Annotated in this window: 54 protein-coding genes, 2 tRNA genes, 1 pseudogene and 1 other annotated feature (1 of these 58 cut by a window edge); of the genes and pseudogenes, 34 read left to right on the top strand and 23 right to left on the bottom strand. The window is 52.3% G+C overall.

All coding sequences use genetic code 11. The features are described from left to right. The 5 genes from mtnP to NZ653_01115 form a co-directional block, all read right to left on the bottom strand. Positions 1–276, bottom strand: the 5' end (the start) of a protein-coding gene (mtnP, locus tag NZ653_01135; protein MCS7285732.1) for an S-methyl-5'-thioadenosine phosphorylase. It extends 591 nt beyond the left edge of the window; only the first 276 of its 867 coding nucleotides appear in the window; the start codon lies at positions 274–276; the stop codon falls past the left edge of the window. Positions 277–598: 322 nt separating this feature from the next. Beyond that, positions 599–1,942 carry an aminomethyl-transferring glycine dehydrogenase subunit GcvPA gene (gcvPA, locus tag NZ653_01130; GenBank protein ID MCS7285731.1) on the bottom strand — a complete coding sequence of 448 codons (1,344 nt, stop codon included), beginning with the start codon at positions 1,940–1,942 and terminating at the stop codon, positions 599–601. Next, positions 1,942–2,343 carry a glycine cleavage system protein GcvH gene (gcvH, locus tag NZ653_01125; protein MCS7285730.1) on the bottom strand — a complete coding sequence of 134 codons (402 nt, stop codon included), beginning with the start codon at positions 2,341–2,343 and terminating at the stop codon, positions 1,942–1,944. The genes gcvPA and gcvH overlap by 1 nt, the downstream gene beginning before the upstream one ends. Before the next feature lie 65 nt (positions 2,344–2,408). Beyond that, positions 2,409–3,371, bottom strand: coding sequence for an adenosine deaminase (gene add / locus NZ653_01120; GenBank protein ID MCS7285729.1), 963 nt, complete (start codon positions 3,369–3,371; stop codon positions 2,409–2,411). Between the two features lie 13 nt (positions 3,372–3,384). Continuing rightward, positions 3,385–6,090 (bottom strand): valine--tRNA ligase, encoded by a 2,706-nt coding sequence (locus NZ653_01115; protein MCS7285728.1) that lies wholly within the window; start codon positions 6,088–6,090, stop codon positions 3,385–3,387. A gap of 42 nt (positions 6,091–6,132) precedes the next feature. After that, positions 6,133–6,362, bottom strand: a binding site (T-box leader). Positions 6,363–6,918: 556 nt separating this feature from the next. Between NZ653_01115 and NZ653_01110 the strand changes: the two genes are divergently transcribed. The 6 genes from NZ653_01110 (at position 6,919) to NZ653_01085 (ending at position 13,166) form a co-directional block, all read left to right on the top strand. Further along, positions 6,919–8,490, top strand: coding sequence for a hypothetical protein (locus tag NZ653_01110; GenBank protein MCS7285727.1), 1,572 nt, complete (start codon positions 6,919–6,921; stop codon positions 8,488–8,490). An 11-nt stretch (positions 8,491–8,501) separates the two neighbouring features. After that, positions 8,502–8,942 (top strand): hypothetical protein, encoded by a 441-nt coding sequence (locus tag NZ653_01105; GenBank protein ID MCS7285726.1) that lies wholly within the window; start codon positions 8,502–8,504, stop codon positions 8,940–8,942. A 131-nt stretch (positions 8,943–9,073) separates the two neighbouring features. Beyond that, positions 9,074–10,648: an FGGY-family carbohydrate kinase gene (locus tag NZ653_01100; GenBank protein ID MCS7285725.1), complete on the top strand. Its 1,575-nt coding sequence runs from the start codon at positions 9,074–9,076 to the stop codon at positions 10,646–10,648. 16 nt (positions 10,649–10,664) lie between these two features. Then, the gene (locus tag NZ653_01095; GenBank protein ID MCS7285724.1) at positions 10,665–12,173 is read left to right on the top strand and encodes an aminotransferase class V-fold PLP-dependent enzyme; all 1,509 of its coding nucleotides are present in this window, start codon (positions 10,665–10,667) and stop codon (positions 12,171–12,173) included. Between the two features lie 318 nt (positions 12,174–12,491). Further along, positions 12,492–12,587, top strand: a tRNA-Sec gene (locus tag NZ653_01090). A gap of 21 nt (positions 12,588–12,608) precedes the next feature. Continuing rightward, positions 12,609–13,166, top strand: a complete 558-nt coding sequence (locus tag NZ653_01085; protein ID MCS7285723.1) for a UbiX family flavin prenyltransferase — start codon at positions 12,609–12,611, stop codon at positions 13,164–13,166. Here NZ653_01085 and NZ653_01080 read toward each other — a convergent pair. Then, positions 13,147–13,497, bottom strand: coding sequence for a hypothetical protein (locus tag NZ653_01080; protein MCS7285722.1), 351 nt, complete (start codon positions 13,495–13,497; stop codon positions 13,147–13,149). The two genes, NZ653_01085 and NZ653_01080, sit on opposite strands and share 20 nt — an antisense overlap. A gap of 138 nt (positions 13,498–13,635) precedes the next feature. On the opposite strand from NZ653_01080, the gene acpP reads away from it, so the two are divergent. The 9 genes from acpP to NZ653_01035 all read left to right on the top strand — a co-directional run bounded on the left by acpP (position 13,636) and on the right by NZ653_01035 (position 21,167). After that, positions 13,636–13,884 (top strand): acyl carrier protein, encoded by a 249-nt coding sequence (gene acpP / locus NZ653_01075; GenBank protein MCS7285721.1) that lies wholly within the window; start codon positions 13,636–13,638, stop codon positions 13,882–13,884. 251 nt (positions 13,885–14,135) lie between these two features. After that, positions 14,136–15,095, top strand: coding sequence for an ABC transporter substrate-binding protein (locus NZ653_01070; GenBank protein ID MCS7285720.1), 960 nt, complete (start codon positions 14,136–14,138; stop codon positions 15,093–15,095). A gap of 1 nt (position 15,096) precedes the next feature. Then, positions 15,097–15,885 carry an ABC transporter permease gene (locus tag NZ653_01065; protein MCS7285719.1) on the top strand — a complete coding sequence of 263 codons (789 nt, stop codon included), beginning with the start codon at positions 15,097–15,099 and terminating at the stop codon, positions 15,883–15,885. Then, the gene (locus NZ653_01060) at positions 15,854–16,618 is read left to right on the top strand and encodes an ABC transporter ATP-binding protein (protein ID MCS7285718.1); all 765 of its coding nucleotides are present in this window, start codon (positions 15,854–15,856) and stop codon (positions 16,616–16,618) included. Before NZ653_01065 ends, NZ653_01060 begins: the two co-directional genes overlap by 32 nt. A 204-nt stretch (positions 16,619–16,822) precedes the next feature. Beyond that, positions 16,823–17,572 (top strand): ABC transporter ATP-binding protein, encoded by a 750-nt coding sequence (locus NZ653_01055; GenBank protein MCS7285717.1) that lies wholly within the window; start codon positions 16,823–16,825, stop codon positions 17,570–17,572. After that, the gene (locus NZ653_01050; protein MCS7285716.1) at positions 17,556–18,515 is read left to right on the top strand and encodes a SufD family Fe-S cluster assembly protein; all 960 of its coding nucleotides are present in this window, start codon (positions 17,556–17,558) and stop codon (positions 18,513–18,515) included. The genes NZ653_01055 and NZ653_01050 overlap by 17 nt, the downstream gene beginning before the upstream one ends. 3 nt (positions 18,516–18,518) lie before the next feature. After that, complete coding sequence (gatC, locus tag NZ653_01045; GenBank protein MCS7285715.1) at positions 18,519–18,806, top strand: Asp-tRNA(Asn)/Glu-tRNA(Gln) amidotransferase subunit GatC; 288 nt, start codon at positions 18,519–18,521, stop codon at positions 18,804–18,806. 11 nt (positions 18,807–18,817) lie between these two features. Further along, positions 18,818–20,284 carry an Asp-tRNA(Asn)/Glu-tRNA(Gln) amidotransferase subunit GatA gene (gene gatA / locus NZ653_01040; protein MCS7285714.1) on the top strand — a complete coding sequence of 489 codons (1,467 nt, stop codon included), beginning with the start codon at positions 18,818–18,820 and terminating at the stop codon, positions 20,282–20,284. Positions 20,285–20,294: 10 nt separating this feature from the next. Continuing rightward, on the top strand, positions 20,295–21,167 hold the full coding sequence (locus NZ653_01035; GenBank protein MCS7285713.1) for an amidohydrolase family protein: 873 nt from the start codon (positions 20,295–20,297) through the stop codon (positions 21,165–21,167). A 51-nt stretch (positions 21,168–21,218) separates the two neighbouring features. On the opposite strand, the gene NZ653_01030 is transcribed toward NZ653_01035, so the two are convergent. After that, on the bottom strand, positions 21,219–21,413 hold the full coding sequence (locus NZ653_01030) for a hypothetical protein (protein ID MCS7285712.1): 195 nt from the start codon (positions 21,411–21,413) through the stop codon (positions 21,219–21,221). Positions 21,414–21,429: 16 nt separating this feature from the next. Between NZ653_01030 and NZ653_01025 the strand changes: the two genes are divergently transcribed. Genes NZ653_01025 through NZ653_00980 form a run of 10 tightly spaced genes read left to right on the top strand, consistent with a single transcriptional unit; the run spans position 21,430 to position 33,247 of the window. After that, entirely contained in the window at positions 21,430–21,858 is a 429-nt protein-coding gene (locus NZ653_01025) for an Hsp20/alpha crystallin family protein (protein MCS7285711.1), read from the top strand. A gap of 12 nt (positions 21,859–21,870) precedes the next feature. Continuing rightward, positions 21,871–24,378 carry an endopeptidase La gene (lon, locus tag NZ653_01020; GenBank protein ID MCS7285710.1) on the top strand — a complete coding sequence of 836 codons (2,508 nt, stop codon included), beginning with the start codon at positions 21,871–21,873 and terminating at the stop codon, positions 24,376–24,378. Next, entirely contained in the window at positions 24,317–25,621 is a 1,305-nt protein-coding gene (locus tag NZ653_01015; GenBank protein ID MCS7285709.1) for a nodulation protein NfeD, read from the top strand. The genes lon and NZ653_01015 overlap by 62 nt, the downstream gene beginning before the upstream one ends. Before the next feature lie 15 nt (positions 25,622–25,636). Next, entirely contained in the window at positions 25,637–28,222 is a 2,586-nt protein-coding gene (locus NZ653_01010; GenBank protein ID MCS7285708.1) for a DEAD/DEAH box helicase, read from the top strand. After that, entirely contained in the window at positions 28,204–29,154 is a 951-nt protein-coding gene (locus NZ653_01005; GenBank protein MCS7285707.1) for a helicase-related protein, read from the top strand. Before NZ653_01010 ends, NZ653_01005 begins: the two co-directional genes overlap by 19 nt. 3 nt (positions 29,155–29,157) lie before the next feature. Next, positions 29,158–30,033, top strand: coding sequence for a phosphate ABC transporter permease subunit PstC (gene pstC / locus NZ653_01000; protein MCS7285706.1), 876 nt, complete (start codon positions 29,158–29,160; stop codon positions 30,031–30,033). Next, entirely contained in the window at positions 30,030–30,893 is an 864-nt protein-coding gene (gene pstA, locus NZ653_00995; GenBank protein MCS7285705.1) for a phosphate ABC transporter permease PstA, read from the top strand. Before pstC ends, pstA begins: the two co-directional genes overlap by 4 nt. Before the next feature lie 11 nt (positions 30,894–30,904). Further along, the gene (gene pstB, locus NZ653_00990; protein MCS7285704.1) at positions 30,905–31,717 is read left to right on the top strand and encodes a phosphate ABC transporter ATP-binding protein PstB; all 813 of its coding nucleotides are present in this window, start codon (positions 30,905–30,907) and stop codon (positions 31,715–31,717) included. A gap of 25 nt (positions 31,718–31,742) precedes the next feature. Then, the gene (gene phoU / locus NZ653_00985; protein MCS7285703.1) at positions 31,743–32,447 is read left to right on the top strand and encodes a phosphate signaling complex protein PhoU; all 705 of its coding nucleotides are present in this window, start codon (positions 31,743–31,745) and stop codon (positions 32,445–32,447) included. Next, positions 32,444–33,247 carry a class I SAM-dependent methyltransferase gene (locus NZ653_00980; protein MCS7285702.1) on the top strand — a complete coding sequence of 268 codons (804 nt, stop codon included), beginning with the start codon at positions 32,444–32,446 and terminating at the stop codon, positions 33,245–33,247. Before phoU ends, NZ653_00980 begins: the two co-directional genes overlap by 4 nt. On the opposite strand, the gene NZ653_00975 is transcribed toward NZ653_00980, so the two are convergent. Continuing rightward, the gene (locus NZ653_00975; GenBank protein ID MCS7285701.1) at positions 33,208–34,443 is read right to left on the bottom strand and encodes a hypothetical protein; all 1,236 of its coding nucleotides are present in this window, start codon (positions 34,441–34,443) and stop codon (positions 33,208–33,210) included. The genes NZ653_00980 and NZ653_00975 overlap by 40 nt on opposite strands. Before the next feature lie 58 nt (positions 34,444–34,501). Here NZ653_00975 and NZ653_00970 point away from each other — a divergent pair, with 58 nt between their 5' ends. After that, entirely contained in the window at positions 34,502–35,014 is a 513-nt protein-coding gene (locus tag NZ653_00970; GenBank protein MCS7285700.1) for an adenine phosphoribosyltransferase, read from the top strand. On the opposite strand, the gene NZ653_00965 is transcribed toward NZ653_00970, so the two are convergent. Next, positions 35,011–36,192: a tRNA pseudouridine(13) synthase TruD gene (locus NZ653_00965; GenBank protein MCS7285699.1), complete on the bottom strand. Its 1,182-nt coding sequence runs from the start codon at positions 36,190–36,192 to the stop codon at positions 35,011–35,013. The two genes, NZ653_00970 and NZ653_00965, sit on opposite strands and share 4 nt — an antisense overlap. Before the next feature lie 2 nt (positions 36,193–36,194). Next, positions 36,195–37,538 (bottom strand): adenylate/guanylate cyclase domain-containing protein, encoded by a 1,344-nt coding sequence (locus tag NZ653_00960; GenBank protein MCS7285698.1) that lies wholly within the window; start codon positions 37,536–37,538, stop codon positions 36,195–36,197. A gap of 318 nt (positions 37,539–37,856) precedes the next feature. Here NZ653_00960 and NZ653_00955 point away from each other — a divergent pair, with 318 nt between their 5' ends. The 4 genes from NZ653_00955 (at position 37,857) to NZ653_00940 (ending at position 40,791) form a co-directional block, all read left to right on the top strand. Next, on the top strand, positions 37,857–38,471 hold the full coding sequence (locus NZ653_00955) for an MBL fold metallo-hydrolase (GenBank protein ID MCS7285697.1): 615 nt from the start codon (positions 37,857–37,859) through the stop codon (positions 38,469–38,471). 31 nt (positions 38,472–38,502) lie between these two features. Next, complete coding sequence (locus NZ653_00950; GenBank protein ID MCS7285696.1) at positions 38,503–38,736, top strand: zinc ribbon domain-containing protein; 234 nt, start codon at positions 38,503–38,505, stop codon at positions 38,734–38,736. A 62-nt stretch (positions 38,737–38,798) separates the two neighbouring features. Then, complete coding sequence (gene tdh, locus NZ653_00945) at positions 38,799–39,848, top strand: L-threonine 3-dehydrogenase (GenBank protein ID MCS7285695.1); 1,050 nt, start codon at positions 38,799–38,801, stop codon at positions 39,846–39,848. A 16-nt stretch (positions 39,849–39,864) separates the two neighbouring features. After that, positions 39,865–40,791 carry a bifunctional enoyl-CoA hydratase/phosphate acetyltransferase gene (locus tag NZ653_00940; GenBank protein MCS7285694.1) on the top strand — a complete coding sequence of 309 codons (927 nt, stop codon included), beginning with the start codon at positions 39,865–39,867 and terminating at the stop codon, positions 40,789–40,791. Here NZ653_00940 and NZ653_00935 read toward each other — a convergent pair. From NZ653_00935 to NZ653_00920, 4 genes are all read right to left on the bottom strand, one after another. Further along, the gene (locus tag NZ653_00935) at positions 40,755–41,078 is read right to left on the bottom strand and encodes a divalent-cation tolerance protein CutA (protein ID MCS7285693.1); all 324 of its coding nucleotides are present in this window, start codon (positions 41,076–41,078) and stop codon (positions 40,755–40,757) included. The two genes, NZ653_00940 and NZ653_00935, sit on opposite strands and share 37 nt — an antisense overlap. 5 nt (positions 41,079–41,083) lie before the next feature. Then, on the bottom strand, positions 41,084–42,013 hold the full coding sequence (locus NZ653_00930; protein ID MCS7285692.1) for a ribonuclease Z: 930 nt from the start codon (positions 42,011–42,013) through the stop codon (positions 41,084–41,086). Positions 42,014–42,017: 4 nt separating this feature from the next. Then, entirely contained in the window at positions 42,018–43,295 is a 1,278-nt protein-coding gene (locus tag NZ653_00925) for a LuxR C-terminal-related transcriptional regulator (protein MCS7285691.1), read from the bottom strand. 61 nt (positions 43,296–43,356) lie between these two features. Next, a tRNA-Gln gene (locus NZ653_00920) sits at positions 43,357–43,428 on the bottom strand. A 27-nt stretch (positions 43,429–43,455) separates the two neighbouring features. Here NZ653_00920 and NZ653_00915 point away from each other — a divergent pair. From NZ653_00915 to NZ653_00905, 3 genes are all read left to right on the top strand, one after another. Continuing rightward, on the top strand, positions 43,456–43,686 hold the full coding sequence (locus tag NZ653_00915) for a hypothetical protein (protein ID MCS7285690.1): 231 nt from the start codon (positions 43,456–43,458) through the stop codon (positions 43,684–43,686). Between the two features lie 66 nt (positions 43,687–43,752). After that, positions 43,753–44,202, top strand: coding sequence for a GNAT family N-acetyltransferase (locus NZ653_00910; GenBank protein MCS7285689.1), 450 nt, complete (start codon positions 43,753–43,755; stop codon positions 44,200–44,202). After that, a complete protein-coding gene (locus NZ653_00905; GenBank protein ID MCS7285688.1) occupies positions 44,199–47,300 on the top strand; it encodes an ATP-binding protein in 3,102 nt (1,033 codons plus the stop codon). The genes NZ653_00910 and NZ653_00905 overlap by 4 nt, the downstream gene beginning before the upstream one ends. An 18-nt stretch (positions 47,301–47,318) precedes the next feature. On the opposite strand, the gene pyrB is transcribed toward NZ653_00905, so the two are convergent. The 8 genes and pseudogenes from pyrB to NZ653_00865 all read right to left on the bottom strand — a co-directional run bounded on the left by pyrB (position 47,319) and on the right by NZ653_00865 (position 55,711). Further along, positions 47,319–48,275, bottom strand: coding sequence for an aspartate carbamoyltransferase (gene pyrB, locus NZ653_00900; protein ID MCS7285687.1), 957 nt, complete (start codon positions 48,273–48,275; stop codon positions 47,319–47,321). A gap of 26 nt (positions 48,276–48,301) precedes the next feature. Beyond that, positions 48,302–49,345, bottom strand: a complete 1,044-nt coding sequence (locus NZ653_00895; GenBank protein ID MCS7285686.1) for an amidohydrolase family protein — start codon at positions 49,343–49,345, stop codon at positions 48,302–48,304. A gap of 190 nt (positions 49,346–49,535) precedes the next feature. Then, positions 49,536–50,921, bottom strand: a complete 1,386-nt coding sequence (locus tag NZ653_00890) for an MFS transporter (GenBank protein ID MCS7285685.1) — start codon at positions 50,919–50,921, stop codon at positions 49,536–49,538. Beyond that, on the bottom strand, positions 50,918–51,814 hold the full coding sequence (locus NZ653_00885; protein ID MCS7285684.1) for a phosphatase PAP2 family protein: 897 nt from the start codon (positions 51,812–51,814) through the stop codon (positions 50,918–50,920). The genes NZ653_00890 and NZ653_00885 overlap by 4 nt, the downstream gene beginning before the upstream one ends. A 90-nt stretch (positions 51,815–51,904) precedes the next feature. After that, complete coding sequence (locus tag NZ653_00880) at positions 51,905–53,140, bottom strand: acyl-CoA dehydrogenase family protein (protein MCS7285683.1); 1,236 nt, start codon at positions 53,138–53,140, stop codon at positions 51,905–51,907. A 60-nt stretch (positions 53,141–53,200) separates the two neighbouring features. Further along, positions 53,201–54,685, bottom strand: coding sequence for a hypothetical protein (locus NZ653_00875; GenBank protein ID MCS7285682.1), 1,485 nt, complete (start codon positions 54,683–54,685; stop codon positions 53,201–53,203). A gap of 492 nt (positions 54,686–55,177) precedes the next feature. Further along, on the bottom strand, positions 55,178–55,507 hold the full coding sequence (locus NZ653_00870) for a hypothetical protein (GenBank protein ID MCS7285681.1): 330 nt from the start codon (positions 55,505–55,507) through the stop codon (positions 55,178–55,180). A gap of 33 nt (positions 55,508–55,540) precedes the next feature. Beyond that, positions 55,541–55,711, bottom strand: a pseudogene (locus tag NZ653_00865) (cyclophilin-like fold protein). A gap of 294 nt (positions 55,712–56,005) precedes the next feature. On the opposite strand from NZ653_00865, the gene NZ653_00860 reads away from it, so the two are divergent. Then, positions 56,006–56,134, top strand: coding sequence for a hypothetical protein (locus NZ653_00860; protein MCS7285680.1), 129 nt, complete (start codon positions 56,006–56,008; stop codon positions 56,132–56,134). Positions 56,135–56,376: 242 nt separating this feature from the next. On the opposite strand, the gene NZ653_00855 is transcribed toward NZ653_00860, so the two are convergent. Continuing rightward, positions 56,377–57,022, bottom strand: a 646-nt coding sequence (locus NZ653_00855; protein ID MCS7285679.1) for a hypothetical protein, incomplete at its 5' end; no start/stop codon positions are given.

Raw genomic sequence — 57,022 nt, 5'->3', positions numbered from 1 at the left:
CATGGAGCCACAAGCGCTTACGGCTATTATCCTTTCGACGCCGAGGGATTTAAGAGCCCAGATGTTGGCCCGGTAATTAATTTCGCTGGGCATTATGCGATGGCCACGGCCGTGCCTTGGGAGGAAAGCGACCCTTTTTCCCTCCAGAGTCCCTATTACTATGGCGTCGGATGGGTCACCGAAGGGGGTCGAAACTTTCACCTCTTCTACGTCAGTAAAACCTTCCATTTTGTAAAGGCCGCTTCCTCCAATAATGCCTATTTTGACGTGTTCCATAGGCCACCTCCGATTATTAGGTTAACAACAGCTTGCCTGTGCTTTAAATCCTGCTATCAAGATATTGCTTCGCTTTGCCCGCGAAGAGCGAAGCAAATATATCTCTCAGCCCCAGGAACAAAGGGTTTTCGCTCCTTTCAACCCCCGATTATTTCCCACCATTGTAGGTCTGAGATTCGCTACGGTTAAAAGTCCCACTTGGGGGCAAGCTGGCTGATCGTTTCCTGATTTTAAGGCTCCTATAGAGCACCATCAAACTCCTCTGACACTTTCTCGCCCTTGATTATCTGCCCACAGGAGATTGTCTCGCTCACAGTTGAGTTTAAGCCATTGCTTTAAGCAGATCCACCAATCGGTCAATTTCCTCCCTGGTGTTCATTTCGGTCACGCACAGGAGCATGCAATTTTTAAGATGTGGATAGTCGCGGCCTAAATCATACCCGCCAATGATTTTGTGCTGAAGGAGCTGACGGTTTATCTCTTCAGGAGGGATAGGACAGCGCACCACGAACTCTTTGAAGAAGGGTTTTTTGTTGATCACTTGGTAGCCAGGGATCTCTCCGATACGCCTGGCGGCATAGTGGGCTTTATGGTAGCAGAGTTCGGCCACTTTCCTCAGCCCCTCTTTGCCCATGGTAGCCAGGTAAACACCAGCGGCTAAAGCACAGAGGGCTTGATTGGTACAGATGTTGGAGGTAGCCTTCTCGCGCCGTATGTGTTGCTCCCTGGCGGAAAGGGTCAGCACGAAGCCTCGCTTACCCTCGACATCCACTGTCTCTCCCACAAGGCGCCCCGGCATCCTGTGGACGTATTCCATTTTGGTGGCAAATATCCCCAGATATGGCCCACCAAAGGCCACAGGATTCCCCAGGGGCTGCCCCTCTCCTACAACTATGTCGGCTCCATACTGGCCAGGGGGCTTGAAAAGCCCGAGGGATATTGGGTCAACCACCACCACAAAGATGGCGCCAACCTCATGGATTCTCTCCGCCAGGCCTTCCACCGGTTCCAGTTCGCCGAAAAAGTTGGGGTTCTGGATGATGAAACAGATGGTATCCTGATCCAAAAATTTCAAAAGGTCATGGATGTCAGCTTCCAGATCTTCATCTCCTATTACGTCCATATCCATGCCCCGGATATAGGCGCGCAGAACCTGACGGTATTCGGGGTGGACGGCTGGGGAAACGATGATTTTGCGGCGCTTGCGGCGGTGTATGTTGTAGGCCATAAGGGCTGCTTCGGCCATAGAAGTTGCACCATCGTAGTGGGAGGCGTTGGCCACTTCCATGCCTGTAAGCTGGCAAATCATGGTCTGATACTCAAATATGCTCTGAAGGGTGCCCTGGCTTATTTCCGGTTGGTAGGGGGTATAAGCGGTGTAGAATTCACCCCTGCTCAGGATATGCTTGACAACGCTGGGTATAAAGTGGTTGTAAGCTCCAGCCCCCAAAAAGCAGGTGTAATGATCCAGGTCAGCATTCATTTCGGCCATCTGACGGATTTCCCGCAGGATTTCAACCTCGGAAAGCGGTTCAGGAAGGTTGAATTTCACGTATCGGACCTGAGGGGGGATGTCGGAGAAGAGTTCTTCAATGTTTTCCACGCCTATAGCCCGGAGCATTTCTTCCCGATCTTTATCGGTAGAAGGGATATAAGGGTTATTCATCAGCGACCTCCCTTGGCTTCTTCTTCAGCTACAAATTTCTCGTATTCCTCAGGGCTCATGAGGGCATCCCACTCGGAAGGCTTGGTGGGGCGGAAACGGATGAGCCAGCCTTCGCCGTAGGGGTCTTTGTTGACAAGCTCAGGGGCAGTGGAGAGAGCTTCGTTTACAGCGGTAATCTGTCCGCTCATGGGCATATAACAATCGGCGGCAGCTTTTACAGATTCGATAACCCCAAAGGCATCGCCCTGGGAGAAGACATCTCCTACGTCTGGGAGCTCCACATAGACTACATCGGAAAGCTGGGTTTGAGCGTAATCGGTTATCCCGCAGGTGGCTTCAGGGCCATCCAATCTGACCCATTCATGGGTTTTGGTATAGCGGGCTCTGGGATCAAGCTTCATCGCTTACCTCCCGAGAAGGGTTTAACTTCACATCAATTTTACCATTTAAGGGCTTCTCCGCCAAATTAGCGGGGTTTAAAGGCCACCTTCCAGGCGTTTTCCTTTAGCTTTCTGATTTGCTCTTCGCTCAGGCCTATCTCTTCTCTTGCTACCTTGTATTCATGTTCCAAGGTGATGTTGCTTATTCCTGGGTCATCGGTGTTGAGGGTAGCTAAGAGGCCTCGTTCCAGGAATACGGGTAATGGGTGTTCACGGTAGGATTTCACCACACCTGTTTGGAGGTTGCTGGTGGGGCATACCTCAATGCCTATGCCTTTTTCTGCCAGCAGGTCCATAACGGATGGGTCTTTTACGGCGGAGGTGGCGTGTCCAATCCTTTCGGCTCCCAGTTCCAGAACTGCCTGACGGATGCTTTCAGGGCCTGTGACTTCTCCAGCGTGAATGGTAATGTGAAGGCCAGCTTCTCGCACTTTTCGGAAGTGCTCTACGAAAAGGCTACCCGGGAAGTGGATTTCATCTCCCGCAAGGTCCACCCCTATGAGTTTTTCATCGCGGCCTTTGAGGATAGCTTCAAGTTCTTTCCAGCAAAGTTCGGGCCCATAAGTTCTGGATAGAATTCCTATGAGCCGCACCTCAATCGGGAAATCCCTCATACCCTGGTCAACTCCTTCGCACACAGCCCTTACCACGCCCACGGGGTCCAGATGGTGTTCTTCGGCCATAAAAAGAGGGGAGAAACGCAGTTCAATGTATTTGATCCCTTCCCTGAAGGCATCTTCCACGTTTTCATAAGCCACACGGCGACAGGCATCGTAGTCCACCAGCACCTTTTTCATCCACTCAAACTTGGTGAAAAAAGCTAAGAGACCGGGCTGAGGCGTTGAGACCTGAACGTAAGGACGAAGCCCTTCTACGTCCCACGCTGGAAGAGGGAGACGATGTTTACGGCCCAGGTCCAGTATTGTCTCCAGACGTATGTTTCCATCCAGATGGCGGTGTAGTTCAGCCAGAGGGTATTCTTCGTTCATGGCTCCTCTCCTTTTACTGTTGTGGGGTTATAGCTTCCAGGAGCTTTGCGATTTTTTCGGCCCTGGCTTTTGCCTCCTCTAACCTTATTCTGTGTTTTTCCACAACTTCCTGGGGGGCTTTTTCCAGAAATTCTCTGTTGGCTAAGAGTGCTTCGGCCCGGGCAACTTCCTCTTCTGCCTCAGACTTTTCCCTGAGAAGCCGCTTCCTTTCCGCTTCCAGATCTATAATCTCAGCCAGGGGAAGGTAAATTTCAATGGTTCCGGCTGTGAGGGCAACTGCGCCGGGTGGCCTGGAGTGAACTTCCTCTTCTATGGTGAGTTTTTCCTCATCCAAGTGCGCCAGGAAGGCAAGCTCTTTTCTGAGGGAATTAAAAATTGAGGTTTTTTCCCCTGCCGCAATTATGGCGTGGATGCGCTTGCCAGGCTCAACTCGATATTCAGTCCGGGCATTTCGTATGGTTCGCACTGTTTCTATGAACAGTTCCAGGTCCTTCTCTGCTCCTTCATCCAGAAAGTTTGGATTGAATTCAGGCCAGGGGGCAACTATGAGAGGAGTATGGGTATTGGGAAGGTAGCTCCATAGCTCTTCGGTAATGAAAGGCATGTAGGGATGGAGAAGGCGCAACACTCTATCCAGGACGTGAACCGCTACTTCCCTTACCAGATCCGTGGCCTGGGGGTCGAGCCCATAGAGCCTGGGCTTTATCAATTCCAGGTACCAGTCGCAGTATTCACCCCATATGAACTCGTAGAGTCTGCGGCCCCCTTCCCCGAACTGGAAAGCTTCCATAAGGTCAGTGACTTCTTTTATAAGGTTCTGAAGCCTTGAAAGGATCCAGCGTTCGGGCAGGGGGAGCTTTTCTCTTTCCGGGATCCCCTGAGGTCTCCAGCTTTTGGGGAGGTTAGAGAGGACGAGGCGGGCTGCATTCCACAGTTTATTGGCAAAATTGCGGCTTCCTTCAACTTTCTGAAGGGAAAGCTTCATGTCACTCCCGGGAGAGGAGCCAGTGAGTAAGGTGAAGCGAAGGGCATCGGTCCCGTAACGGTCCATGATATCCACGGGGTCTATGACGTTCCCGAGGGATTTGCTCATCTTACGGCCCTTCTCATCCCGCACAAGGCCGTGGAGGTAAACGATACTGAAGGGGATTTTGCCCGTGCATTCCAGGCCCATCATGATCATCCTGGCGACCCAGAAGAAGAGGATGTCGTAGCCTGTTTCCATTACAGTGGTGGGGTAGAAATAACGCATGTCTTCGGTGTCATCGGGCCAGCCCAGGGTGGAAAAAGGCCACAGGGCTGAGCTGAACCAGGTATCGAGGACATCCTCATCCTGACGTATTTTAGTGCTTCCGCATCTGGGACAATTCTGAGGATCCTCCCGGAGGGCCATTTCTGCTCCACAATCATCGCAGTACCAGACGGGGATGCGGTGTCCCCACCAGAGCTGTCGGCTTATGCACCAGTCTTTGATGTTTTCCATCCAGTCGAAGTAAACTTTCTCAAACCTTTCAGGGATGATGCGGATCTGGCCTTCTTTGACTACGGCTATAGCTTTTTCGGCGAGGGGTTTGGAGCGAACAAACCACTGGATTGATATCCGGGGTTCTATGAGGGTCTGGCAACGGTAACATCTGCCTGGAGCGTGGAGGTGCGGTTCTGTTTTGGAGATGAGGCCTTCTTTTTCCAGATCCTGAAGTATACGACGGCGACACTCGAAACGGTCCAGCCCCTGGTAAGGGCCTGCTTCCTGGTTCATAGTGGCATCTGCGTTCATGACGTTTACAGCAGGCAACCCCCGGCGGCGACCTATTTCGTAATCGGTGGGGTCGTGGGCAGGGGTAACTTTGACTGCTCCGGTACCAAAATCTCTATCTACAGCTTCATCGGCTATTATGGGTATCGGACGTCCGAGGGCCGGCAGGATGGCGGTGCGCCCTACCAGGTGTTTATAGCGTTCATCATCAGGGTGAACGGCTACAGCTGTATCGCCCAGGATGGTTTCGGGCCTGGTGGTAGCCACAATGATGAATTCAGTGGCACCCTTGCTCCAGTTCCCAGTCCCCCATTCTCCCTGAGGGCCTTTCCATTGCTCGTTTACAAGGGGGTATTTGACATACCAGAGGGTCCCCTCTTCTTCCTCGTGGTCCACCTCCAGATCGGCCAGGGTTGTGGCGCAGCGGGGGCACCAGTTTATTATATACTCCCCCCGGTAAATAAGTCCTTTTTCATAAAGCCTGACAAAAGCTTCTCTTACAGCTCGGTTCAGTCCTTCGTCCAGAGTGAAGCGTTCCCTGGTCCAATCGCAGGAGGCTCCCAGGCGTCGGTGCTGGTTGGCGATTATGGAGCGATATTTCCGGACCCACTCCCAGACCCTTTCCTCAAATTTCTCTCTTCCGAGGTCGTGGCGGGTTAGGCCCTCTTTGGCTAATTCCCTTTCTACCACATTCTGAGTAGCTATTCCTGCATGATCCTCTCCCGGAACCCACAGGGTGGGGTCGCCTTTCATCCGGTGGTATCGGATCATGAGGTCTTCAATGGAGGCGGTTATAGCGTGGCCCAGGTGAAGTTCCCCAGTCACGTTAGGAGGTGGCATAGAAATAACGAAGGGCTTTTTGGCGGGGTCAATTTTGGGGGTGAAGAATCCACCTTCCTCCCACATTTTGTATATTCGTTCTTCCACCTTTTTGTGGTCATAGGTTTTAGGCAATCTATGCATCTTTCACCCTCCTTGAGCCGATTATTAAAAAACCCCTTCCGCCGCAAGGACGGAAGGGGCATGAGCCTTCCGCGGTACCACCTTGCTTCCACCCTCAGGTGAGGTGGCACTTCTGGGCTGTAACGGGCCCTTCCCCGTGAAGGACTACTTACCTTTCATCCCCCCAGCTCCCGGGCGACCTTCGGCGGGCTTTGAGCGAGGAGGGTTTACAGCCGCCGACCCTCCCTCTCTGGCGCCTCCCCCCGCCTACTCCTCCCGTTCGTCGCTTTTATTATATTATACCATTTTCATACAAGGGAGCAAACCAGAAAAATTGAAATGCAATGGAACCCCCTCATAGATACAATTCAGGCGTCCAGGCGTTCGCATCCCAACAGGTTGCACGCAAGCCACCCATGGTGGAGAGAATCAGGTGGGCGTCGGAAAAGGCAAAGCCATTGTCCGGGTAGCGAAACATCGGCATGTCTCGCCGCCAGAGGTTAACATATCTGGAAGAGCGGGGAAGAGGAATTATCTGGGCTAACTCTTCGCTGGACCAGGGTGACCTGCCATCCGCAGAGCCTGAGCGACTGTGGCGACAATGACTCGGTTGTCAGGGCCCCAGGCAGGGCCACGCCGCGTTTACGGGCTGCACCCCCGACAGTTGGCCTTGTGGTCTCGTTTTTCATCCAGCGCAGGTATTGATAATCTTCCACGTCCATCCTGCCCTTAGGTAAAGTGCGGTAACGTTTTGCGTGATGGACCACGGGAAGTTGCCTTAAGGCTGGAAAATTAGTATAATTAAGCGGTTTCTGTCGGAAAAAAGGCGGAAAGGCTGTGGAGGGCTTAATGTTGCTGGAGCAATCCGGATGGGAAGATTTTGAGCTAAAGCACGAAGATATTGAGCTATTATACGAGCTTATCCTGGAAAAAGGCAAACCCTTACCCTTAGAAGAGCTTGTTCTGGCTTTGGTTGAAAGAGCAAGGGAAAAGCAGAAAGAGAAGCTGGCGAAGCTGGAGGAAGAGGGTTTAATTTACAGACCGAGCAATTCCTATAAGACAGGGCAAGAAATTTTCTTCCCCTCCTTCGGTTTCGCCAGGGCTACTGTTTTGGGGGTAAGGCCTGGCTATAATCCCGATTACGGAGAATTTGAAGTTATAAAGGTCAAATTTTCCGATGGTGGTGAGGTCAAAGAATTCGCCTCCTCTCTAAAAAAGCCCCACAAGCTTGACCAGGAAACCCTGGAGGATTGGCTTGCTCGCTATGGGATTGATATTAATGCCTTTGTTGAACGCTATGGCCACGTCATAGGTTCTGCCATCACCAGGAAGCTTTCTTCGGAAGAAGAATTCGTATCCTTTGGCAATTTGTGGTTCCTGAGAGCTCTTATGCCTGAAATCCATGAAGGCCACCTCAACATAGCCGAAGCGGCTATAGAAGTAGCTCAGCGGCCTCTGAGCCCCACAGAGATCCTCAAGCACCTGGAACTTCCCAGCTCATACCCCACAAACCTCCAGATTTTCTCTCTCAATATAGCCATGGCTCAAGATAAGCGCTTTTCTCAGGTAGGGCCTAAAGGCCAGCCCATGTGGTTCCTGCGGCGTTTTGAGCCCCCCGAAGTGGCCCAGGAATCCGAAAGACTCGTTTATTTGCCTCTGCCCTATAAAAAAGAAGCTCTTGCCCGTGAACTGGTGGAAATTATCCTGAAAATAGAGGATGAAGCTACCGAATGGGACTCTTTCCTGCCGTCCGTAAAAACGGGAGATAATGTCACCATAGCCTTGCCCTATCACCATTTAAGGGCAGGCACTCTGCCCATAACCCCCAGGACAGCCCCCTTCTTCCCCGAAGGCGAATCCGACGTAACCCTTATAAACTTTATAGATGGGGTAAAAGGGGAGAAGTTCTACGGCTGGGCCCTGCATGCCCGGAAATACGTGGCAGGATTGAAGGATTGGTACGAAAAGATAGGAGCTATGGCTGGAACTTACATAACCCTCACTAAAGGCAGGGGGCCTACAGAGGTAATCGTGAGATATACCCCACGACGTATTAAAAAGGACTGGGTAAAAGTGGCGCGGGTGCAGAATGAACGCCTCACCTTTGAAATCCAGCTCAGACAGCTTACCTGCGATTTTGATGAGCTCATGATGATCGTGGATGGGGACAGGGAGAAAATAGACGCTATTAAGCGGAAATTGGATGCAAGCGCCAGAAGTCTCTACGAAGTCCTGGTGCAAATATTCCCCGAACTTTTGAAACTCAGCCCCCAGGGCACGGTCCACTTCCTAACTCTCTACACGGCGGTTAACTTCATAAAGCGGTGTCCACCTGCTCCCCTCCTGGCTGAGCTGAACACCCATCCGTGCTTTATATACAAAGGCAGCGGCTATTGGTCCTTCGACGAAAGCAAAATTTAGAGGTTGGGAAAATGAAAGGGTTGGTGAGCGTTGACACTAAGCTTCATATAGACCTGGACTGGTGGGAAAAAGAAGGCAAAGATTTCAACTACTTCCTTTACGAGGAGTTGTGTCCGGAATGCAAGGAACGTTTTAGGGATTTTGACAAAGTCGTCTTTATTGATTGGATAGATCCTGAGACAGCGGAAGTAAGGCAATTGAACGGCCTCTGGGAAACCCTTGTAGCGTGCTGTAGCCAGAAACCTGATTATATAAGCCCTGAATTACCCATCACTACAGCTGTTTTCCGGATATTTTTAACCAACCGCAACGAACCCCTTTCAGCAGCGGAGTTGGCTGAAAAATACGGGGACAAAATAGGGACCAGAGACCCTTACCGTATTCTCCGCATCCTAACCGCAGGGAAAGTCTACAACGGCATAAGGCCTCTTAAATTTTCCAAATCTAAATAGCCCTTAGAGAAGGGCGAGAGGAATAGAACTTCGCAGAAGATAGCAGGTTTTCCTGAAACCGCCACGACGAGGCCTCCAAAGCAGGAGGTAAATTTTAGTTCAGAGCTGGCAAAGGGGCCAGGAGGGAAACCATGATGGTGGAGGACAGATATCTGATCCTTGCCGTTGATAGTGGAACAACCTCTTGCAAGGCCGGTTTCGTAACCCCCTACGGTGAAGTCCTAGCTTGGGTTAAAAGCGAAAAGTCGGCTCCACTTTATTTCCTGCCGAAAGGTGGTGCTGAGCAGAACCCTGAAGAATGCTGGGCCGTGATTTCAAGCACCATCCGCCGCTTGTGGGAAGAATATCCCTTCCCCCCAGAGCGCATCGCCGCCATAGCTATAACTTCTCCATGGTCCACCACTGTTCCTGTGGACAGAGACGGTAAACCTATCGGGAATACAATAATGTGGATGGATACCAGAGGGGCTCCATATGTGAGAGAAATAACCCGGGGCCTTGTTAACCTCCAGGGATACGGCCTTGATAAAATCTTCATATGGGTGAGACTCACTGGCGGCATTCCAACTCACGCAGGAAAGGACCCCATCGGACATATCCTTTTCCTGAAGAACGAGCGGCCGGAAATCTACAGAGCGGCTTACAAGTTCCTTGAGCTCAAGGACTACTTCAACCTTAGATTAACCGGAAAGATAGCTTCCGATTATGCCACTATAGCCCTTCACTGGCTAACCGATAACCGCAATATCTGGAAAGTCCGGTATGACAAGCGACTTATGCGTTTGGCGGGCATTGAGGAAGAAAAGCTTCCTGACCTTTACCCAACTACCCATGTCCTCGGGCCTCTTCTGCCTGGCCCCGCTGAAGAACTGGGGCTCCCTCCGGGAATCCCGGTGGTCATCTCCACCCCCGACTATCATGCTTCCATACTGGGTTCAGGAGCCCTGCGGGACTACGAGCCCCACATTTACGTCGGAACTTCTTCATGGCTTTCCTGTCATGTACCCTTTAAGAAAACGGACCTGTTACACAACATGGGTTCCCTGCCTTCAGCTCTACCCGGAAGATACTTCATCGCTAACGAACAGGAATGCGCTGGCTCATGCTTGACTTTCCTTCTCAACCTTTTCTTTGGGCAGGATGCCTCCTGGCCGGAAAATCCCTACAAGAAACTTGAGGACCTTGCAAGTTCTGCCCCGCCGGGAAGCGGCGGAGTTATTTTTGCCCCATGGCTCTATGGGGAACGCACACCAGTGGAAGACCCTTCCCTCCGGGGATGCTTCTTCAACCTCTCCCTTAACACTACACGGGCCGAAATGGTGAGAGCAGTGATGGAAGGAGTTGCCTTTAACCTGCGGTGGCTCCTTTCCTGTGTGGAAGGATTTATTGGAAGGAGATTGGGGGAAATTAACATCATAGGAGGAGGGGCTTCTTCAGCCATATGGTGCCAGATTTTTTCCGACGTCCTCGGACGCCCCATCCGCCAGGTGAAAGATCCTGCAGCCGCCGGACTGAGAGGCCTTGGAATCCTGGCAAGCCTCTCCCTTGGCCTGTCTGACCTGACCAGCTGTACCAGAGATGTAACCGTTGTGAAAACTTTTGAGCCTGATCCTGATAATCAGCGGATTTATTCCGAAATTTTTGAAACTTTTATTGAATTTTACCGCAGGAACCGCCCCCTTTACCACCGCCTAAATCCAATTTGAGAAATAGGAGGAAACTATGGAGCCCTTGAAATTTCTCGGATTACTTCCCAGAAGCTTGGCTCGCCTTTTAGAAAAGGCTTCGGAACGAATTCCGGCTCTGAGAAAGCGGGTGGAAAGAGAATACGAACATCTTTTAGCGAGCCTGGAGGATTCCCTGAAACCTTACAGAGATGTACCGGCTTTCACCCGCCTGCCTGAAGAGGGGCTGAGTCCGGAGGAGATTTTCAGCCTTATGGAAAGGCTAAATGCCCGAGAGGAGTGGCGCTGGAAAGAAGGCTATGTTTCAGGGGCTGTTTACCACGGCTCCGAAGAGCACATAGACTTCATAGGCCGGGTCTATGCCCTCAACTCTCAAAGCAACCCCCTTCATGCTGATCTCTGGCCCAGCACGATAAAGTATGAGGCAGAAATTGTGGCCATGACGGCCAGAATGCTGGGAGCTGAGGAAGCTGAGAGGATGGACCCTTCCGCTCGCGTGTGCGGAACAGTAACTTCCGGCGGGACGGAAAGTATACTCATGGCTATGAAAACATATCGGGATTGGGCGCGCGATAAGAAAGGTATCACCAGGCCTGAAATGGTCCTGCCGGTGACCGCTCACCCCGCTTTTGAGAAAGCTGCCCATTACTTTGGCTACAAAATTGTGCGTATACCTGTAGATAAAAACTTCCAGGCTGATGTTGAAGCCGCTCGCAAGGCTGTAAACCGCAACACAGTGGTAATTGTTGGTTCCGCCCCTTCTTATCCCCATGGAGTAATAGACCCTATACCGGAGCTCTCACGCATTGCCCTTGAACATGGGATAGGTTTCCATACCGACGCTTGCCTCGGAGGATTTATCCTTCCCTGGGCTGAGAAGTTAGGCTACAAAGTGACACCCTTTGATTTTCGCCTTCCCGGCGTCACTTCCATTTCTGCTGATACTCATAAGTATGGTTATGCTGCCAAAGGCACTTCCGTGGTTCTGTATCGCAATCTGGAACTGCGACGCTACCAGTACTTTGTAGCTGCGGACTGGCCCGGTGGGCTTTACGCTTCACCTTCTATCGCTGGCAGTCGCCCTGGAGCATTGATAGCTGTTTGCTGGGCAGTAATGCTCAAAATGGGGGAAAAAGGCTACATAGAGGCTACAAGGCGCATTCTGGAAACAGCCCATAAGATTCGCGAGGGTATTGAATCTATCCCGGGGCTAAAGGTGCTGGGCGACCCTTTGTGGATAATAGCTTTTGCTTCGGATGGATTTGATATCTATCGTGTCATGGAGAAGATGGCGAAGAAAGGGTGGAACTTAAACGGGTTGCAGAACCCCCCAGCTGTACATATAGCCATCACCCTTCGCCACACTCTGCCTGGCGTGGCTGAGCGGTTTCTCGAAGACTTGAAAGAGGCTGTTGAAGAGGTGAAGGCTAAGCCTTTAGAAAAAGGGCAAATCGCCCCTATATACGGTATGGCAGCTTCTCTGCCTTTCCGGGGGATGGTAAGAGAGCTTCTGAAGCGTTACCTCGATCTTCTTTACTCTGTTTAACGTTTAAGATTTTTGGGGGACACCCCCAGACCCCCGGGATAGGGGCTCCGCCCCCCTCCACCCCAAGATTTTTCCCCGCCCTCGTGGGCATAGGGTTTGCCACGGTTTTGGGTCCCACTCGTGGGCGGGTTGCAAAGGGTGGCTGATCGCTTCCTTTTGGAAGTTTTGGGAAGATACTCCCAGATTTTCGGGATAAGGGTTCTGGCTCCGGTCGCTGTGCAGGCAGGAGATTGCTTCGCTTACAATAACACAGTAGCAGGCTCTAATGGATTTTGCACTTGCTTCAATTGGAGAGGTGGGGTATAATTTCAATCAAGCGGGGGTGGTTGGGCCCCGGTGGGCCCCGCGGTCTTCAAAACCGTAGGTGGGTGCCATAAAGGCGGCCACGGTGGGTTCGACTCCCATCCATCCCCGCCTTTTAATTGGGAGGAAACCTTGCGGATCGTGGTAGGTGTAACCGGGGCTTCAGGAGCTCCACTGGCTCTGAGATTGCTCGAAAATCTCTCAGACCATGAGGTCCACCTTATAGTTTCCAAAATCGCCAGAGAGGTTATAAGACTGGAATTAGGGGAAAATGTCTATCTCCCTTGCTCGTATTCCTACGAAGAGGATGATTTTTCCTCCCCCCTGGCCAGCTCTTCTTTCCTCATAGATGCGATGGTGGTAATACCCTGCTCCATGAAAACCCTCGCAGCTATAGCTCACGGCTATGCCAGCAATCTCATTACAAGAGCAGCCGAGAACGCTCTCAGATTGGGAAAGCCTCTTATCCTGGTCCCAAGGGAAACGCCCCTTTCACTCATGGATATTGATAACATGCGAAAGGTAAAACAAGCTGGGGGTATAATTCTCCCCGCCATGGTGGCCTATTACCATAAGCCTCGCTCAGTGGATGATATAACCAATTTTATTGTGGGAAAAGTGTTGGATGTTTTAGGGATTGAGCACAAGCTTTACACCAGATGGGCAGAAGTTAAGCCGCCGCCTTCTTAACTTTGACGTAATAGACAATTAGTCCTACCAGAGAACAGGCCGAGCCGGCAAGAGCGGTGCCAATAGCCAGAGCCCTTTTGTGCTCGCAAGCCCATTGGGCGAAGACCTTTAAAGGCGAAGGCTTAAACTTAGCCCTGATGAGGCTGAAGAGTTTATTTTGAAAACTGAGGGAAGGCCTAAGGGGCCTGTAAATCAAATTCAGCTCTTTCACAAGACCCATAATTTCTTTGAGTTCTTCAAACTCAGCGGGCAAAAGGCGCAGCATTTCATCTGCTCCTTTCTCGTCGCCAGCCAGAATCCTCGCAGTATAACGGTCCAGAAGCTCTTCCATCTCCACTCCTCACTTCTCAGGTTTCTCTAAATTTAAACCCTTAAAGCCCTCAGGTGGTTTCACCGAAATGCAACCTTTTTCCGAATTAAGGGTTAATTTTCTTTGAACGAATCCCACCATCCACAAGAGGGAGGAAAAATGACCAAGGAGGAGATTTTCCAGAAGGTAAAGAAAATAATCGTGGAAGTTTTGGGGGTCCCCGAAGAGAAAGTGACGCTGGAGGCTCGGTTCAGAGAAGATTTAGAAGCGGATTCTCTGGATTTGGTAGAGCTCGTGATGGCTTTTGAGGAAGCTTTCGGTGGCACTATTTCTGATGAGGAGGCCCAGAAGATTATCACCGTTGGCGATGCCGTGAACTATATCTACGAGCGTTTTGCCGCAGCCTGAGCCGCAAAAGGAGCGGTATAGCAGTTCACAAAGGACATTCCCCAAGGCCCTCTTCTCTCCCCGCTCGTGAGAGAAAATTTCGCCATCGTTTTGAAGCCAGCGGGCGGGTGAGATGGGGGAGGAAAGGATGTTACACCCCTTGTTCCCCCTTTCCCGCTCTTCAATTTTCGGGGTTAGCCAGCTGGGTAAACATTTGACAAGCTTTCAGGTTAACGGATAATATAAGTTAAACTCCCCGAAGGAGGTTGGAGATGCGGAGAATCGTGCCCGCCCTGCTGGTTGCTTTGATGGTTTTCTTTCCCAGTTCGTGCTCCCCCAAACCCCTTTCAAAAGTGGTTATTGGTGTTCGCACCGCTAACGATCACTCCCCATTTTACCTTGCCGATAAGCTGGGCTTCTACAGGGACGAAGGCGTTGATGTTGAGGTTAAGCTGGTGCCTTCCAATACTGAAATCATCGAAGCTCTTAAGCGTGGGGAATTTCAGATGGGCGCGGTGCCCGTGACAGTAGCTATAGCTGCCATAGCGGAGGGAGTCCCTGTGCGCATCGTAGCAATGACCGGGCGAGGTAGCGATGGGCTTCTCGTCAGGGCAGATAGTGGAATAGAATCCATCCAAGACCTTAAAGGGAAAAAGATCGCTACTATAAGGGCTTCTATACTTGATGTTCTCCTGCTCATGGCACTGGAGGAAGCGGGGCTTGATCCGCACAAAGACGTAACCCTGGTGTATTTCAGTAAGCTGGGGGATATGATAAGCGCCCTCAAAACGGGGCAGGTTGATGCTTCTTCAAATACCGAACCGTTTATGACACAGGCAGTGCGCGATGGCTGGGGGAAAATTCTGTTCTACTATACTGCTTACTGGGAAAACCACCCATGCTGTGTGGTTATCGCCCGCAATGACTTCGCCGAAAGGTATCCCGGGGTTCTGGAAAAGATCCTCAGAGCGCACGTAAGAGCCGTCCGTTATGCCAACGAGCACCCTCGGGAAACAGCGGAGACGATAGTAGAGTATCTGAAAGCTTTTGACCCGGATCTGGTTGAAGAGTCTCTTTCCCCCGATAAGATGCTTATTAGTTGCGAGTTTGAGCCCGACGAGATAAAGCTCATGGCCGAGCTTATGCATCGCTACGGATTTATTGAAACAGTTCCACCGGAAGATAAACTCCTAACGCTGGAGTTTCTCCAGAAGGCGTTGAAAGGAAGGTAGCATGTCAGCCAAGATTTGCAGGCGTCTGCTCGCCCCGGTTGTGCTCCTGGCCCTCTGGGAGATTTTGCCCAGATTTAAAATCATAGACCCCATATTGCTCCCACCGGTTAGCCAGGTCCTGTTGAGGGGTAAGGAGTTGTTCGTCAAAGGCTTTATCTTTGCTTATGTGTGGGAAAGCGTTTGGAGGGTGCTGCTTGGGTTCTCCATTGCCTTTACTGTCGCTATTCCTGCTGGCATTTTACTCGGTCTCATGCCTTCTTTAGAAGAGTATTTTGACATGCTCATTCACCTTCTGAGGCCTCTGGCCCCGCCTGCCTGGATACCCCTGGCTATCCTCTGGTTTGGCATCGGCAATGCTCCCGCCGTTTTCATAATCTTTATCGGCACGGTTTTCGCCATGCTCGTTGGAACTCTGTCCGCAACTAAAGCTGTGGATAAACGCCTGATTAAAGCCGGCCTTACCCTGGGAGCCACACCTTCTCAAGCCATTTTTCACATTGTCCTGCCTTACCTGGCACCGGCTATCCTGGCGCAAATGCGTATCGGTTTGGGCCTGGCCTGGATGTGCGTAATCGCAGCCGAAATGGTAGCCGTGAGGGGCGGCATAGGCTTTATGATGATTGAGGCTCGCAATCTTTTTCGGACTGAGGATATCCTGCTTGGAATGATGATTGTGGGCACTCTGGGACTGGGCCTTGACGTCCTCCTGAGGCTTCTGGAACGCAGGATATTGAAATGGAGAAAAGGGCTTGAAGCCTATGAGTTTTTTGAAACTGCACGGGGTCTGTAAGGCCTTTAAAACGAGCAATGGAGAGATTCAGGCTCTCAGAGGGGTAAGTTTTGAGGTAGAAAAAGGGGAATTCATAGCCATAATCGGCCCTTCAGGATGCGGGAAAACCACCCTGCTGCAGATAGTGGCAGGCTTGGAGAGACCCTCTGAAGGTGAAGTGCTTTTCAAAGGACGCAGAGTTGAAGGGTGGAGCAAAGAGCGTGTCATCATTTTCCAGGAGTATACGCTGTTCCCCTGGTTAACGGTTAAAGGGAACGTGGAATTCGGATTAAGGATGGCGGGCATTCCTCCGGAGGAGCGGAAGCGCATCTCCTGTGGCCTCATCCAGAAGGTTGGGCTTGCGGGATTTGAAAATTTTTACCCTCACGAACTTTCAGGGGGAATGCAGCAGCGGGTGGCTCTTGCACGTGCTCTCGCCGTGGACCCCGAGCTGCTGTTGATGGATGAGCCTTTCGCTTCCGTTGATGCGATAACGAGGAGACAGCTCCAGAGAGAGTTAGAGCGCATATGGATGGAGTACGGCAAAACCGTCCTTTTCGTGACCCACAGCATCCGTGAGGCTCTCACCCTTGCCGACCGCATCGTAGTCTTAACCCCGAGGCCTGGCACAGTTAAGGCCACTTTTACGATAGATATTCCGCGACCTCGGGAGCGCTACCTTGAAGAGCTTGTCCGGTGGGAGAAAGGTCTGCTGGAAATTCTGGAAGATTCCAGCGTTTCCGTCGCAATTTAACCGGCGGCGAACACATCCAGGCCAAACCCCGGCCCACGAAAGCTCGGTTCTCTGGGAAATTCCAGAGGCATGGCGTTGCCATGTCCAACGATGAGCTCATGAGTGAGCCCGTAGGTTTAGCTGGGAAGTTTTGATACAAACGGCCTCATAGTTTATTTGACTATGCACCCGTTATAGGTTATAGTTAAAAGAGAGGTGTGGACTATGGGGGAAATCCTGAGAGTTGAAGAGTTGTGGCTGGAAAGGGAAGGAAAGGAAATACTGCGGGGGGTTAATCTGGTGGTGGAAGAAGGCACAATCCATTGCCTTTTGGGTCGCAATGGTTCTGGCAAATCGACCTTAGCTTACACCCTTATCGGCTCCGGAGGATACAACCCCTCGCGGGGGAGAATTCTCTTTAAGGGGCAGGACATTACGGGCTTTTCCATCACCGAGAGGGCGAGACTCGGCATAACCCTGGCCTGGCAGGAGCCAGCTCGTTTTGAGGGTTTAAAGGTTAAAGATTACATAGCGCTGGGGATGAGAGAACCATCCCTCCCACGCATTGAAGAGGCACTGAAAGCGGTAGCTCTTCCTCCCGCCGAATACATGGACCGATTTGTGGATGAAAGCCTTTCGGGAGGGGAGCGTAAGCGCGTTGAGCTGGCCGCTGTATACGCCATGCACCCGAAACTGGTTATTCTGGACGAGCCTGACTCGGGCATTGACGTTCTTTCCCTTGATGACATTGCTCGCCTGATACGCCGGATGGCTCGCGAGGGCATCACGGTCATCCTCATAACTCACAGGGATGAAATGGTTCCCGTAGCCGATGTTGCTTCCCTTATATGCGGTGGGGAAATAATCCGCACTGGCGATCCAAAGGTTGTGCGGGAGCACTACGCTCGCCGCTGCCTGCCCTGTGAACTGGTAGAACCTGTGGAGACTTCCAGGGACTATGAGCGTTACTTATAGGATATCTACAGATTTTGAGGCCATAGTGAAAGCTTATGAGAAGGCGGGGGGTAAACCGGAGGTCTTCAGGTCCCCTCGCATTGCCAGCCTTGTGGTAAGTGGCAATAAAGTCCTTCTGGTCAACGAAATCCCTGGAATCCGCCTGGAGTCTGAAGAGCTTCCTTCGGGCGTAAGGGCCAGGGTAAAAGTGGAGCCGGGGGTTCGTCTGGAATATCCGGTGCACCTTTGTTTCGGACTCTTGCCTAAGGAGGGTGAGCAAGAGATTTACTCCCAGTTTGAAATAGGAGAAGGAGCGTGGGTAGCTTTCGTCACCCATTGCACTTTTCCCAATGCTGTGAATGTCAGACACGTTATGGATGCTGAAGTCCGCGTGAGCAAGGGTGCATTGATGCATTATCGCGAGAGCCATTACCACGGCGAACATGGTGGGACAGTAGTCCTGCCGCAAGCAAAGGTTATCGTGGAAGAAGAAGGCCGCTATTTTTCAGAATTTGTCCTGACCTCCGGGCGGGTGGGCAAGTTGGAGCTAAACTATGTAGTGGATGTGGGACCAAAGGGTGTGGCAGAGCTGGTGGCTAAAGCTTACGGTTATGGGGAAGATTCAATCATTATAAAAGAGACCATACGCCTTAACGGGGAAAGAGCCAGGGGGTTAACGAAAGCCCGCATAGCGGTAAGGGGAAAGGCCAGAAGCGAAGTTCACGGCATCACCGAGGGCAATGCCCCCTTCACCCGTGGGCACCTGGATTGCATAGAGATCGTGCGAGATGAAGCCATCGCCAACGCTATTCCGATTGTTTTGGTGAGAGATCCTACCGCTCACGTAACCCATGAGGCAGCTATAGGAACTGTAGATAAAAAGGGGCTTGAGACTCTGATGGCCCGCGGCCTTTCGGAAGAAGAGGCAGTTGATATCATCATAAAGGGTATGCTGGGGGGATAATGTATGGCCATAACCAAGGAAGAAGTGGAGCACATAGCCGAATTAGCAAAACTTTATCTAACTGAAGAAGAAAAAGAAAGAATGCAGCGGCAGCTTTCGGCTATCCTGGAATACTTTGCCAGGCTTCAGGAAGTGGATACTTCAGCTATACCGCCCACGGCTACGGTTCTCCCTCTACGCAATGTGATGCGCGAGGATATTCCAGGCCATTCTTTTGAAAGGGATAAAATCCTGGCTAATGCCCCTCAAAAGGCTGAGGGCTATGTAAAAGTCAGGGCAGTCTTGGAATAAAGGGCCCAGCGATGGACCTCCATCATTTGACCATCCATCAGGCGCACAAACTCCTTAAAGAAGGACAGGTAACTTCCTTTGAGCTCACGGAGGCAGTCCTCCGGCGGATTGAGGGGGTGGAAAACCTCGTCAAAGCTTACATAACTTTAACTCCGGAACAGGCTCTGGAGCAGGCTCGCCTCGCCGATGAGAAAATCCAGCGTTACCGTCGGGCTGGGGAAGATTTCAGCCCTCTCCTTGGGGTTCCCATTTCCATAAAGGACATAATATGCACTGAAGGGATTCGTACCACCTGTGGCTCACGCATCCTGGAAAATTTCGTTCCCCCTTACGATGCCACAGTTGTAGTCAGGCTGAAGGAGGCGGGAGCAGTCATAGTGGGTAAGACAAACTTGGACGAGTTTGCAATGGGCTCTTCAACGGAAAACTCAGGCTTTTTCCCCACCCGCAATCCATGGGATCTGGAGAGGGTTCCTGGGGGGTCAAGTGGAGGGAGCGCTGCTGCAGTAGCGGCAGGGGAATGCTTTGGCTCCTTGGGCACCGATACTGGAGGGAGTGTTCGCCAGCCCGCTGCTTTCTGTGGAGTGACAGGCCTTAAGCCATCCTATGGACGGGTCAGCCGTTTCGGCCTTATAGCCTATGCTTCCTCTCTGGACCAGATCGGCCCTATAGTTAAGGACGTTACGGATGCAGCCCTGATGCTTTCCATCATAGCTGGCCACGATCCGAAGGATTCAACTTCTGTTGATATTCCCGTCCCTGATTACTTTAAAGCCCTCATCCCCGAAATAAAGGGGGTCAGAGTGGGGGTGCCGAAGGAATATTTCATTGAAGGGATGGAGGAGGGAGTTGAAAGAGCTATACGCGAAGCCATAGAATGCCTGGAAGAGCTCGGGGCAGAAGTGGTGGAAATAAGTTTGCCTCATACTGAATATGCCCTTCCCGCTTACTACCTCATTGCTCCGGCGGAAGCGTCGGCCAACCTGGCCCGTTACGATGGGGTTAAATACGGGCTTCATTTGCCCGCTTCTGATCTTTGGGATGAATATCGCTTAACCAGGGGCAACGGCTTCGGGCCGGAAGTCAAAAGGCGTATAATGCTGGGAACCTATGCCCTTTCGGCCGGATACTACGATGCTTATTACCTCAAGGCCCAGAAAGTCCGCACCCTTATCAAAAAGGATTTTGACGAAGCCTTTGAGAAAGTTGATGTGATCGTAGCTCCAACCTCCCCTACGGTGGCTTTCAAGCTCGGGGAAAAGGTGGAGGATCCCCTCAAAATGTATCTTTCCGACGTTTTCACTATCCCTGTTAACCTGGCGGGGATATGCGCTATATCCATTCCCTGCGGCTTCTCCGGGGGTTTGCCCGTCGGCTTCCAGATAATGGGGCCCGCCTTCGGCGAGGAGATAATCCTGAAAGTTGCTTACGCTTATGAGCAGGCTAATTCCTGGCATTTGAGGAGGCCACCTCTGTGAGGAGGTTGCCGTGAGGATAATTGACTTCCACGTCCATATTTTCCCTCCTGAGGTGATTAAAAACCGGGAAAAGTTCTTCCGGAGAGATCGGTGGTTTGAGGTGCTTTATTCCAGCCCAAGGGCCAGGATGATTACAGCGGAAGAACTTATCCAAGTGATGGATGAGGATGGGATAGATGCAGCGGTGGCTTTTTCCTTTGCCTGGTCCGATATGGGTTTGTGCCGCTGTTGCAATGACTATGTTCTGGATGTTATGAAGCGTTATCCAGGCCGGATCTATGGCTTTGTTGCTGTCCAGCCGAGGGCTGGGAATGAAGCGGTGCGCGAGATAGAGCGTTGCATAGAGGGCGGGATGAGAGGAATAGGAGAGCTTATGCCCAATGGTCAGGGCTATGCTCTGGATGATGAGGATATAATGACGCCCATAGTAGCGGCGGCCGTGGCCTACGATGTTCCCTTGATGGTCCACACCAGCGAGCCTGTGGGCCACAACTACCGGGGCAAGGGCACCATAAGCCCTGGGATCGTCTATAACTTTATCCAGCACCACCCGGAGCTGACCCTCGTCTGCAGCCACTGGGGTGGTGGTCTTCCCTTCTATGAACTCATGCCCAAAGTGAGGGAAAGGTTGAGCCGCGTTTACTACGATACCGCTGCCACGCCTTTCCTCTATGACATCCAGATATTCCCCATAGTAGGGGAACTTCTGCGCTACAAAATCCTCTTTGGCACTGATTTTCCCCTGGTAAGACCAGGCCCATTTGTAGAACAGGTGAAAAATTCAGGCCTATCCCAGCGAGGTCTTGAACGGATCCTGGGGGAAAATGCAGCAAGGCTTTTAAAGATATTCCCTGGGGAAAGCAGCGAGCCCCTCGATATGTAAAGTGCGTTGAGCTGAGCCTCAATCCCCGCTAACATCCATAGCCTCCGCCCCTCAGCAGGATTCATCTGCGTAAGAGTTTAAGGCCTGCACGAGCAAAATGCGGTTTGCGACCCGCTCGCGAAAGAGTCCTGGAACCATGTTGGCTCTGAGCTTACGGAAGTGGAAGATCTCCCGAGCAGGAGTTCGGACGGCTTCAAAATGCTTGTAACTTGATAGCTTGTATGGTAAAATCAAAATGGAAACCATAGATGGGGGAATTAAGATGGCAAAGGATAAAGACTGGATGGATGGCATTTACGGGTGGCGGGTGGAATTTTTTGAAGGGGCAATAACCCCTTTACCCCGCGCCCGAAGGGTCTGGAAGCCACCTACTGATGTGTATGAGACCGATTCCCACGTTGTGGTGAAGGTGGAAGTGGCCGGGATGAAACCCGAAGATTTTGAGATTTCTTTCTCTTCCCGCACCCTAACCATTTCCGGGGTTCGGGTGGATCCAGCTGAAAAGCTTACTTACCAGCAGATGGAAATCCTTTACGGTCGCTTTGAGACCCAGGTTTACATCCCGGGCCCTGTTGAGGAAGACAAAATTGAAGCCGTTTACGAAGACGGCTTCCTTAAGGTTTTAATCCCAAAGGCAAAAGCCATTAAACTCAAGCCTCATGAAACCATAGACCTTTTGCCTTCAAAATGAGGAGGTGAAAATATGGCCTTTTTCTTCAAGAAGGAAGAAGTTCCGGAACAGAAAGTTGAGGTTCAAAGCGGGGTTGAAATTCCCGAGGAGCTTTCAATCCTTCCCTTGCGGAAGGTGGTGGCCTATCCTCTCACGGTGTTTCCTTTGAGCGTTGGTCAGCCAAGATCTATAAGACTCGTGGATGATGCAGTGGTAGGCAATAAGTTGATAGGACTTGTGGCCGCCAAGGATGCCGAAATTCCGGAACCAGGCCCCAACGACATTTTCTGGACCGGCACTGCGGCTATAATCCACCGGTTGTTCAAAGCTCCCGATGGCACTCTGCGCCTCATCGTTCAGGGGGTGGAGAGGTTCCGGATTGAAAGGTTCACTCAGGAGGTCCCATACCTCAGGGCCAGGGTGAGGCCAGCACCCGAGATTGTGGAAAAGACCATAGAAGTGGAAGCCCTGATGCGCAACTGTGTGGATCTCTTCCGGCGCCTGGTATCCCTTGCTCCACACCTCCCCGAAGAGCTAATGGCGGCGGTCCTGAACGTGGATGACCCAAGGCAGTTGGCCTACCTCATAGCTACTACAGTGAGGATGGACGTTAAAGAAGCTCAGGAGCTTCTGGAATTGGACCACGTGCGGGATAAACTCCACAAGCTCAATACTATCCTCACCAGGGAGCTGGAAGTCCTGGAGCTGGGCCGCAAGATTCAGAGCCAGGCTCAGGCCGAGATGGAAAGGCTTCAGCGGGAATTCTTCCTCAGGGAACAGCTCAAAGCCATAAAGAAGGAACTGGGCGAGGAAGATGAGCAAGCCCTTGAGATAAGGGAGCTGGAGGAGAAAATAGCCAAGGCCGGTATGCCAGAAGAGGCAGAAAAGGAAGCCAGGAGGGAGCTGGAACGCTTGCGCAAAATGCCTCCCGCTGCTGCCGAATATTCCGTCATCAGGACTTACCTGGACTGGCTTACGAGCCTGCCCTGGAATGTGGCCACCGAGGATAACCTGGACATAGAACGGGCAAGGCGCATTTTGGACGAAGACCACTATAACCTTGAAAAGGTGAAGGAGCGAATCCTTGAATATCTTGCTGTCCGCAAGCTAAAACAGGACAGGAAAGAGGAGAGGGCAAGAGAAGAGGCCCAGCTTACTGACTACATCCGCCGGGAGAGAGAAGGTGTAATCCTGTGCTTTGTAGGTCCTCCAGGAACGGGCAAAACCTCCCTTGGTCAGTCCATAGCCAGGGCTCTGGGTCGCAAGTTCATCCGCATAAGCTTGGGAGGAGTGCGGGATGAAGCCGAAATAAGGGGCCACCGCCGGACTTACGTTGGCGCCCTGCCCGGCCGAATAATCCAGGCCATCCGGAGGGTCGGAACCAAGAACCCCGTCTTCATGCTGGATGAGGTGGACAAAATCGGGCTTGATTTCCGGGGCGACCCCGCCGCAGCCCTCCTGGAAGTCCTGGATCCAGAACAGAACAGGGAGTTCAGGGACCATTACCTGGATGTGCCCTTTGACCTTTCGCAGGTTATGTTCATCACCACTGCTAACGTCTTGGACACTATACCCCCGGCCCTCCTGGATAGAATGGAGGTAATCCAGCTCTCCGGTTACACTGAAGAAGAAAAACTCCACATCGCCAAGAAATACCTCCTGCCAAGGCAATTGCGGGAGAACAGCCTTCGCCAGGATGAGGTAACAATTTCCGATGAAGCTATCCGCAAGATAATCAGGGAATACACCCGTGAGGCCGGGGTCCGAAACCTGGAGAGGGAAATCGGAGCCATATGCCGTAAGATTGCCACCAGAGTGGCCTCCGGTGAACAGGGGCCTTTCCACGTGGATGTTAAAGACCTGGTGGATTACCTGGGCAAGCCCAGGTATTACTCAGATGTGATGGAAAGGACCGAAATCCCGGGCGTAGCCACAGGTGTGGCCTGGACCCCTACCGGAGGCGATATCCTCTTTGTAGAAGCTACCAAGATGCCCGGAAGGAAAGGCTTTATATTGACAGGCCAGCTTGGAGAAGTCATGAAAGAATCGGCCCAGGCCGCCTTAAGTTATGTTCGCTCCAAAGCCAAAGAGTTTGGCCTTGAAGATGATTTCTTTGAGAAGCATGACATCCACCTCCATGTTCCTGCCGGAGCTATCCCCAAGGATGGCCCATCGGCGGGAATTACCATGGCCGTGGCCCTGGTGTCTCTCCTCACCAACCGTCCGGTCCGTCCTGATGTTGCCATGACCGGAGAAATAACCCTGAGGGGGCAGGTACTACCAGTGGGAGGGATCAAGGAAAAGGTCCTGGCAGCCCACAGGGCAGGGATACGGACGGTAATTCTGCCCAAGCGCAATGAGCCCGACCTGGCCGAAATCCCCAAGGACATCCGGGAAGAGATGAACTTCGTCCTGGTAGAGCACGTGGATGAGGTCTTTAAGATTGTTTTTGCTGATAAACGGGAGGATAAAGAATCCGATGAAAGCAAGGCTTCTTATTCTGGCCCTGATACTGGCCCTTCTGAGCCTGGTACCAGTTGAAGCGGCAGGCCAGAAGGTTTACGTAGCTAATGTAAAGGGGATAATTGACCCCTTTGTGGCCCGTTACGTTCGGCAGGCGGTGGAGGCAGCCACAAGAGAAGGAGCTAATTGCCTTATCATAGAACTGGATACCCCTGGCGGCACCGATACCGCCATGAGGGAAATCGTGCAAACCATAATGAACTCAGAAGTACCGGTGGTGGTTTACGTTTCTCCACCGGGAGCCAGAGCGGCTTCGGCCGGGCTCTTCATAACTATGGCTGCCCACGTAGCAGCAATGGCGCCGGGAACCAATATAGGGGCAGCCCATCCAGTAGGTTTAATGGAGCCTTTGACAGGAACTCTGGAAACCAAAATAACTCAGGATGCTGCCGCCTACATAAGGGCTATAGCTCAGGAAAGAGGCCGCAACGCCGAATGGGCTGAACAAGCCGTCAGAGAAAGCGCCTCCTTAACGGCACAGGAGGCCCTGGAGAAAAAGGTGGTTGATTTAATCGCCGCAGACCTGCCAGAGCTCCTCCGCCTCATAGACGGGAGAAAGGTAAAGGTTAAAGATAGGGAAGTTTCCATCGCTACTGCAGGAGCTCCTATAGAAAGAGTGAGGATGAGCTGGACCGACGATTTACTCCACTCCCTTGTCAATCCGGACGTGGCTTACATCCTTTTATCCCTGGGGATTCTGGCTCTGATGGCTGAATTCTACAACCCCGGAACTTTCATCCCCGGGATTACAGGGATAATCTGTCTCATACTGGCCTTTGTCGCCCTGGGGAGCCTTCCGGTTAACTGGGGAGGAATCGCCCTCATAATCCTGGCCATAATCCTTTTCCTTGTGGACCTTAAAGTGACGGGATTTGCCTTAAGTATTGGCGGAGCAATCGCCTTTGTCCTGGGTTCCCTCATGCTTTTCAGCCCATGGCCCACGGTTTCCCCGGCGATGCCTTCTGTCAGGGTATCCTGGTGGCTCATAGCTCTGATGACTACTGGCTTTTTGGCCTTTTTCCTTTTCGCCCTTTCCGCCGTGTGGAGAGCACAACGCAGGAAAGCCCTCACCGGCCTTGATACAGTTATAGGGGCAAAGGGGTGGGCTACTTCCGACCTTAACCCTATGGGGACCGTGCTGGTAAAGAGCGAGGAATGGACAGCTGAGGCAATGGAGCCTCCTATATTGAAGGGCGAAAGCATAGAAGTAGTGAAAAGAGATGGTATAAGGCTTATAGTTAGGAAATCCCAGGAGCGGTGAGCGTAAGGCTTTGCTATGGAAGCTTTAACCCTCAAAGGGCTTCTCCCCATCCTCCGGGAACATCATGCTTACAGATGGCTGGTGGAAAAGCTTGGGGAGGAAAGAGGGAAACCTTTCCCCTTAGACCTGGCAGAACCAGCCAGGCCTTTTGTATTGGCGGCCCTTCTTAAAGACCTCAAACGCCCCATAGTCCTGGTGGTTTCCTCGGTGGAAAAGGCCCGTCGCTACTATGGAGAACTCCGCAGCTGGGCAGAATCCCCGGAAGAAATCCTTCTGTTTAAAGAGCCCGATGCACTCCCCTATGAGCGAGAACCCTGGGGAAAGGAAACCATTGCTCAAAGGGTTGAGGTTCTCTTCAGGCTCGCCCTTCACCTCACCCCATACCGGAATTCCTTGCCCTTCAACCCCCCTCTGATCATAGCTTCAATCCGTTCCCTACTTTACAAGACCATCCCCCTTAAGGAGTTCCTCGCAAGAACGCGCCCTTTAAGAGTGGGACAGGTATACCCCCTTCAGAAACTTCTGCGGCTCCTAGAAGAGCTTGGCTACCGCCACGAAACGGTTGTGGATGAACCCGGCACTTTCGGCTACAGGGGTGGAATCCTGGATATTTACCCACCGCCTTCGCAGCTCCCGGTCCGAATAGAATACTTCGGGGATGAAATCGAAACCATACGCCTCTTTGACCCTGGAACTCAGCGGTCTTCGGGCCAGGTGGAAAGCTTCGCCCTTACCCCCGCTTCCGAGGCATTGCCTGGCTTCGGCCCACAAGCGGCAGAGGCTTTCTCCTCCCTAAACTTTTCTTCCTGCCACCCCTTGGCCCAGAACCGCTTCCGGGAAGATATGGAAAACCTCCGCCATGGGAAATCCTTCCGGGGTATAGAGTTCTACATCCCCTTCCTTTATCCGGAACCTGGTTCCTTCTTTGATTTCCTGCCTCAGGAGGCCCTGCTCATAACGGAAGAACTTCCCGAGCTGGAAGCGGCCATCCACAGCCTTGTCTTTCAGGCAAGCGAGGTGGAAAAGGAACTGATAAGGGCTGGCGAGATACCTCAGGGATTGCCCTCCCCGTATTTTCCCGGTGAAAAATTAAAGGAGAAAGTGATAAGGCGGGCCAACCTTATCATCACCCGAAGCGAGGAAGAAACCCCCATCGCCAGAGCCTTCCTCTACGCTCCCCTTTACGCTGGACAACTGGAGAGACTTCTGGACGAAAGCATAGCTATGGAAAGGGCCGGAAGCCGGGTGGTTATAGTGACGCGTCAGGCCCACCGGCTGGCTGAAATCCTGGCCAATAAAGGGAAAATGGCTGAGCCTGCCACTGGAGTGGAAACCCCACCCATGCCTTCAACCATCACCCTGGTGAGGGGAATCCTCTCGGAAGGATGGATACTCCAGTCCGATGGAACTCACACTGTCCTTCTGACGGATGCAGAAATTTTCGGATGGACGAGACCGGCCCCGAGGCGTCCCATCAAAGTTCACCGGCCTGCCCCTGAAACTTTCTTTGGGGATATAAAGCCTGGGGATTATGTTGTGCACATTGACCACGGAATAGGCATTTTCCGGGGGTTGACGCACCTTACCCTCCACGGAGTGGAAAGAGAATACCTGGAAATAGAGTACGCTGCCGGCGACAGGCTCTACGTCCCAGTCCACCAAGCCGACAAGCTCAGCCGTTATGTGAGCATAAGCGATGAGCCCCCGGCACTGCACCGCCTCGGCACGGCTGATTGGGAATACGCCAAAGAGAGGGCCCGAAGGGCTATAAGCGAGATCGCCCATGAACTCCTTCAGCTCTATACCGCCAGAGAAGTTGTCACTGGCCATGCCTTCTCCCCCGATAGCCCCTGGCAGGCTGAACTGGAAGCCTCTTTCCCATATGAGGAAACTCCCGACCAGCTAAAGGCCGTGGAAGAAGTCAAGCGCGATATGGAACAACCTCGCCCCATGGACAGGCTAATATGCGGTGATGCAGGCTACGGCAAGACCGAAGTAGCCCTGAGAGCTGCCTTCAAAGCCGTCATGGATGGAAAGCAGGTGGCGGTTCTGGTTCCCACTACCGTCCTTGCCCAGCAGCACTATGAAACTTTCAAGGAGCGGCTGAAACCTTTCCCCGTTGTGGTAGAAATGCTCTCGCGCCTCCGTTCCCCTTCAGAACAGAAAGAAATCCTGGAAAAGCTCAAGCAGGGGGCCATTGACATAATAATTGGAACCCACAGGCTGCTCCAGAAAGACGTGGTCTTTAAGGACCTGGGCCTGGTCATTATAGACGAAGAACAGCGCTTTGGAGTGGTCCACAAAGAGCACTTCAAAAAGCTCAGAACCCAGGTGGACGTCCTTACCCTCACGGCTACCCCCATACCTCGCACCCTTTACATGTCCCTATCAGGGCTGAGGGATATGAGCACCATAGAAACCCCCCCGGAAGAGAGGCTTCCGGTGAAAGTCTATGTAGGCCCATACGATGAAACCATGGTGCGGCAGGCAATCCTTCGGGAATTGAACCGCGGAGGGCAGGTTTTCTTCGTCCACAACCGGGTGCAGGATATAAAAGAAGTAGCCGCAAAGGTGAAAAACTTGTGCCCCATGCCCGGATAGAGATAGCTCATGGTCAGCTTCCTGAGGAAAAGCTGGCCAGAGTGATGCTGGATTTTGCCTCCGGTAAAATTGACATCCTGGTTTGCACTTCTATAATAGAAAGCGGTCTGGACATTCCCAACGCCAACACCATCGTCGTGAACAAAGCCGACACTTTCGGACTTGCGCAACTTTACCAGCTCAGGGGAAGAGTGGGTAGAGGTTCGGTAAGGGCGTATGCCTACTTTCTCTATGATCCTGAGGCTCCTCTCTCAGAGAGCGCCCGGCAACGCCTAGAGGCGATAATGGAAGCGGGCGAACTGGGAGCCGGCTTACGCATCGCCCTCAAGGACCTGGAGATAAGAGGGGCAGGCGAGATCCTTGGTCCCCGTCAGCATGGTCACATCGCTGCTATAGGCTTTGACCTTTACTGCCGCCTTCTGGCCAGGGCTGTCCAAGAGCTGAGGGAGGGAGAAGAAGCCGCAAAATCCTCCCTTTTAGCCCTCCCCGATGTTAACATTGACCTGCCTCTGCCCTCCTACATACCCGAGGATTATGTCCCGGACCCTTTCCTCAGGCTTCAGCTTTACAGGAGGATGGCTCAGCTTCAAACTTTAGAGCAGATTGAAGAAATGAGAGCTGAGTTGGAGGATCGTTTCGGCCCGCTGCCGGTGGCTGTCCGTTACCTCTTATATCAGCTCAGGGTAAAAGTCCTCGCCCTCAAAGCTGGCGTCAGGTCCATAGGGGTGGAAGAGGGCCAGATAGCCATCAGGCTTAATGGAACCATCAACGAGGCTGAGATGCGCAGGCGCCTTGGAGACCTGGTCTCCCGTGGGCCTGGCCGCTTCTTCCCACCGGTAAGAATTGGCCGCAAAGCTCTCTGGTTGCCCATGGGAAAAAGAAATGAATGGCAAAAGCTTTTGGAGAAGACCCTGGAAAGGCTCGGGAGGTAAAAATTGAGGCTCAGAGAAAAATTCCTTGAAGGAATCTTTGCCTTCTGTGCCTCTTTTTCCATCTTCACCACTCTTGGAGTAATCGCCGTCCTCGTGTTTGAAAGCTTCGCCTTCTTTCAAGAAGTGCCCATAACCCGCTTCCTGACGGAAACCCAGTGGACCCCTCTCTTTGCTCGGAAGCATTTCGGGATAATAGTGCTAATTAGCGGGACTTTTCTCACCACCGTCATAGCTATGATGGTATCGCTCCCGCTGGGGCTGATGGCCGCCATCTACATGAGCGAATATGCCCCCGAAAGGGTTCGTCGGATCCTCAAGCCCTCCCTTGAGATCCTGGCAGGGATCCCTACCGTGGTTTACGGCTACTTCGCCCTTCTCTTTGTAACCCCCCTTCTCAAGAAAATAATCCCCTTCATCTCTGGATTCAACGCCTTGAGCGCCGGCATTGTGATGGGTTTTATGATATTACCGACGGTGGCTTCCCTCAGTGAGGATGCCATCTACGCTGTTCCCCGCTCCCTTAGGGAAGGAGCCTACGCGCTCGGAGCTACCACCCGTCAGGTAGTAACAGGGGTAGTGATTCCAACCGCTTCCTCTGGAATATTGGCTTCCTTCATCCTTGGGGTTTCAAGAGCCTTAGGAGAAACTATGATTGTTGCAATAGCGGCAGGACAGACCCCCAGGCTCACCCTTAACCCTCTGGTTTCTATAGAGACCATGACCGCTTACATCGTTCAGGTCAGTCTGGGGGACGTTCCGACTGGCTCCCTGGAGTTTCGCACCATTTTCGCCGTGGGCATGACTCTGTTCCTTATGAATTTGACCTTTAACCTTCTAAGTTACTGGCTTGCCTCACGTCAGAGGAGGTTCAAGCTATGAAAGAAAGATGGGTTGAAAGAATTTTCAAAAGTGTCGCTTTCATTTCCACCATCGCAGGCCTCATTATGCTCGCCATCCTTTTGGTCGATGTTCTGGTGGATGGCCTTCCCCGTTTGAACTGGAAATTCATAACAAGCTACCCCTCCCGCAAGCCGGAGGAAGCAGGTATCCTGCCAGCCCTGGTAGGCTCAGCGATGCTCCTGATCCTTGTAGCCCTCTTCGCTTTCCCCATAGGGGTGGCGGCAGGGGTTTATCTGGAGGAATATGCCACCGATAATTTCTTTACCCGTTTCATTGAGGTTAACATAGCTAACCTGGCCGGCGTGCCATCCATAATATATGGCCTCCTGGGCCTTGAGATCTTTGTAAGATTGATGCGAGATATAACCGGGGGTAGGAGCCTTCTTTCCGGCGCACTTACTCTATCCTTGCTGGTCCTTCCCATCATAATCGTCTCATCCAGAGAAGCCCTGCGCTCTGTACCCAGAAGCATAAGGGAAGCAGGTTACGCCCTGGGCGCCACCAGGTGGCAGGTAGTAAGGGATCAGGTTATTCCTGCAGCGATGCCTGGTATACTCACCGGAACAATCCTGGCTCTATCCAGGGCTATAGGAGAGACCGCCCCGCTCATAACCATAGGAGCTCTGACCTACATAGCATTCCTCCCCCCTCCATCTCTCAAAGCTCTCCATAGCCCTTTTACCGTCCTGCCCATACAGATTTTCAACTGGGTTTCCAGGCCTCAGAAAGCCTTCCACGATAACGCGGCTGCTGCCATCATCGTTCTTCTGGCTCTCCTCCTGACCATGAACGCTACAGCCATTTACTTGCGCAATCGGTTCCAGATTCGTTTTGAATAGGAGGTGGGAAAATGATCAAGCCTCGGACTTTGACCCTTTCAAACCTGCCCCCCGTTCCGGATGACCCTATCATCAAAATCCGGAATTTGAACGTATGGTATGGCGAGCGGCTGGTTTTAGGGGATATAAACCTTGATATTCAACGGAACAGCATCACGGCGATAATCGGGCCTTCGGGCTGCGGTAAAAGCACCCTTATCCGATGCCTCAACCGTATGAATGACCTCATCCCTGGAGCGAGGGTTGAGGGACAAGTCCTGTTCAACGGCCAGAATATCTATGCCCCTGATGTTGATGTGACCGAAGTCCGGCGGCGCATAGGGATGGTTTTCCAGAAACCCAACCCTTTCCCTAAAAGCATTTACGAAAACGTAGCGTGGGGGCTTAGAATCCGAGGGATTAAGAAAAATTTAGACGAAATAGTGGAAAGAGCTCTCCGCCAGGCTGCCCTCTGGGACGAGGTAAAGGACAAACTCCACGCCAATGCCCTCACCCTCTCCGGAGGACAGCAACAGAGACTCTGCATCGCCAGAGCCCTGGCGGTGGGCTCTGAAGTCCTTCTCCTGGATGAACCAGCTTCGGCTCTGGACCCCATAGCAACCCTGAAAATAGAAGAGCTCTTGTGGGAACTTTCCAGCAACTACACCATCGTGATAGTAACTCACAACATGCAACAGGCAGCAAGGGTGTCGCATTACACCGCTTTTATAATGTGGGATGACGACCACGTGGGCCGCCTGGTGGAATATGGCCTGACCCGTGATATATTCACAAACCCCAAGGACAAACGGACTGAAGATTACATAACCGGCAGGTTCGGATAATATGCGTTCAACAGGAGGGTGAGCAATGCCAAGAGAAACGCTGGATAGTGCGATAGAGCGCCTCCAGAATGAAATATTAACCTTGGGGGAAATGGTGAGAAATAGCATCCTGGAGGCAGTGGATAGCCTTAAGCGGCGGGATTTTGAAGCTTCACGCCGATTAATAGCTCAGGACCAAGCTATAAATGAGAAGCGCTTTGCTATAGAAACGGACACCCTGGTAGTCATTGCCACGCAGCAGCCCATGGCCAGCGATTTGCGCTTTCTGGCTGCTATCCTGGAGATAGTAACGGAGCTGGAGCGTATAGCCGATTACGCCAAGGGCATTGCCAAAATTAACCTCCTTATAGGCGATAAGCCCCTCATAAAACCCTTGATCGATATCCCCCGCATGGCCCAGAAAGCAGCTGATATGCTCTACAGGGCTCTGGAAGCCTTTGTCCAGAGGGATGTGGAAAAAGCCGAGGCTATACCGAAAGAGGACGATGAAATGGATGCCCTCTATGACCAAGTCTACCGGGAACTTATGACTTATGTTATTTCCAACCCCGCCAACCTCGAACAGGCCAACTACCTTCTGTGGGCTGCCCACAACCTGGAAAGAGCTGCCGACAGGGTTACCAACATTTGCGAAAGAGTAATATTTACCGTCACAGGGGAAATGAGAGAGCTGGACTTACAGGAAGACATAGGCACCCGCTGGGCCCAGAAGGAAAAAGGCGAACTATGAACGAAGGACTTGGCCTGGTATACGAACGATTCGTCCTCAACGACTATTTGCTTTCCCTGCTTAAGCGCTATCCCATCCGGAAGGTTCTGGAGGCCCCTGCTTACGGTATGGCGGGCATAACAGGGATAAATAGCATAGAGCTGGCCCGTGCCGGATGTTCCGTCACCGTGGTGGATGAAGATGAAGGGCGTATCCGGGAAGCGGCAAAGATATGGAGCGAGCTCGGGCTCAGGGCGCAGTGGGTGTGCTGCCCTGGCATGAAAGCTCTACCCTTCCCCGATAGAGCTTTTGACATGGTCTGGGAATGGGCTGGCCTCTGGTACTTGAAGGACGCCGAAAACTTCCTCCGGGAGCTCGCGAGAGTATCGGATAAAATCCTCTTTATAGCTATGCCCAATCCCCGCCAGCCTGGCTATATCTTAAGAAAGCGCTTTTTGGAACCTGAATTCTTCAAACAGGTTGATGAGAGCTGGGTTGACATGAAAAAGGTGAAAAAAGTGGTGGAAAGCGAAGGGTTCAGCCCTACAGAGGAAGGTTTCCTGGACACCCCTCCTTGGCCTGATACTGTCATGCCCGCAGTGAAGCTTTTAGATAGACTGGGAATAAAATCCCGAAGGTTGCGGGAGCGGTTCTCGGGCACGGCGTGGAACTGGAACATACTGGATTATTATGCCGGCAAAGATCCTTCCCTGAAGGCCAGGGTTGTGCGTTACGCCTTCTTAGAAACCATCCTGCCTCGCCCCTTGAAAGCTCTCTGGGCTCACCACCGCTTCGTCCTCTTCTCCAGAGCGTCCGGGTAAAGCTGGGGGATTGCCTTAGCTGCTTTATGCGCCGCCTCTTCCGGCGTGGCTTTGCCCTCCAGAACGTTCCGGAGGGCCTCTTCCAGCAGTTTTAGCAGCGTGGAAGGAGGAGCAGGGTAAGCTGATTCCAGCAGTCTGGAGAGGAAAAGCAGGTAGGCATCTTCCTCCTGAGCGTAAGCCTCTCGGTGCACAGGCAAAAGGTTTGCGGCCAGAGTCCAGCGCTGGTTCCGCTCGGGAAGAAGGAGCCATTTTACTAACGCCTCCGCTGCCTTTTTCCGCTCGTGTTCCCTGGAGATAACCCCTGCCACCCATCCCCAGGCTACTGGAGCCGCCGATGGCAGAGGAGCAAAAGCTGTTTGGTGAAGTCTCTCCCTGGAAGCTAAGAAAAGCGAAGCCCTTACCCCCACCATGGCCACTTTGCCGTAAAGATACTTCTTCCACATCTCTTCGGGGTCTTCAAGCTTACGGGAGGGAGTGGGAATTGCCCCCTTCTCCATGTTCTCTTTCCAGAGCTTGAGAACCTTGGCCAGGATTTCTTCTTCCAAAATAAGCTCGCTCCTCTCATTTCGGAAGCGTCCGCCCATCGTGAAATACTGGGCCGCTACCATCCCTCCTGAGGGAGGAAGAAGCAGGCCACCTCCACGCTTTATCTCCTCCCAGCTAAGAGGAGGCGAGGTTACAACGCCAGTGTTGTAAACCATATGGTCTAAATCAGCGGCCAGGTAAATAAACCCTGAGCTGGCGAAGGGGAAAAGGCTCTCAGGGATTTCCCCCAATGGCTGAAAAAAGTCTCCGTCCACACAGGCGGCCTCCGCTGCGTCCAGGACCACAAGATCGGGCAAAACTGAGGGAGCCACTTCACGGGCGCTCAGGAGCAGAGCGAGGATTCCGCCTTCACCTCTGGCCTTTTTAATGTAAACTTTGACTTCAACCAGGGGGTGGTTTCGCTCAAAGGCTTCAATCTCCTCCTCCAGGGCTTTTCTACCTGGCTTACCTTTAAGGAAAAGCTCATCAGGAAGCCATACCACGAGGCTTATCTCCTGAGGCGGGGTGGCCTCAGGCGAAGGCGAAGGGAGGGGGGTTGGTGGGCAGGTAGCGGTGGGAATTGGAGTAAAAGTATATTGATGCAGGCACCCTGCAGTGAGCAATGTAAAAATTAAAAGCCAGTGTAAAGAGTTTAAAAGCTTGGTTGCCAATTTTGGCCTCCTTTGTTAAAATGAAATCTGATTTGAAAATCTCTCCAGGAGGGGGGAAATGGACCTTGCCCAGTATATTCGGAATATCCCGGATTGGCCTAAACCGGGCGTTATCTTCAGGGATATAACCACCCTTCTCAAAGTTCCCGAAGCATTCCGGGAAGCAGTGGATCGGCTGGCCGAGCCCTTCATGGACAAAGGCATAGACCTTGTTGTAAGCGTTGAAGCCCGGGGCTTTATTTTCGGCGGGGCCCTGGCCTACAAACTTGGGGCAGGATTCGTTCCCGCCAGGAAACCCGGCAAGCTTCCCGCTGAGACTATTAGGCAGGAATATGCCCTGGAATATGGAACCGATGCCGTGGAAATCCACAAAGACGCTATAAAGCCTGGGCAAAAGGTCCTCATCTTTGACGATGTCCTGGCTACTGGAGGAACCCTGGAAGCCACTGCCAAGCTGGTGGAAAGGCTTGGAGGTGAAGTGGTGGGAATAGCCCTCCTTGTTGACCTGACTTACCTCAAAGGCAGGGAAAAGCTCACCAAATACCCAATCCATGTATTGATTCAGTATTAACCTGGAAGCTTGAGGGCTATCGCTTTTACCACCAGAGTAGCATAAGAACCAGGAGGGAGAAGCATCTTAAGCCCCAGCTTTATGTAACCTGGATTCAATTCGTCGCTTTCAATGCTGTGGGCCAGGATGCTGGGTAAAAGGATAAGCTTCCTCTTACCCCGGCTTAGATAAGCCTTATTGAGGATCCGCGCTTTAAAATCCCTTAACTCCAGGCCTTCTTCCTTCAGGATTTCCTGCGCCAGATGTGAAAGCTCTGGCCCGTTAAAATTCGCCTTGTGGTGGAAGAAAGGTAAGATTATTCCTTCAAGTTCTTCCTTCAGTTCTCTCGGAAGGTACGCATAGAAGGGGAGCTTTTCTCCGGCAATCTCCAGCTCTGAAAAAGGAACTCTTTTATCCTCAAGTTTTCTCCGGACCAGCCTTCCCGCCATTTTATTCCAGAGCCAGCTTTGGTAAGAAGAAAGGAAAAGGGTCAGAATCCTGGGGGTAACTAAATTCAGGGCTTTTCGAAAACCTGTGGGGTGGTCTTTAAGGTAAGTGAGAACGCTCCGGAAGTTAGAGGGAGAGGGGGCTTCCTTTAGTAACTCTTCCCATTGGCCCCAAAGCTTTCCGGCTTTGTCCTTGAAGGCCCTGTACGAGGGAGGGTCCAGAGGGGTGGGAATCGTTAAATAAAATTTAAGCACACCCTCAGCATCCCGCTGTAGGATTTTCTTGCCCGGAAATTCTCCTTCAGAACTCATTGAGGCAAAGCGCTGGCGGTCAAAGTAATTGGGAAGACCATCTTTCTGAACGGCGGAGATGGCCTCTTCTAAGGCTTTGGCAGCGCTGGGCGTTATAAGCCTCAAAGTTAAAGTGAACTCATTGGCCTGAAGGTCCTCCGGGCTCAGAGGGCGGTGGAAAAAGCCCACCAGCTTTGCTTTAAATCCAGGTCCATCTATCTCATCAGGCCCTTTTCCTTTCAGAGAGAAATACTGGCTTGCTATGGCCTTTCTGTCCTTCAATCCTGGAAAGACTATGACTGATGGTCTTACCTTCAGGGCTGAAGCCAGGCGAGCATGAGCCTGGAGGGTGGAAATTCCCTTTTTAGTGAGCTGGTAAAGAGCGTAAGGGCCAGAAGGTTGGGGAATAACTTTAAGGATTTCCCTCACTATAAAATCTTCTGGGCGTGCCTTAAAAATCATCTTTACTCCACAAGGTCCAGAAGCTCGTATATGGGCTCGCGAGAAGATTTTCCGGGGATTGAGGTTGGGGGCAAAGTGCGAACGAAAGCTTTATCTTTGATCCTTTCGTAAACAGCAGCGCTGATAAGGATCTGGCCGGGCCGGGCAATTTCCTGGAGGCGCTTGGCCACGTTCACGCAATCCCCTATGGCCGTGTAGTTCATCTGCATAGAGGTCCCTATATTTCCGATAACGGCATCGCCCACGTTCAATCCTATGCCGAAGTAGAGCTTAAGGGGCAAGGCATTCCTGGAGTGAAGTTCCTCAAGCCGGTTTTTAATCCTCAGAGCTGCTCTGGCTCCCTTAAGGACATGCTGTTCCTGGGGGAAGGGGGCATTAAAGAAAGCCATTACTGCATCCCCTAAGAATTTATCCAGGGTGCCCTCTTCTTCCAGAATGGCATCAGCGGCAATGGATAGATACTGATTCAAAGTCTTCACCAGGTCTTCGGGGGGAAGTTTTTCACTTAAAGCTGTAAAGCCTCTGATATCAGCAAACAGAATGGTAATCTCTTGCCTTACCCCCCCTAACCTTAAGATTGAAGGGTCGGAAGCCAGCTTTTCCACCACCTGAGGGGAAACAAAGCGGCTAAAAAGGGCTCTTATGTAATCCTTCTCCAGCTCCTCCTGCTCCTTTATAGCCTGGAGTTTGGCCAGTTCGTAAAGGGTTTTTTCCAGCTCTCCGGCCAGCTCCTTTGCCTCCATAGCAAGCCCAACGATGGAGGCCACGGCTTCGGCGAAGGCCATTTCCTGGGGGCCGCAGTTTTCGGTTTCAATGTAAAGCAAGCCTCTTGGGCCCTTCAACCCTGTTAATGGAACAACTAAACCTCTTTCCATTGAGATGGATTTAAAGCGTTTGAAAGCTTCCTCCAGCTCCTGGCTGATTTCCCCGAGGGGAACTTCTCCGAACCACTGTTCCTGCCGAAACTTTGCCGAACCCGGCGTTGAGAGAAAGGCGCAAATAGTTCTGGCCTTCAGAGAATTCCGCAAGACCTCCGTTGCGATGCGGTCAATTGGCTCCTCAGGAGCAGAAGAGATGCCCTGGGCCAGAGCGTAAAGCTGGGAAAGGAAAAGAGCATTAAGAGCGCAATCCCCGAATGAAACCTTCAGTTCGTGAGCGAGGGATAAAACGCGCTCGGAAGCACCTTCTAAAATTTTGAGCTTCCATGCTATTTCTGAAAGGCTGGCTAAACTTTTTCGGAGCTCTGGAAGTTTCAAATCGGCGGTTTTGCCTAATTTTTCCCGCAATTCTTGAATTTCTCTGGCCAAATTCTCAATTTCTATCAAAAATGTCTGAAAAACTTGCATGTCCCTCTCCCCTTCAAGTATTATACCCCAAATGGCGAGAAAGTAAAGGCGCGGCGAGGTCGTTTTAAAGGGATCTACTCCTGGCCGAGATAGTCCAGATCGCCCAGGCCTCCTGCGCCCAGCCTCCAGTGCCCCGCTGGCCAGACTGCCTTCTTGATTTTTGTCCAGGGCCCGGGGAGACAATGCAGACAGTTTGGGACCGCCCGCTACCGTTTCGACCCCATCCCAAAGTTTTTCAAACAGCCTTAGGAAGCCTTGATTTCTTTGGGAACAGATGCTATAATTTCTGCGGACATTAACCCTTTAAGGAGCAAAGCGATGGTAGAGAATATTCACTGGCTCGGTCATGATTCTTTTCGCCTGGAAGGAGAGGTTACAGTTTACATTGACCCATGGAAGCTCCCCCCAAATCTTCCTAAAGCTGACATAATCCTTATAACCCACGAGCACTACGACCATTGCTCTCCGGAAGATGTGGCAAAGATTCAAAAAGCTGATACCGTCATAGTTACCATACCAGCAGCTGCCAAAAAGCTAAAGGGGGAAATAAAAACGGTAAAGCCCGGAGATAAAATCACTGTAAAAGGCATTGAGGTAGAAATGGTCCCAGCCTACAACATAGATAAGCCCTTCCATCCCAAAGAAGCAGGGCATGTGGGCTTCATTGTCACCCTGGGTGGGAAACGCATCTATCATGCTGGCGATACGGACTTTATCCCTGAAATGAAGGGCCTCAAGACAGACATTGCTCTTCTGCCTGTAAGCGGAACTTATGTGATGACGGCGGATGAAGCGGCCAGAGCTGCCGATGCCATAAAGCCCGAAATAGCCATACCCATGCATTACGGGGAAATTGTGGGCTCTGAAAAAGACGCCGAACGCTTCAAGGAGTTAACTTCGGTGCAGGTGGTAATCCTTAAGCCAGGCCAGTAACCCTTAATTCACTCCGGATGAGGGGGGTTAAATGCCAATTTATGAGTATAGATGCAGCAGCTGTGGTAAAACTTTTGAGCTTCTGCGGCCGATAAATAAGGCGAGCGAGCCAGCCGCGTGCCCATACTGTGGAAGTTCTGAAACAGAAAGAGCTATATCGCTCTTTGCGGCTGTAAGCCGAGGCGAAGGAGGAACTACCAGAAGCCTTGGTGGCAGCCCGTGCACAGGATGCACCGCAACCACATGCACAAGCTGCGGCAGATAAAAGGCCCGGTTTCCGGAAGGGAACCGGGCTTTTTTATGCCCCACTGCCCTCAGGAGGGAGATATGCCTGAGAAGATGAAGGCAATCCTCAAGAAGGGGCCTGGGCCAGGCCTGGAAATGGACCTGGTAGATATACCCAACCCAGCCCCTGGCGAAGTCCTGGTAAAAGTCCGCGCTACTTCTATATGCGGCACTGATGTGCACATATACAATTGGGATCGCTGGGCTCAGAGCCGTATAAAAACTCCTCTGATCCTGGGGCATGAGTTCTGCGGCGAAGTGGTGGAAGTGGGAAAGGACGTTAAAAGCTTGAAAGTGGGAGATTTTATATCCGCCGAAAGCCATATACCCGATATGACCTGCCCTATATGCCGCCGGGGGCAACCCCACATATGCCAGAACCTCAAAATCATCGGGGTTGATACCAACGGCTCCTTCGCTGAATATGTGACAATTCCTGAAATATGCGCTTGGAAAAACGACCCCAATATGGACCCCGCCATAGCCTCCATCCAGGAACCTCTGGGCAATGCTGTCTACGCTGTCCTGGCGGAGCCAGTATCAGGTATGACAGTGGCAGTATTCGGTGATGGGCCAGCGGGCAACAACGCCGTAGCTGTGGCCAAGGCGGCAGGAGCTGGCACTGTCTTCCAGGTGGGTATGAACCCCTTTCGCCTGGAAATCGGGCGCAGGATGGGAGCCGATTTCACCATCAATATCTCCGAAGGCCAGGATCCAGTTAAAATAATCTTGGAAAAAACAAACGGCACAGGAGTAGATGTGGTTCTGGAGATGGCCGGAAGCCCCCTGGCTTTAGAGCAGGGTTTCGCTGTCCTCCGCAAAGGAGGCAGATTCACCGCTTTCGGTATACCACCAGAGCCAGTGACCCTGGATTGGGCCAACGCTGTAATCTTCAAGGGGGCCCGCATCATAGGCATAAACGGACGCCTCCTCTGGGAAACCTGGTACCAGATGGCCGAGCTTCTTAATTCCGGCAAGCTTGATCCATCTCCCATCATCACCCACAGGATACCTCTGGACAATTTCGAGGAGGCCTTTCGCCTTCTCACTTCACCAGAGAAAAGAGTAGGAAAAGTTGTGATGTTCCCTTAGGGGAAGGAGAAAGGGTATGGCCGTTGAAAACTTTGCCCAGATGATAGAGCTCGCCCGCAGGAAAGGCCCCAGGCGAATAGCGGTGGCTGCTGCACACGATCCCGAAGTCCTTCTCTCCCTCGAAGAAGCCCGCAGAGCTGGCCTGGAAATATCGGGCTACCTTGTAGGGGATGCCCAGGCCATCAAAGCCATCGCCCAGGAAGAAGGTGTATCTCTCGCTGATTTTGAAATAATCCATGAACCTGAAACTTCTAAGGCCGCCAGAACCGTGGTGCTTTTGGCCAAGGAGGGGAAAGCAGACATAGTCATAAAGGGCCAGCTCAAAACGGCTGAACTCCTTTCAATGGCTCTCAACAGGGAAATTGGCCTCAGGGATAAAAACCTGATGACCCATGTGGGGATCTTTGAAATTCCCGGAATGCACAAGCTAATCTACATAAGCGATAGCGGTGTTGTCCCTTACCCTGATGTTTATCAGAAGCTGGAAATCATCCGAAACGCTGTGGAGGTAGCCCACCGTTTCGGGATTGAAATGCCTAAAGTGGCTATTCTGGCTGCTACCGAAGCTGTTCACCCTAAAATTCCAGCTTCCATTGATGCTCTGGCTCTGGCCAAAATGGCTGAACAGGGCTGGGTTGAGGGAGCCATAGTGGATGGCCCCATGGCTCTCGATACGGCCATCTCGGAGCATTCCGCCAAAGTTAAAGGGGTAAAGTCCCTTGTCGCCGGCCAGGCCGATATCCTCATCGTTCCCAATGTGGAGGCGGGCAACATAATGGCCAAGGGAATCCTTTATTTCGCCCGCGCCAGGATGGCCGGACACGTGGTAGGAGCAAAAGTTCCCATCCTTATAAACTCACGCGCCGACGAGGCCGAAACGCGCTTCCTCTCCTTAGCTATGGCCGTTTACCTTAGCACTGAACCCGCAACCCAGTCCAAATAGCCTTTGTACCCTTCCCTTATCGGAAGGGCGATGATCTCCGGTACAGTATAACTGTGAAGCTCCCTGACCCTCCCTTCAAGGGCCGGGAAGGAGGAAGCAGTGGTTTTTACCACCATCAGAGATTCTTTATCTTCCTGGACTTTCCCTTCCCACCAGTAGAAAGAGAAAACCTCAGGTACAACGTTGACGCAGGCTGCCAGCTTTTCCTCCACAAGGATCCGCCCTATCTTCAACGCTTCTTCAAAGGAATTCGTGGTGATAAGAACTACAATGAAATCTCCCTCCATGGACCTCACCCTCCCTGATTTTCGGGTTTTTTAACCACAATTCTGTCCAGATCGTTCACGACGGTAGTATTGGGGAATATGGCCTGAGCCTCCGCCAGAACCTCGTTTACGCTGTAGCGCCGGGAAATATGCACAAGATAGAGATTTCGGACTTCAGCCTCCAGGGCCAGGTGGGCTGCTTCGGCTGCTGTGATGTGACCGTACTGGCGGGCCAGCTCCTTTTCGGGCTCAAGATAAGTAGCCTCAATCACCAGGGCATCGGCTTTGCAGGCGACCTCCGCTAAACCCCGGGTGGAGGAAGCATCCCCGACGAACACCAGCTTCGCCCCAGGCACAGGAGGCCCCAGAACATCATCAGGGTGTATAACCCGACCATCGGGCAGGGTTATGGGTTCCCCCTGCACAAGGCGGCGCCTCTCAGGGCCGGCGGGAACACCGAGGGCTTCGGCTTTCTCTACCAGGAACGGACGCCTGGGCTTTTCTTCGAAGAGAAAGCCTAGAGAATCGGCTCCCTTGTGGATTACTTTGAAGGCCCTGAGGACAAATTTATCGTCTTCCATTATCACCCCAGGGCCGATCTCCCGGTAAATGATGTTTATAGGGGGTATCTCGTCCATAAAAACCACCTTCATTAGGAGCTTAACCCGGCGTAAGGCCCACTTTCCTCCGTATATTTCCACCTCGCTTATTGCCTCCCACCGGGCAAAGGTGGAAATCAACCCCCCCAGCCCCAGGATGTGGTCCAGATGTCCATGGGTGAGGAGTATCTTATTGAGGCGCCGGAAACCCAGTCCGCTTTTCAGGATTTGCCTCTGAGTGCCCTCCCCACAGTCAATAAGGAACCTGTGCTGGTTGTGAAGGACCACTGCCGCCGGCAAGCTCCTTTGAACCGAAGGGGCAGAAGCCGAAGTTCCCAGGAAGACAACTTCAAACATGACTTTACCTCTGAATGTAGGGAATCATCACCGTAAAGAGGGCCTGATATTCTTCTACAAAGGCCAGAGGTTCTCCGCTTTTACCGCCTATAGCATAGATTTTGTTCCCTAAAGCAACAACCCCCAAGTTTCGCCACTCTCCAAGGATTGGAGTCTCAAAAGGGGTCCAGAGGTCTGCTGAAGGGTCATAGCGCTCATTAAAGGTCAAACGATTCTTCCAGCCACCACCGATGGCATAAATCCAATGGCCAACGGGGCTAAGACCAAAGCCTGCTCTGCCTATAAGCATGGGGGAACGCTTCTGCCAACGCATTTCAACCGGATTAAATTCCTCAACATCTCGGATTTCCCGGGAACCCCTCAGCCCTCCGGCCACATAGATCCGGTCGTTCAGCACGCCGGCCGCCGCAAAGGCTCTGGGGATAAGCATGGATGGAAGCTCTTCCCATTCATCGGTTTGAGGGTCGTATCGGAAGGCTCTCGCTAACGCTCTTTTGCCATCCCATCCCCCAAACAGGTAAACTTTCCCCTGGTAAGAGGCGATGGCATAACCACACAGGGGCACAGGCAGCGGTGCTCCTTTCGTCCAGGTATCCTTCGAAGGCTCATAAATCTCCAGCGCATCGATCACCACGCCATCGGATGTGTAGCCCCCTGGGACATAAATTTTACCATTCAGAGATACCGCTCCGACATTGCTCACGGGAGTGGGTTTTTGAGCTCTTTTCTCCCACCTATTTTCACCCGGATAGTAAGCCAGGGTCTCGCCCGTCACATTCCCGGCTACCTCTCCTCCGATAATGAAGATTGCGTTTCCAGAAAGGGCCACAGCCATCCTGGAGCGAGGAGCTGGGAGAAAACTTTTCAGGAGCCATCGTCCTGAAGCCGTCATGGAGGAAAGTTGAGGGGAGGAGGGCCTGTCAATCAGGAAGGAGGAAGGCTCATCAGCCTGGATTGCTCTGAGCCAAGGCAGAGCCACGAGAACCGCAGCCAGGAGAGTGATGCAGGTCAGCAGGAACTTTTTCCAGAAAGGTAAAGGAAAAACCTGGAGCTCAGGAGGCCTGAAGGTTACTTCCCCCACCTCAATCCATCCTTCCCTCACAGCCAGCATTACCGCTTCGGTGCGGGATTGAACCCCGAGCTTTTCAAAAATATTGCGGAGGTGGACCTTGACGGTGTTGAGACTGATGAAAAGCTTGCTGGCTATCTGCTGATTGGTAGCCCCTGAAGCTACCATCCTGAGGATTTCCAGCTCCCTCTCGCTGAGAGGACACTTTCCCATAACCTTACCCTTCAAAAGTAAGAAAGCCGGCGGCCCGTGGAGGCCGTCAGCTTCAGCCCAATTCGGGGGCCAGGATTCGAACCTGGACCGAGGGATCCAAAGTCCCTTGTCCTGCCCATTAGACGACCCCCGAATGCAAGTTTATTATACCATATAAAAGATGGAGCGGGCAAGAATCCGCGTTCACGAAGCATCCGAAGAGTCCTCCGCATTGGACTTCAGAGAATACCATCACGAAGCGTGGAAAATCCGACGAACCGTCAGCTCTGTTTTAGCCTTTCATGGGAAAACGCATGTCCCTGGTCTGATCAGGATTCTAGCCTCCCTCATGACCCTTGAGAATATAAAGGGCGCTATTAAAGTCCTCAATCGGAAGTTAAAAGCCTTCTAATCTTGCCCCTTTGAACTTTTCAATGCTATAATTTTAAAAAGGCAACCCCCTTGAGGAGGCAAACTGATGCGGATAAGGGATTTTGTCCCTTCAGATGCTCCGAGGCTTGTGGAAATCCTCAAAGCCAACCAGCAGTATAGCCACCCAGAGCTGGACGGTCCGGAAGCCATGATAAGGGTAAGCCAGTGTCCTGCCGCCGAATTCCTCGTAGCTGAAGAAGATTTCAAAGTTGTAGGTTTCATAAGAGGGGTATACGATGGTTCAAGAGCAATAATACACATAGCCTCCGTAGACCCTGAATACCAGGGGAGAGGGATAGGCAAGGCCCTGGTACATGCTATAGCCAAAAGGTTCAAAGAAAGAGGAGCCATCTCTCTGGCGGTGACAGTCCCTGGAGAAACAGGTTTCTGGAAAAAGATGGGCTTTCGCCAGACGACCCGGATAATGTTTGCCTATCCTATTGAAGACGTATTAAACGCTTCAGCTCCACCACCCCAGGAAGAGGAAAAGGAATGAGCCCCATGGGCACCGATGAGGATAAACCTGGAGAAATAACACCGTCGCTGGTCTCGGCAGTAATAAACTGGCGCCATCGTTTCATCCTCTTAGTTGCGAGCCTTCTCCTGATTTTACCACTCGCTATTGCAACTTTAAGGAATAAGTCCATCTTCCCTCTCTCCATTATCTTCATTTCCATAATTCTATTTGCTTTCTGGCTGATTTTCCGCTATGAAATTTTCTTCCTGCGGAAGGGACTCTCCGAGAAATTCCTCCGCTTTTATTCCCTGCAGGAGCTGTTCCGCGAAGAGCTGGACTTTTACCAGCTGGCCGAGAAGGTGTGCAAGGGGTTGGAGAAGTGGTTGAATTGCAAAAAAGTTTACTTTTACCTGATTAATGAAGTTTTGAACAAATGTCAGGTCATAGCCAAGGTTGATCCGGAAAGCTGGTTAGAAAATTCCATCCCCCTGAACGATTTCGCCATTAGTTCCCTCGCTAACAGTCAAAGCGCGCTTTCCCTCCCGGTAGATTCAGGCCTGTGGATAAACCTTGGCTTCCGGTTCCTGGTCCCCGTGAGAACCAGGGGGAAGCTAGTAGGATTCATAGCACTTGGGGAAAAAAGGAGTGGCGAGCCTTATTACCGGATCGAGCTCAAAAACCTGGAAATTCTGGCCACCCAGCTGGGACTCTTTCTCGAGAAAGAGGAATACAGAAGAACCCTGCGTCGCCAGCTCAAAGAGCTGACCTCTGCTCAGGAAATCCTCACCCGGATGGTGTCCAATCCTTATTACCTGGATTCAGTTCTGGAAAGCCTCGTGGAAGGCCTTAGGATACTTTTCCCACAGGTTAGACTTATAGAAGTCTGCCTGTGGGATGAAAGAGAGAGAAAAATGGTAGCGCGTAAGGTTTCGGGCATAGGGATACTGGAAGGCCACAAGTATGACTTGGGAGAAGGATTAAGTGGGCTTATCGCGCGGGACCGTAGGCCAATCCTCATAAAGGATGTGCAAGCATTAAAAGAGAAACCCAAAATCCCCGATGTAGGGGTTTTCCGTTCCTTTATGGGAGTCCCCCTTATCTATCAGGGCAAGCTCATAGGTTCCCTGGAAATGGATAGCCTCTATCCTGAAGCCTTCGGGGTGGAAGATCTGCGTTTTCTGGAGAGCCTCGCTCCTTACTTCGCCGCTATAATCCACAACACTCAGGCCCATTATTCAATGGTAAAGGAAAAAGAGGCTCTCCTTGAGGCTTATAATCTAATCGGTAAGATGCTGGCTTCCGGTTTGAGGGGCGAGGAGCTCCTGGTTTACATAGCTAAAGTGATAAACGCTTTTATGGATGCGGAAGCTTGCGCCATAAGGATCTGGGAGGGAGGAAAAGTCCTCACCAGCTATTGCGCTGGCTCTGAAAGCATTCTTCCTCCACCTAGATGGGAGATTGACCTTTGTTCCCGACAGGATGAGGTCATAATCCAGGAACTGGGAAGGGAGGGCGAATTCAGCGATGCACGGGGGATGAAAGCCTTTATGGGCGCTTCTATCCACTTAAAGGGAGAAAAGATTGGCTGGATAGGGGTGTGGGAGCGAGAGCCAAAGGCTTTTTCATCAGCAGAGATGAACTGGCTTAAAGCTTTCTCCGCCCAAGTGGCTGCCATATGGGAAAAAATCCTCTTTCAGAAAGAGCTGGAAAGAACACGCCAGCACCTAAGTTCCCTTCATCGTCTCAAAGGAGCACTGGAAGGCGTTTCCTCTTTCAGGGAACTGGCTTCCAAAACGCTTGAGGTCCTGATTGACTGCTACAAACTTGAAGGAATCCCTTGTTGCCTTTTCTTCTTCTCTTCCGCTCCAGAGGATGAACCCGCTCTGGCCATGAGCCCCGGATTCAGCCCCTATTTCGCTGAGCTCCTGACCTTCTTTGCCCCTAAGAGTCCTGTTGAATCCAAGGCTGTGGAGAGTTTGAAAGGCTACCTAAAAGGTTTTAACGTTCTCCCCCTGGAGGCCGATGGAAAGGCATGGGGTATCTTTGTCTTCCCGGAAGGTAAAATCCCCGATATAACCCTTTTCCTTAGCCATCTGGGCTCCCTGGCAGTTCGACTCGCTCTTAAGAAGGAACTGGAAAAGGCTGAAAAAAAGCTCCTTGAATTGCTGGGCCTGGTCTCCGATGGCTTATACCTGGCAGGGAAAGGGGGTGAAATTTCATTTATTGATGAAAAAGCCCGCAGCCTTATCGGTTTCACCGAGAGGGAACTGGTGGGACGCAATCTTCAGGTTTTATATCCAGAGGGTTTCACCTCTCCCACGCTGGAAGCGGCTCATACGGGGAATTTGACCCTGCGGACCACTCACCTTAAAGCCAGGGATGGTCACCTCGTACCGGTAAGGGAGATTGCTATACTGCTCTCTCCAGAGAAAACGGTTGTGGCTTTCTGGGATTTATCCCGGGAAAAAGACCTGGAGAAGGTCCAGGATGTTGTCACTATTTTCCTTGTCCATGAAATAGGTAAACTTGCAACCAAACTTTCGAACGCCCTTTATCTGTACAAGGAGGGAAGAAAGCGGAGGGAGACGCTGGATGAACTGGTAAAGCTAAGTGACAAAATGACGGAAGCAGTGCGTAAACTTCAGGAAATAATTAATCTTGAGCGGGGAAAAATCCGCCTAAATTTCATCAAGCTGGATGTGACAAAACTGGCTAAAGAAGTGGTGAAAAGATTTGCGGAGGGTGGCACTCACCGCTTTTCCCTTAAGGAACCAGCGGAGTCGCTGTTGGCCCTTGCTGATGAGAAAATGGTAGAGGCTATCTTGAGTAACCTTTTGGATAATGCTTTGAAATACTCACCCCCGGGCTCCTTGATAACGGTTAAGGTTGAAGCCGAAGGGGATGAGGTGAAGGTTTCCGTTAAGGATGAAGGAGAAGGGATACCGATTCCCTTGCAGAAGAAAATTTTTGAGAAATTCTATCGGATTGAAACCAGGGAGACAGCTAAAACAAGCGGTCTCGGCCTTGGCCTCTATTTTTGTAAGTTAATGGTAGAAGCGCACGGGGGTAGAATCTGGGTGGAAAGTTCCCCCGGGCATGGGTCCACTTTTTCCTTTACCCTTCCCAAAACTCAATGATAGCCCCCTTATAAGTTGCTACGCTTTGCCCAGAACTGCGGCCAGCAAGGCCATCCGGATGTAAAGGCCGTTCTGGATCTGGCGAAAGTAAGCAGCTCGCGGGTCCGAATCCACCTCGTAACTTATCTCATATACCCTGGGGAAAGGATGCATGAGGATCATTCTTTCCTTGGCCTTTTCCATCAACTTGGGGGTGATGATGTAGAAGTCCTTGAGGCGCTCATATTCTTCCTGGTTTTCAAAACGCTCGCGTTGAACTCTGGTTACGTAAAGGACGTCGGCTCTGGATATGACCTCATTTATGTCCTCGGTTTCCCGATAGGGTAAGCCGCCCTCGCGCACTTCCTGGAGTATTTCTTCGGGCATGCGCAGGGCTGCGGGAGAAACAAAATCAAATTCCACGTTGTAAAGACACAGAAGACGTGTCAGAGAGTGAACAGTACGCCCGTATTTGAGGTCTCCCACCATAGCCACTCGCAGGCCATCAACCTGGCCAAGTTCTTCCTGGATGGTGAAAAGATCCAGTAGAGCCTGAGTTGGGTGCTCCCCGATGCCATCTCCTGCGTTGATAATGGGCTTGGAGGCATATCTGGCCGCCAAAGCAGCAGCTCCCACTTCAGGATGTCTTAAGACGATTACATCGGCGTAACACTCCAGGGTGCGGATGGTATCGGGGAGGGATTCGCCTTTGATTACAGAAGAATAGCGAACTTCATTAATGGAGATAACTTTGCCCCCGAGCCTGAGCATCGCTGCGGCAAAAGAGGAGCTGGTGCGGGTGCTGGGTTCGTAGAAGAGGTTTACCAGAACTTTGCCTTGAAGCAGGTCAGCTGAACCAAATCGTTCTACCAAGGTACGCATTTCTTTGGCTACTCCGAAGATGAACTCAAGTTTCGGGCGATCAAACTGTTTGACCGAGATGATATGCTGGCCGTAAAGGCCATTGTCTTTTCTGTCGGCCGGAACGGCTCTCATCTTTTATCACCTCCTTCTTAAAGATTTTATCTATATGGCCCGTAGAAGAGGGGCCTGCCAAATCCGGGGTGGACGAGAATCTTTCCATCTTCATATGCTTTTTGTCCCCGGATGAAAACTCGCCTTACGGTAGCCCGAACTTCCATACCTTCAAAAGGGGTCCATCCGCAACGGGTTTTGAGCTCAGCGGAGGATATGATGCGACGAGGGCCCAGTTCAATTTCCACGCGTGCTTCCGGAGGCTTTATCCCGAAGATGCGCGCCGGATTTTCAAAGATAAGTTCAGACAACCGCTCCCGAGCAATTCTCCCTTCCAGCATCGCCGTAAAAAGCAGGGGAATAGTTGTCTCAAGGCCGGGGACACCGGGAGGAGGTTCAGGACCTCGCTTTTCCTCCAGAGTATGAGGGGCGTGATCGGAAGCTATAATGTCAATTATGCCAAGATTTTTCCACAGAGCCTCGCGGTCTTTCGGAGAGCCCAAGGTGGGTTTCATGTACCCAAAGGGGCCAAGTGTTGCGGCTTCCTCTTCGGAGAGGAAGAGGTGGTGAGGTGTAACTTCACAGGTGACGGGGAGACCGCGCTCTTTGGCCGCCTTAATGAGGGTTATCTCTTCAGCTCTGCTTACATGGCAGATGTGTACGCGCCGGTTGTATAAAGCGGCGAGGGCCAGGACTGCAGCTACAAGCATTCCTTCCGCATGGACAGCGATGGGTTTACTGGAGGGCCACGATTGGAAATGAGCTATCAGGGTGCTCAGGTCCTGAAGGTATAAAGAACCATAGGTTTCTCCAAGGTATATCTTGAGGCCGGCAACTTCAGAAGCGAGTTCGGCAGCAGTGGAGGAGTTATGGAGGGTAGCTCCCAGGTAAAAGCCGTAATCGCAGAGGGCACTGCTGGCAGCGATGCGTTTTTTAATTTCCAGAGTTTGCGCATCTGTTATGGGCGGGATATTGTTAGGCATATCCAAGAGAGCCACTACCCCTCCGGCAAGAGCTGCAGCTGTGCCTGTGAGAAAGGTTTCTTTGTGCGAAGCTCCTGGTTCTCGCAGGTGAACGTGAGCATCGATCATTCCGGGTATTTCCACTAAAGGCATTTCAACTTCCCTCCACATAAAACAAGGGCCTGGGAAAACAGTGATCCCAGGCCCCGTCCAGGCCAATCTTTAATAATCGCTCTTTAAGCGAGACCCTCAAACCCTCCATACTATAAATGGAGTATATCCAAAATCCTCTCCAAAGACAAGTGGAGAGCTCCTGCCCTCACCTCTTTCGCAGATATTGTTCTGCTTTCTGCTGGTGCAGGGTGTTCAGTCTTTCTCTGAGGGCAATAACCTGCTCTTTCCCCAACGGGTAAAATTTAAGTGCCGTCAAAAAGATCACCAGAGCCACGAGCGGCAGCAAGCTCATACCCATGCGGATTCCTACGGCAACGGAAGGAGGTTGAGTTGCCAGAGCAGCGTTGTAACCGCTCAGCCCCAGCACCAGGCTGCTCGATCCGCCCACCAGGACCATAGCGAAGCGCTCGATAAAGGCATTGACCCCAAAGTATATACCCTCTCGCCGCCGGCCGGTACGCAGTTCGTCCTCGTCTATAACATCACTAAGGAGGATATCTCTGACCAGGGTGATGCCTGAGTTGGCAGCTCCCAGCAGGAACATCATGGCCAGGGCCTGGAGCAGGTTGCGGACGACAAATACCAGAAGCAGGAGGGCTACGAAGAGCGGCACGGCAACGGCAAGGGTGTCCCTGGAGCCCAGGCGGAGGGCAACTTTCCTCCAGAGGGGGTAAAAGGCCATCGAGGTGACAAACATCGCCAGAAAAAGGAAACCCGTTTCCCCCTCCTCAGCGCCGATGACGTATTTGGTGAAGAAGGGCACCATGGCCGAAAGCCAGCTCCATATGTAGCAGATCATCAGGTTAGCTCCCACGAAGGCCAAAAAGGTTTGATTGGTTAAAGTGGCTTTGAAAGCTTGGGTCAGTGGCATCGTCCCCTCGAGGCTGAACTCCTTTCGCTCTCTGCTACCCAGCAGGGAGACCAGAAAAGCACCGCTGCCGATAAGCCCCAGGATGGCTCCTGCCCATGCCCACCCCCCAAGCCGGCCAAACGTCCCGGAAAGGGCATCGGCAATCAGTGGCATCGAGGCGAAAGCAAGCACAGAGCCTATCATCGCTGCCACCTGCCGGTAGATGGAGACCTCTGTCCTGTCTGGAAGAGTTTCATACATTTCCGGGAAAAGGGAGATGTAAGGGACACTTACAGCGGTGTAAAGGAGATCAAAGAGGGCAATGAGGATGGCGAAATAAAGGAAGGTGCCGAAGTGGAAAGGCGTTGCCAGAGGTTTGCCTCCCAGAGGTGGCGACCACACCAGGATGAAGATGAATAGGAGGAGAGGGGCGCCAAAGAGGATGTAGGGGATCCTGCGTCCCCACCTTGTGCGAGTTCGGTCTGAGATATAGCCGACGAGAGGGTCATTGATGGCGTTCCACACACCGTAGGAAATAGCGAAGGCCAGCCCTACCAGCTTGGGATCAAGGCGTACCACGTCGGTGTAAAAGAAAATGATGTAAGCCCCTATGGTGTGAAAGAAAAGGGCTGTTCCCATATTGCCTATACCGTAGGCGATTTTTGCGTATTTACCTTTCATGGTGAACATCTCCTATCGGAACCAAAGAGTGCCCGGAAGATCACAGGCATACCCAATGTGCCCCACAGCCCGAGCAGGGCAAAGCGGACAAAGCGGAACCAGGCTCCGGCCGGGAACAGCTGGCCCAGGAGCATCCGCAGCAGGAAGATTGTCGCCAGCCCAACCACTACTTTGACCACCTGCTTCCAGAGAGCCACCCGCACAGGGAAGCGCACGTACCGTCGTTCCAGGCTGTACCCCAAAGCTACCCCCAAAGCGGTGCCCGTCACCATGGCCGTAGTGGCGATTGAGGGCGGAGGGGTCGCTGGCCCCTTGGGGTAGATGGCGAAGAGGAGAAGAGGAACAGATAGGCTCAGGGCCAGCTCCCAGGGGAATGGTATGGTAAGACCTCGCTCATCCCAGAGCCGATAGAGGACCAAGCCCAGCCAGACCAGGACGATACCTATGGCTATCCCACCCAGGACATCAGTTGGCCAGTGTGCTCCCCGATAGATGCGCGCCAGGCCAACGAGAGGGATCAGGATTACTGCGGCCACAATCAGGGGCCATCGCCGGTAATAGCCAGCAAGGTAGGACCACAGAACGCTGGCATTCATGGCATCACCGCTGGGAAAAGCGTAACTTCCATCGCGCTTCTCAGCCAGGAAAAGAAGTTGTTCTACAGGAGGACGCGGGATGCGGAAAAGGTCTTTGAGAGCAGTGTGCAAATAGCCGGAAAAGAGGAGAAGCAGGAGAAACCTCAGGCCTACGGCTGGGCTTATGCACCAGTAAAGGATGACTGCCACCAGGATGATGAAGTCGTCTTTAGCGGTGCTGTTGATTATAGCAAAGAAAGTGTCAAGCAAAGGGGAACGAAGGGACTGCAACCAGAGGATAAAATCAAGTTGCGTCATGGTTTCCTCCCCATGGTTTTTGATTTATTGATCGGGTAATTGGCCGGTGTGCTGCTCTGAGCTCACTCCCGCTGAGGGCGGGCTATCGCCTTAAAGCCTGTGTGGATAATAACCTCTGATGGCATCCAGGCGACCTAACTGTGCTCCTCCCAACCAGAGCTGCATGATCTTGCCATCTCGCCAATATTTCTCCAGGTGATAATCGTGGGCGTAGCCGTAGGAACCCATCAGCTCCATGGCCCTGTTGGCTGCCATCACTGCCACTTCCGAGGCATAGACCTTGGCAATGCTGGCTCGCGAGAGGTTTAGATCCGAATCTGGAGGCCCATAAATTTCCGGATGGTCGTACTTGTAGGCTGCTTGCAGGGTAAAGGCCCGGGCTGTCTCAATGCCTATTGCTATATCAGCAAGAATGCAGGCGGCTACGGAGTGTTCCCGAATTGGTCGGCCAGCCACCACGCGCTCACCCGTGAATTTGAGGACCGTCTCAAAGATGCCCTGAGCATTACCCACCGACATGGCAGCGCTCCCCAGGCGGCCAACGACCAGATTACGGCGAAAGAGGCGGGCGTCCTCCCCTGGCCCCGCGGCACGGAACCCTTCGGGCACCCGCACATTATCCAGGTATATGGCGCAGTTACGATCGGCCTGCATTCCGGCTTTGCGCTCAAAAGGGCCAAAAGAAAGGCCTTCAGCATTGCCCGGCACATAGATGAGGGCAATCCCTTCCTCGCCCAGTTCCGGATCAGTGGAGCAGACTATAAGATAGGCATCGGCCACACCACTGTTGGAGGCCCACATCTTCTGGCCATTGATCACCCATTCCCCGCCCTCCAGACGGGCCCTGGTGCGAATCATTCGGCCCTCCAGAGCAGGATTCTCAATGTCGCAACCGCCTCCACCAGAAGCGCCGCCTGGCTCGGTCATAGCAAAGCATCCCAACTTTAATTCTTTGCCGCAAAACTCCGGCCCGAAGCGATCAAGGACAACCTGGTTTTGCGCCCAGATGGCAGGCATGAAGGGCCACAGGCTGCAGGCCGCGGCTACTGCAATGCCCCCATCGCCACGAGCTAGCTCTTCCAGACAGAGGCAGAAAGGCACCATCCTGGTAAGACCAGCTCCTCCATACTTCTCCGGCCAGATGGAAGCCTGGAACCCTATGTCAGTAAGCCCTTGCAGGATGCGGCGCACCAGTACATGTTCCTCATCGTCATCTATGAGATGACGCACAGGCATGATCTCGGCCTCCACATAGGCGCGGATCGCCTCGCGGAAGATCAGGTCTTCCTCTTCGACCAGCTCTCGCAATATATCATCGCGGTACATCTCATTTCCCCCCGTTGAAAATGCTGTTTACTTTTGCTCGCCTTCCAAGAACTGCGGGATTCAAGGCACGGTGGCCTTATCTTCCTCCACCAATTTCAGCCCTGCCAGCCTGGCTGCCGCCTTGAATTCTCTCCGCCAATCCCCCACGAAGCTGACCCTGTGCCACCCAAAGGTCATCCAGTCGTAGTTCTCCAGGATTTTTTCGGCATCATCCTCCACAAGCACTTTGTTGACGCATGCCTTTTCATCCACAATCTGGCCGATGATTTTCCCGTGGCGCAGAGCGAGCTTCTTTTCCAGCAAACTGAGCTTAATCGTGGTGAGGTCTTCTCCAACAGGGAACCTGACCCTTGGGACAGCTCCCACAAAATGGGACTCCCCGTGGCGGACTATGTCATACTCCATAGAAGGGCCTTCAGGCCCGTAGGGTTTGCTGGAAGCCATACAGTGCAGGTAGGTGACCTGGTTGTGGGTCAAATCGAGGGTGTGATTGGAGACGAAGCCAGGCCTGCCGGTAAGGGAATAACCCAAAAGAACGCTGATATGGGAATCCAGATCCGCCTCGCAGGTGGCAGTGAAACCACTATTCAGCATCTGGCGGAAGCCCAAACAGGGGAAAGCAGGCAGGAGGCCCATGATGAGCAGGGTTCCGCAATCAATGGTCACAGAATCAGCCCCCGTTTCCTCAATCAGCTTTTCTATTGCGAGGTAAAGCCTGGCCGCATTCACCACTGTCTGGCGTGGAGATTCCACCAGTTTCGCTTCCTTTATCCATCTATCGGCGATCTCCTCAGCTTTCTTTTCGTCGGCTTTTCTGTAATGCTCAGCGAGTTCCTTTGGGTCTCTCCTAATCAGCTCTAGCCCGAAAACCTCCTTCATGTTCCTCCGGTATTTTTCCTCATCTCTGCGCCACTGGTGGGCCTGATCAGCTCCCGTCAGATCGAGGTAATGGCCAATGGAAACGATATTGCCCATAACGGCCATCATGGCTTCCCTTTCTTCCTCCGGCATGCAGAGCAGGTCAGGTCCTGCCAGTTCTATAAGGCCCTCCGGACTCATCGTTATTTCGTCAGGGGCATAGGTAAGGATCTTCTTGCCTTTGAGGCGATGAAGCCCGCGCAAGATGCCTATCGCCCATTCTATATCCTCAAAATCCGGCGAGGAAACCGGAAGCACCCGCAGCTCTTTCCCTCTTATGCGTTCATAAAGTTGAATGAAGACGTAATCCCCCCCGTAGATTCGGTTCGCGAGGATGGTGGGCTGCCCAGACTGAAGAAGTCCTTCCAGGGGCCCTACCTCCGGATAGCCATAATGTCCGATAATATAGAGGAGGGAACCATCTGTCCCTTCTATTTCCCGCTTAATCCTTTCCACTTCAGATGGTTCATATCCGGTGAGGATCTCCCCGCCGGCAAAGGTGATTTCAGGGAACTTTTTCGTTAACCTCTCCAGAACCCAGGCCTTAAACTGCTCGTTGTCAAAGCCGATGTGGGGCCATCCCGCATGCCAGTCCAATTTGCTGACGAAAAGGGTGTAAACTTTCATGTCTTTTCCTCCTTAAGCGTGATGGTTCATAAGGGCTCAACGATTCCTCAGAGCCCTCGCCTTCTCCGGACAATTTCTATACCGGGCCGATAGCCAGCTGACATTCACTGCCGATCCCACCCGTCTGGCTCCACGCACCATCCTGTTCCGTCGCACATGGTTCCTGCGCACTTGATACTCCGAGCCCGGTTCATTGTTGTTCTTTACCGGACTATGCTGTTCAGCCACATCGCAAAGCACAGCGGAGCGACGTCAAATGGAAGTGTTGGCTGGATCGCTCCGCAGCCTGCTGGACTCCCGCTCGCTTCAGCACCGCCCTCTTTATCTTTCCAGCGGCTTGCCCCTGGGGGAACCAGCGCCTCTTTCCTCATCATATTCTCTTTTTTACCGCCACCTTTTCCAACCTGCGCTAAAAGGCTTTTCCGCACTCCCCTCACTCGCCTTCTTTTTATCCCGCCTGCGGACGAAGGGAATAGACGGGTAATGCCGCCTCTAAGTCTGAAACAATATCCTTATCGCTCTTTTTACCGCAATCACTGCCAGCTCAAGCGATGCCAGCACGATGATAATGGAACCCAGGAACGCCAAAGGTTTCAGTTTAGTCGGATTCTCCCAGGGGCTCATTACCCGATACTGCCATGGGAAGCCTGGTGGATCGTATCGGCTAACGTCCTGAGTAAGGAAGCGAAAAGGATAGCCATATTGTACGCTTTTCATTTCGCTTCGGTCATGCACCGTGGCTGGAAACCATAGACTGGCTGCAACCAGGCAAATACTCAGGCATACGAGGATAAGATGAACGCCTATGTTTGATCTCCACATCGCTATCTCCTCAGTAGCCCAACAAATGGCGCTTCAGCCGCAGGCCAGACCAGAGTTGAAATAGCCGACATCACCAAGCATCGGATCATCACCTGGTGGCACACCTTCTGTTGACAGTCTGCGGGGAAGTATGGCGATCTTCTCCACCCGGTTGAAATCACGAAAATTCAACCTCAGCGGAAGTTGAGCGATTAAATCACAGGCTGTGGAATTAGCCGCATCCGGGTTTCACCAGTTTGCTGTTTCCCCTCCAGCTGGAGTTGAGCCTGGCGTCTCAATGGGCAATAAATGGAGTGGCCGGTGACTGTAACAAAAGGTGTTGGTGACGCATTTGCCAATGTGGTCCTTTATTAGGCTATTACAAGCATAGCATAAAAATTCTGAAGCCGCAAGTAAAATTCTTCACAGAGGGAAATCGCTCCTGGGTAATAGGGCCGGCAGGCTGTCTGCGGGATCATCCTCATGTGATTGTTCACCGATCGGTAAAATTGGGGTGCAATGAAGGGAAACCGAGTCTATCCGGTGGGGGTATCCCGGGATCACTTCTTCCAGAGAGTAAGAGGACTGGCGGTGATACTCTATCTTCTTGGCCTCAGTTACGAGGCCTCTAAAACGCTGGTTTTCTGACCGTCCAGAAAGCCCGCCGGAAACGGGGAGAGGTCTTTGAGGGGGTGCAGATGCCTGCGGTGGGGGGGGTGATGTGACCTCGTGAAAGTGAAGGGGAAACTGACGGTGGACCCTTTCAGTGGGCCGGTATTGACGGAGGATGCGGAGACCTTGACGTAGTGGCTTCAGCTAACCCATTTGAGCACTTACGCTTGCCGGGGCTGGGGATGGTATTAGCAATGGCCTGGCCTTCGGCATAGCGGTTAGCGGTGGCAAAGGGATTGGGTGGGCGCAGTTGGTGGCGCTACTAAAGCAGAGGTACTCCGCCAGTGGGCGCAGCCAATGCCCTGACCGAAAGCTTCAAGTTGCAAAGTTTGCTCACCTGCGGTGAGCAAACACGGTCCCAGGAGCGGAGACTGGCTCTCTTGAAGGGGGGAAGCAATATGGGTAGCCCCTTGAGTCTGGATTGGTATGCCCAGCGGAATGTTGTTTACCACCCGGACGGGAACGGTTGTGGTGATGACAGGTTCGAAAAATTGCAAAAAATCATAATCAAAGGTGCGCTGATACAGCGAAAGGGGGTCCAGGGGCGAGGCTACGCGCATGGCCAGCAGGAAATCTTGTGGCCGGGCGATGCCGAAGCGGTGCGCCATATAGTAGGTCCTCAGGGCCTGCCAGTAAGCATCCTGGCCCATAAGTTCCTGAAGTTGGCGCAGGAAAGTAGCCCCTCGCCTGTAGACGGCATTAAAGTAGGCTCTGCCTTTTTGGAAGTCATAAATGGAACGATTAAGAGGGATGGTCCCCGTGTAGTTGCCCCAGGTTTCCCAGAGGCTCTGATAAGCCTCGGGATCTTTCCAGCGGAAAAAGTCCAATGATAGAGCGGTGACCAAAGCCTCATCCAGCCAGGGG

The sequence above is a fragment of the Anaerolineae bacterium genome (assembly GCA_025062375.1).
Lineage (GTDB): Bacteria > Chloroflexota > Anaerolineae > SpSt-600 > SpSt-600 > SpSt-600.
The sequence above is the reverse complement of the archived record's forward strand: the minus strand, read 5'-3'. Positions and strand labels throughout refer to the sequence as shown.

Coding starts and splice junctions, on each gene's coding strand:
- gcvPA (MCS7285731.1), bottom strand. CDS start 1,942: ATGAATAACCCTTATATCCCTTCTACCGATAAAGATCGGGAAGAAATG.
- gcvH (MCS7285730.1), bottom strand. CDS start 2,343: ATGAAGCTTGATCCCAGAGCCCGCTATACCAAAACCCATGAATGGGTC.
- add (MCS7285729.1), bottom strand. CDS start 3,371: ATGAACGAAGAATACCCTCTGGCTGAACTACACCGCCATCTGGATGGA.
- NZ653_01115 (MCS7285728.1), bottom strand. CDS start 6,090: ATGCATAGATTGCCTAAAACCTATGACCACAAAAAGGTGGAAGAACGA.
- NZ653_01110 (MCS7285727.1), top strand. CDS start 6,919: ATGTTGCTGGAGCAATCCGGATGGGAAGATTTTGAGCTAAAGCACGAA.
- NZ653_01105 (MCS7285726.1), top strand. CDS start 8,502: ATGAAAGGGTTGGTGAGCGTTGACACTAAGCTTCATATAGACCTGGAC.
- NZ653_01100 (MCS7285725.1), top strand. CDS start 9,074: ATGATGGTGGAGGACAGATATCTGATCCTTGCCGTTGATAGTGGAACA.
- NZ653_01095 (MCS7285724.1), top strand. CDS start 10,665: ATGGAGCCCTTGAAATTTCTCGGATTACTTCCCAGAAGCTTGGCTCGC.
- NZ653_01080 (MCS7285722.1), bottom strand. CDS start 13,497: ATGGAAGAGCTTCTGGACCGTTATACTGCGAGGATTCTGGCTGGCGAC.
- acpP (MCS7285721.1), top strand. CDS start 13,636: ATGACCAAGGAGGAGATTTTCCAGAAGGTAAAGAAAATAATCGTGGAA.
- NZ653_01070 (MCS7285720.1), top strand. CDS start 14,136: ATGCGGAGAATCGTGCCCGCCCTGCTGGTTGCTTTGATGGTTTTCTTT.
- NZ653_01065 (MCS7285719.1), top strand. CDS start 15,097: ATGTCAGCCAAGATTTGCAGGCGTCTGCTCGCCCCGGTTGTGCTCCTG.
- NZ653_01060 (MCS7285718.1), top strand. CDS start 15,854: ATGAGTTTTTTGAAACTGCACGGGGTCTGTAAGGCCTTTAAAACGAGC.
- NZ653_01055 (MCS7285717.1), top strand. CDS start 16,823: ATGGGGGAAATCCTGAGAGTTGAAGAGTTGTGGCTGGAAAGGGAAGGA.
- NZ653_01050 (MCS7285716.1), top strand. CDS start 17,556: ATGAGCGTTACTTATAGGATATCTACAGATTTTGAGGCCATAGTGAAA.
- gatC (MCS7285715.1), top strand. CDS start 18,519: ATGGCCATAACCAAGGAAGAAGTGGAGCACATAGCCGAATTAGCAAAA.
- gatA (MCS7285714.1), top strand. CDS start 18,818: ATGGACCTCCATCATTTGACCATCCATCAGGCGCACAAACTCCTTAAA.
- NZ653_01030 (MCS7285712.1), bottom strand. CDS start 21,413: ATGGTTTCCATTTTGATTTTACCATACAAGCTATCAAGTTACAAGCAT.
- NZ653_01025 (MCS7285711.1), top strand. CDS start 21,430: ATGGCAAAGGATAAAGACTGGATGGATGGCATTTACGGGTGGCGGGTG.
- lon (MCS7285710.1), top strand. CDS start 21,871: ATGGCCTTTTTCTTCAAGAAGGAAGAAGTTCCGGAACAGAAAGTTGAG.
- NZ653_01015 (MCS7285709.1), top strand. CDS start 24,317: ATGAAAGCAAGGCTTCTTATTCTGGCCCTGATACTGGCCCTTCTGAGC.
- NZ653_01010 (MCS7285708.1), top strand. CDS start 25,637: ATGGAAGCTTTAACCCTCAAAGGGCTTCTCCCCATCCTCCGGGAACAT.
- pstA (MCS7285705.1), top strand. CDS start 30,030: ATGAAAGAAAGATGGGTTGAAAGAATTTTCAAAAGTGTCGCTTTCATT.
- pstB (MCS7285704.1), top strand. CDS start 30,905: ATGATCAAGCCTCGGACTTTGACCCTTTCAAACCTGCCCCCCGTTCCG.
- phoU (MCS7285703.1), top strand. CDS start 31,743: ATGCCAAGAGAAACGCTGGATAGTGCGATAGAGCGCCTCCAGAATGAA.
- NZ653_00980 (MCS7285702.1), top strand. CDS start 32,444: ATGAACGAAGGACTTGGCCTGGTATACGAACGATTCGTCCTCAACGAC.
- NZ653_00970 (MCS7285700.1), top strand. CDS start 34,502: ATGGACCTTGCCCAGTATATTCGGAATATCCCGGATTGGCCTAAACCG.
- NZ653_00965 (MCS7285699.1), bottom strand. CDS start 36,192: ATGATTTTTAAGGCACGCCCAGAAGATTTTATAGTGAGGGAAATCCTT.
- NZ653_00960 (MCS7285698.1), bottom strand. CDS start 37,538: ATGCAAGTTTTTCAGACATTTTTGATAGAAATTGAGAATTTGGCCAGA.
- NZ653_00955 (MCS7285697.1), top strand. CDS start 37,857: ATGGTAGAGAATATTCACTGGCTCGGTCATGATTCTTTTCGCCTGGAA.
- NZ653_00950 (MCS7285696.1), top strand. CDS start 38,503: ATGCCAATTTATGAGTATAGATGCAGCAGCTGTGGTAAAACTTTTGAG.
- tdh (MCS7285695.1), top strand. CDS start 38,799: ATGCCTGAGAAGATGAAGGCAATCCTCAAGAAGGGGCCTGGGCCAGGC.
- NZ653_00940 (MCS7285694.1), top strand. CDS start 39,865: ATGGCCGTTGAAAACTTTGCCCAGATGATAGAGCTCGCCCGCAGGAAA.
- NZ653_00935 (MCS7285693.1), bottom strand. CDS start 41,078: ATGGAGGGAGATTTCATTGTAGTTCTTATCACCACGAATTCCTTTGAA.
- NZ653_00930 (MCS7285692.1), bottom strand. CDS start 42,013: ATGTTTGAAGTTGTCTTCCTGGGAACTTCGGCTTCTGCCCCTTCGGTT.
- NZ653_00925 (MCS7285691.1), bottom strand. CDS start 43,295: ATGGGAAAGTGTCCTCTCAGCGAGAGGGAGCTGGAAATCCTCAGGATG.
- NZ653_00915 (MCS7285690.1), top strand. CDS start 43,456: ATGGAGCGGGCAAGAATCCGCGTTCACGAAGCATCCGAAGAGTCCTCC.
- NZ653_00910 (MCS7285689.1), top strand. CDS start 43,753: ATGCGGATAAGGGATTTTGTCCCTTCAGATGCTCCGAGGCTTGTGGAA.
- NZ653_00905 (MCS7285688.1), top strand. CDS start 44,199: ATGAGCCCCATGGGCACCGATGAGGATAAACCTGGAGAAATAACACCG.
- pyrB (MCS7285687.1), bottom strand. CDS start 48,275: ATGAGAGCCGTTCCGGCCGACAGAAAAGACAATGGCCTTTACGGCCAG.
- NZ653_00895 (MCS7285686.1), bottom strand. CDS start 49,345: ATGATCGATGCTCACGTTCACCTGCGAGAACCAGGAGCTTCGCACAAA.
- NZ653_00890 (MCS7285685.1), bottom strand. CDS start 50,921: ATGAAAGGTAAATACGCAAAAATCGCCTACGGTATAGGCAATATGGGA.
- NZ653_00885 (MCS7285684.1), bottom strand. CDS start 51,814: ATGACGCAACTTGATTTTATCCTCTGGTTGCAGTCCCTTCGTTCCCCT.
- NZ653_00880 (MCS7285683.1), bottom strand. CDS start 53,140: ATGTACCGCGATGATATATTGCGAGAGCTGGTCGAAGAGGAAGACCTG.
- NZ653_00875 (MCS7285682.1), bottom strand. CDS start 54,685: ATGAAAGTTTACACCCTTTTCGTCAGCAAATTGGACTGGCATGCGGGA.
- NZ653_00870 (MCS7285681.1), bottom strand. CDS start 55,507: ATGTGGAGATCAAACATAGGCGTTCATCTTATCCTCGTATGCCTGAGT.
- NZ653_00860 (MCS7285680.1), top strand. CDS start 56,006: ATGAAGGGAAACCGAGTCTATCCGGTGGGGGTATCCCGGGATCACTTC.